The organism is Desulfuromonas sp., from assembly GCA_002869615.1.
In the GTDB taxonomy this organism is placed as follows: Bacteria; Desulfobacterota; Desulfuromonadia; order Desulfuromonadales; family UBA2294; genus BM707.
The window spans coordinates 1-57,671 of the sequence record PKUH01000087.1; the positions used below are offsets into that span (position 1 = coordinate 1).

The 57,671-nt window shown below is 53.7% G+C and carries 49 protein-coding genes and 1 pseudogene (1 of these 50 running past the window's edge); 37 read left to right on the forward strand and 13 right to left on the reverse strand.

What is annotated here, in order from left to right; translation table 11 throughout:
* The first annotated feature begins 392 nt into the window (after nt 1–392).
* The 6 genes from C0623_08305 (at nt 393) to C0623_08330 (ending at nt 8,559) form a co-directional block, all read left to right on the forward strand.
* Entirely contained in the window at nt 393–1,976 is a 1,584-nt protein-coding gene (locus C0623_08305) for a peptide chain release factor 3 (GenBank protein PLX99802.1), read from the forward strand.
* 155 nt (nt 1,977–2,131) lie between these two features.
* On the forward strand, nt 2,132–3,223 hold the full coding sequence (locus tag C0623_08310; GenBank protein PLX99803.1) for a pyridine nucleotide-disulfide oxidoreductase: 1,092 nt from the start codon (nt 2,132–2,134) through the stop codon (nt 3,221–3,223).
* A gap of 632 nt (nt 3,224–3,855) precedes the next feature.
* The gene (locus tag C0623_08315; protein PLX99804.1) at nt 3,856–4,110 is read left to right on the forward strand and encodes a DUF4212 domain-containing protein; all 255 of its coding nucleotides are present in this window, start codon (nt 3,856–3,858) and stop codon (nt 4,108–4,110) included.
* Nucleotides 4,111–4,125: 15 nt separating this feature from the next.
* On the forward strand, nt 4,126–5,958 hold the full coding sequence (locus C0623_08320) for a cation acetate symporter (protein PLX99805.1): 1,833 nt from the start codon (nt 4,126–4,128) through the stop codon (nt 5,956–5,958).
* Nucleotides 5,959–6,114: 156 nt separating this feature from the next.
* Entirely contained in the window at nt 6,115–6,507 is a 393-nt protein-coding gene (locus tag C0623_08325) for a hypothetical protein (protein PLX99806.1), read from the forward strand.
* A gap of 138 nt (nt 6,508–6,645) precedes the next feature.
* On the forward strand, nt 6,646–8,559 hold the full coding sequence (locus tag C0623_08330) for a cyclic nucleotide-binding protein (protein PLX99807.1): 1,914 nt from the start codon (nt 6,646–6,648) through the stop codon (nt 8,557–8,559).
* A gap of 58 nt (nt 8,560–8,617) precedes the next feature.
* Here C0623_08330 and C0623_08335 read toward each other — a convergent pair whose 3' ends face one another.
* Nucleotides 8,618–9,091, reverse strand: a complete 474-nt coding sequence (locus C0623_08335; protein ID PLX99808.1) for a PaaI family thioesterase — start codon at nt 9,089–9,091, stop codon at nt 8,618–8,620.
* Nucleotides 9,092–9,099: 8 nt separating this feature from the next.
* Nucleotides 9,100–10,953 carry a hypothetical protein gene (locus tag C0623_08340; protein PLX99809.1) on the reverse strand — a complete coding sequence of 618 codons (1,854 nt, stop codon included), beginning with the start codon at nt 10,951–10,953 and terminating at the stop codon, nt 9,100–9,102.
* Nucleotides 10,954–11,280: 327 nt separating this feature from the next.
* On the opposite strand from C0623_08340, the gene C0623_08345 reads away from it, so the two are divergent.
* The 3 genes from C0623_08345 (at nt 11,281) to C0623_08355 (ending at nt 13,293) form a co-directional block, all read left to right on the forward strand.
* Nucleotides 11,281–12,063 (forward strand): nucleotide-binding protein, encoded by a 783-nt coding sequence (locus C0623_08345; protein ID PLX99810.1) that lies wholly within the window; start codon nt 11,281–11,283, stop codon nt 12,061–12,063.
* 169 nt (nt 12,064–12,232) lie between these two features.
* Nucleotides 12,233–12,607: a hypothetical protein gene (locus C0623_08350; GenBank protein PLX99811.1), complete on the forward strand. Its 375-nt coding sequence runs from the start codon at nt 12,233–12,235 to the stop codon at nt 12,605–12,607.
* A 2-nt stretch (nt 12,608–12,609) separates the two neighbouring features.
* Entirely contained in the window at nt 12,610–13,293 is a 684-nt protein-coding gene (locus C0623_08355; GenBank protein PLX99812.1) for a hypothetical protein, read from the forward strand.
* Between the two features lie 71 nt (nt 13,294–13,364).
* Here the strand turns inward: C0623_08355 and C0623_08360 are convergent, their stop codons facing one another.
* From C0623_08360 to aroF, 5 genes are all read right to left on the reverse strand, one after another.
* Complete coding sequence (locus C0623_08360) at nt 13,365–14,600, reverse strand: transglycosylase (protein ID PLX99813.1); 1,236 nt, start codon at nt 14,598–14,600, stop codon at nt 13,365–13,367.
* Between the two features lie 42 nt (nt 14,601–14,642).
* A complete protein-coding gene (gene priA, locus C0623_08365; GenBank protein PLX99814.1) occupies nt 14,643–16,835 on the reverse strand; it encodes a primosomal protein N' in 2,193 nt (730 codons plus the stop codon).
* A 5-nt stretch (nt 16,836–16,840) separates the two neighbouring features.
* On the reverse strand, nt 16,841–17,200 hold the full coding sequence (locus tag C0623_08370; protein PLX99815.1) for a molecular chaperone DnaK: 360 nt from the start codon (nt 17,198–17,200) through the stop codon (nt 16,841–16,843).
* Between the two features lie 114 nt (nt 17,201–17,314).
* Nucleotides 17,315–18,502 (reverse strand): FprA family A-type flavoprotein, encoded by a 1,188-nt coding sequence (locus tag C0623_08375; protein PLX99816.1) that lies wholly within the window; start codon nt 18,500–18,502, stop codon nt 17,315–17,317.
* A 207-nt stretch (nt 18,503–18,709) separates the two neighbouring features.
* The gene (aroF, locus tag C0623_08380; GenBank protein ID PLX99817.1) at nt 18,710–19,741 is read right to left on the reverse strand and encodes a 3-deoxy-7-phosphoheptulonate synthase; all 1,032 of its coding nucleotides are present in this window, start codon (nt 19,739–19,741) and stop codon (nt 18,710–18,712) included.
* A 196-nt stretch (nt 19,742–19,937) separates the two neighbouring features.
* Here aroF and C0623_08385 point away from each other — a divergent pair, with 196 nt between their 5' ends.
* The 4 genes from C0623_08385 (at nt 19,938) to C0623_08400 (ending at nt 23,343) form a co-directional block, all read left to right on the forward strand.
* Complete coding sequence (locus C0623_08385; protein ID PLX99818.1) at nt 19,938–20,252, forward strand: hypothetical protein; 315 nt, start codon at nt 19,938–19,940, stop codon at nt 20,250–20,252.
* Between the two features lie 17 nt (nt 20,253–20,269).
* Nucleotides 20,270–20,971 carry a tRNA (guanosine(46)-N7)-methyltransferase TrmB gene (gene trmB / locus C0623_08390; protein ID PLX99819.1) on the forward strand — a complete coding sequence of 234 codons (702 nt, stop codon included), beginning with the start codon at nt 20,270–20,272 and terminating at the stop codon, nt 20,969–20,971.
* A complete protein-coding gene (locus tag C0623_08395; GenBank protein ID PLX99820.1) occupies nt 20,964–22,175 on the forward strand; it encodes a tRNA pseudouridine(13) synthase TruD in 1,212 nt (403 codons plus the stop codon). Before trmB ends, C0623_08395 begins: the two co-directional genes overlap by 8 nt.
* A gap of 337 nt (nt 22,176–22,512) precedes the next feature.
* Nucleotides 22,513–23,343: a sugar phosphate isomerase/epimerase gene (locus C0623_08400; GenBank protein PLX99821.1), complete on the forward strand. Its 831-nt coding sequence runs from the start codon at nt 22,513–22,515 to the stop codon at nt 23,341–23,343.
* Between the two features lie 14 nt (nt 23,344–23,357).
* Here C0623_08400 and C0623_08405 read toward each other — a convergent pair whose 3' ends face one another.
* Nucleotides 23,358–23,807 carry a universal stress protein gene (locus C0623_08405; protein ID PLX99822.1) on the reverse strand — a complete coding sequence of 150 codons (450 nt, stop codon included), beginning with the start codon at nt 23,805–23,807 and terminating at the stop codon, nt 23,358–23,360.
* 314 nt (nt 23,808–24,121) lie between these two features.
* Here C0623_08405 and C0623_08410 point away from each other — a divergent pair, with 314 nt between their 5' ends.
* Together C0623_08410 and C0623_08415 are read left to right on the forward strand one after the other, a co-directional pair.
* Nucleotides 24,122–24,904 carry an IclR family transcriptional regulator gene (locus C0623_08410; GenBank protein ID PLX99823.1) on the forward strand — a complete coding sequence of 261 codons (783 nt, stop codon included), beginning with the start codon at nt 24,122–24,124 and terminating at the stop codon, nt 24,902–24,904.
* Nucleotides 24,905–25,254: 350 nt separating this feature from the next.
* Nucleotides 25,255–26,082, forward strand: a complete 828-nt coding sequence (locus C0623_08415) for a carboxylesterase (GenBank protein ID PLX99824.1) — start codon at nt 25,255–25,257, stop codon at nt 26,080–26,082.
* Here the strand turns inward: C0623_08415 and C0623_08420 are convergent.
* The gene (locus C0623_08420) at nt 26,039–26,644 is read right to left on the reverse strand and encodes a dephospho-CoA kinase (GenBank protein ID PLX99825.1); all 606 of its coding nucleotides are present in this window, start codon (nt 26,642–26,644) and stop codon (nt 26,039–26,041) included. The two genes, C0623_08415 and C0623_08420, sit on opposite strands and share 44 nt — an antisense overlap.
* Here C0623_08420 and C0623_08425 point away from each other — a divergent pair.
* The 3 genes from C0623_08425 to C0623_08435 all read left to right on the forward strand — a co-directional run bounded on the left by C0623_08425 (nt 26,643) and on the right by C0623_08435 (nt 31,596).
* Nucleotides 26,643–28,589, forward strand: a complete 1,947-nt coding sequence (locus C0623_08425; protein PLX99826.1) for a long-chain fatty acid--CoA ligase — start codon at nt 26,643–26,645, stop codon at nt 28,587–28,589. The genes C0623_08420 and C0623_08425 overlap by 2 nt on opposite strands.
* Before the next feature lie 97 nt (nt 28,590–28,686).
* Nucleotides 28,687–30,252 (forward strand): hypothetical protein, encoded by a 1,566-nt coding sequence (locus tag C0623_08430; GenBank protein ID PLX99827.1) that lies wholly within the window; start codon nt 28,687–28,689, stop codon nt 30,250–30,252.
* 3 nt (nt 30,253–30,255) lie between these two features.
* Nucleotides 30,256–31,596, forward strand: a complete 1,341-nt coding sequence (locus C0623_08435) for a phosphohydrolase (protein PLX99828.1) — start codon at nt 30,256–30,258, stop codon at nt 31,594–31,596.
* 755 nt (nt 31,597–32,351) lie between these two features.
* On the opposite strand, the gene C0623_08440 is transcribed toward C0623_08435, so the two are convergent.
* The gene (locus tag C0623_08440; protein ID PLX99829.1) at nt 32,352–32,918 is read right to left on the reverse strand and encodes a hypothetical protein; all 567 of its coding nucleotides are present in this window, start codon (nt 32,916–32,918) and stop codon (nt 32,352–32,354) included.
* Nucleotides 32,919–32,938: 20 nt separating this feature from the next.
* A complete protein-coding gene (locus C0623_08445; protein ID PLX99830.1) occupies nt 32,939–33,373 on the reverse strand; it encodes a single-stranded DNA-binding protein in 435 nt (144 codons plus the stop codon).
* A 142-nt stretch (nt 33,374–33,515) separates the two neighbouring features.
* Between C0623_08445 and C0623_08450 the strand changes: the two genes are divergently transcribed.
* From C0623_08450 to C0623_08465, 4 genes and pseudogenes are all read left to right on the forward strand, one after another.
* Complete coding sequence (locus C0623_08450; protein ID PLX99831.1) at nt 33,516–34,235, forward strand: 1-acyl-sn-glycerol-3-phosphate acyltransferase; 720 nt, start codon at nt 33,516–33,518, stop codon at nt 34,233–34,235.
* A pseudogene (locus C0623_08455) lies at nt 34,228–35,910 on the forward strand (ribonuclease J). Before C0623_08450 ends, C0623_08455 begins: the two are co-directional and overlap by 8 nt.
* Nucleotides 35,911–35,913: 3 nt before the next feature.
* Nucleotides 35,914–36,705, forward strand: a complete 792-nt coding sequence (locus C0623_08460; GenBank protein ID PLX99832.1) for a UDP-diphosphatase — start codon at nt 35,914–35,916, stop codon at nt 36,703–36,705.
* A 10-nt stretch (nt 36,706–36,715) separates the two neighbouring features.
* Entirely contained in the window at nt 36,716–39,004 is a 2,289-nt protein-coding gene (locus C0623_08465; GenBank protein PLX99833.1) for a cell division protein FtsK, read from the forward strand.
* 179 nt (nt 39,005–39,183) lie between these two features.
* On the opposite strand, the gene C0623_08470 is transcribed toward C0623_08465, so the two are convergent.
* On the reverse strand, nt 39,184–41,073 hold the full coding sequence (locus C0623_08470) for a hypothetical protein (GenBank protein PLX99834.1): 1,890 nt from the start codon (nt 41,071–41,073) through the stop codon (nt 39,184–39,186).
* 389 nt (nt 41,074–41,462) lie between these two features.
* Nucleotides 41,463–42,410 (reverse strand): hypothetical protein, encoded by a 948-nt coding sequence (locus C0623_08475; protein PLX99835.1) that lies wholly within the window; start codon nt 42,408–42,410, stop codon nt 41,463–41,465.
* A gap of 205 nt (nt 42,411–42,615) precedes the next feature.
* Here C0623_08475 and C0623_08480 point away from each other — a divergent pair, with 205 nt between their 5' ends.
* The 15 genes from C0623_08480 to C0623_08550 all read left to right on the forward strand — a co-directional run.
* Entirely contained in the window at nt 42,616–43,365 is a 750-nt protein-coding gene (locus tag C0623_08480) for a 1-(5-phosphoribosyl)-5-amino-4-imidazole-carboxylate carboxylase (GenBank protein PLX99836.1), read from the forward strand.
* A 298-nt stretch (nt 43,366–43,663) separates the two neighbouring features.
* On the forward strand, nt 43,664–44,851 hold the full coding sequence (locus C0623_08485) for a TIGR00299 family protein (protein PLX99837.1): 1,188 nt from the start codon (nt 43,664–43,666) through the stop codon (nt 44,849–44,851).
* Nucleotides 44,848–45,321, forward strand: coding sequence for a phosphatidylglycerophosphatase A (locus C0623_08490; protein ID PLX99838.1), 474 nt, complete (start codon nt 44,848–44,850; stop codon nt 45,319–45,321). Before C0623_08485 ends, C0623_08490 begins: the two co-directional genes overlap by 4 nt.
* Complete coding sequence (locus C0623_08495; protein ID PLX99839.1) at nt 45,321–46,556, forward strand: damage-inducible protein CinA; 1,236 nt, start codon at nt 45,321–45,323, stop codon at nt 46,554–46,556. Before C0623_08490 ends, C0623_08495 begins: the two co-directional genes overlap by 1 nt.
* Entirely contained in the window at nt 46,553–47,122 is a 570-nt protein-coding gene (locus tag C0623_08500) for an RNA 2',3'-cyclic phosphodiesterase (protein ID PLX99840.1), read from the forward strand. Before C0623_08495 ends, C0623_08500 begins: the two co-directional genes overlap by 4 nt.
* Before the next feature lie 64 nt (nt 47,123–47,186).
* Nucleotides 47,187–48,215: a recombinase RecA gene (recA, locus tag C0623_08505; GenBank protein ID PLX99841.1), complete on the forward strand. Its 1,029-nt coding sequence runs from the start codon at nt 47,187–47,189 to the stop codon at nt 48,213–48,215.
* 3 nt (nt 48,216–48,218) lie between these two features.
* Nucleotides 48,219–49,370 (forward strand): type IV pili twitching motility protein PilT, encoded by a 1,152-nt coding sequence (locus C0623_08510; GenBank protein ID PLX99842.1) that lies wholly within the window; start codon nt 48,219–48,221, stop codon nt 49,368–49,370.
* Nucleotides 49,255–49,812: a recombinase RecX gene (locus C0623_08515; protein PLX99843.1), complete on the forward strand. Its 558-nt coding sequence runs from the start codon at nt 49,255–49,257 to the stop codon at nt 49,810–49,812. The genes C0623_08510 and C0623_08515 overlap by 116 nt, the downstream gene beginning before the upstream one ends.
* A gap of 260 nt (nt 49,813–50,072) precedes the next feature.
* Entirely contained in the window at nt 50,073–52,709 is a 2,637-nt protein-coding gene (locus tag C0623_08520) for an alanine--tRNA ligase (protein ID PLX99844.1), read from the forward strand.
* 18 nt (nt 52,710–52,727) lie between these two features.
* Entirely contained in the window at nt 52,728–53,075 is a 348-nt protein-coding gene (locus C0623_08525) for a cupin domain-containing protein (protein PLX99845.1), read from the forward strand.
* Between the two features lie 48 nt (nt 53,076–53,123).
* Nucleotides 53,124–54,209, forward strand: coding sequence for a hybrid sensor histidine kinase/response regulator (locus tag C0623_08530; protein ID PLX99850.1), 1,086 nt, complete (start codon nt 53,124–53,126; stop codon nt 54,207–54,209).
* 103 nt (nt 54,210–54,312) lie between these two features.
* On the forward strand, nt 54,313–54,840 hold the full coding sequence (locus C0623_08535) for an HslU--HslV peptidase proteolytic subunit (protein PLX99846.1): 528 nt from the start codon (nt 54,313–54,315) through the stop codon (nt 54,838–54,840).
* Entirely contained in the window at nt 54,840–56,162 is a 1,323-nt protein-coding gene (locus tag C0623_08540; protein PLX99847.1) for an HslU--HslV peptidase ATPase subunit, read from the forward strand. The genes C0623_08535 and C0623_08540 overlap by 1 nt, the downstream gene beginning before the upstream one ends.
* A gap of 109 nt (nt 56,163–56,271) precedes the next feature.
* Nucleotides 56,272–57,159, forward strand: a complete 888-nt coding sequence (gene argB / locus C0623_08545) for an acetylglutamate kinase (GenBank protein PLX99848.1) — start codon at nt 56,272–56,274, stop codon at nt 57,157–57,159.
* Nucleotides 57,159–57,671 carry part of the coding region annotated (locus tag C0623_08550; GenBank protein ID PLX99849.1) for an aspartate aminotransferase family protein on the forward strand (this coding region is incomplete at its 3' end). The annotated region continues 572 nt past the right edge of the window, so 513 of the 1,085 annotated nt are shown. The genes argB and C0623_08550, both read left to right, overlap by 1 nt.

A 57,671-nucleotide genomic window follows, 5' to 3' on the forward strand; every position in this document is an offset into this window, starting at 1 on the left:
AGCCCCCTGCAAGGGAGCCGTTTTCTGCATACTCTTTTATGGCTCAATAAAAGAGTATGGCGGAGTGCGCGGCCGCGACCGCGCGGTTCTTCCTGTCTTTGTTCTTCAGGTCAGGGGGACACTTCCCTGTACTTCGTGTAGTGTCCCCACCTGACTGTGTCTCCATCCAACCAGTCAAGGTCGCTGGTATCGAACGGCGGGCTCCTGATTCTTCTTGCTTGTCCTGAGCCAGCTTAAGGGTGAGTCTAATGCTGTATTCACTCTAATCGGGGAAGAACCTTTTTCTTTAGCCGCCCAAACCCTATCTTAACAATTGACCTGAGCGAAGAAGGTACTGTATCATCCGGCGTTTGTTAAACCGCAATCAAATGAACGACCATTGAGGAACAGTTTTGAGCAACCTGAAAAAGGAAATCGCCCGGCGCAGGACGTTCGGCATCATCAGTCATCCGGATGCCGGGAAGACCACTCTGACCGAAAAGCTACTGCTCTTTGGCGGAGCGATCCAGATGGCCGGCGCAGTCAAGGCTCGGAAAGCGGCCCGACATGCCACCAGTGACTGGATGGCGATGGAACAGGAACGCGGCATTTCAGTCACTACATCGGTGATGAAATTCCACTACCGCGACTTTGAAGTCAACCTGCTCGACACCCCGGGCCACCAGGATTTTTCCGAAGACACCTACCGGGTTCTGACAGCGGTCGATTCGGCCTTGATGGTAATCGATTCGGCCAAGGGGGTTGAGCCACAGACCGAAAAATTGATGGAGGTCTGCCGGATGCGCAACACACCGGTCATCACCTTCATTAACAAGCTCGACCGTGAGGGACAGGACCCGCTCGACCTGCTCTCCGATATCGAGGAGAAACTGCAGATTGAATGTGCCCCCCTCGCCTGGCCGATCGGTATGGGCAAACGTTTCAAGGGAGTCTACAACCTGTACAAAAAACAACTTAATCTTTTCACCCCTGGCGCCGAAACCCGCGAGCAGGAGATCATCACCATCGAAAACATCGACGATCCGAAGCTCGATGAGCTTCTCGGTTCACAGGCCGAGGAGCTGCGTGACGACATCGAACTGCTTGAAGGTGCTGCCAACCCGTTCAACCTCGATGACTATCTCAAGGCTCACCAGACACCGGTATTTTTCGGCAGTGCAATCAACAACTTTGGCGTTCAGGAGATGCTCGATGCTTTCGTCGAGCTGGCGCCGGCGCCGATCCCGCGTGCAGCCGCTAGCCGGGAAGTCAAGCCGGACGAGGAATCCTTCTCCGGGTTTGTCTTCAAGATTCAGGCGAATATGGACCCGGCGCATCGCGACCGGATTGCCTTTTTGCGGATTTGCTCGGGTAAATACACGCGCGGCATGAAAGTCAGGCATCACCGGATCGGTCGCGACGTCACCTTCCCGAACGCGACGATCTTTATGGCCCAGGATCGGCATAATGTTGAAGAGGCCTTTCCGGGCGACATCATCGGTATCCATAATCATGGCACCGTCAAGATCGGCGACACCTTCACCAGCAAGGAAGAATTGAAGTTTACCGGCATCCCGAACTTTGCTCCGGAACACTTCCGCCGGGTCCGCCTGAAGAACCCGCTCAAGGTCAAGCAGCTCGACAAGGGTCTGACCCAACTCGCCGAGGAAGGAGCGGTCCAGGTTTTCCGGCCTTTAATCGGCGCCGACTGGATCCTCGGTGCGGTCGGTGTGCTCCAGTTTGATGTCACGATGGCCCGCCTGAAAGATGAATACGGGGTCGACGCCGTCTATGAGCCGGTCGAATATGCAACCGCCCGCTGGATTGATGCTGAAGACCCCAAAAAGCTCGACGAGTTCCGTCGGAAGAACGAAATGGCCCTGGCCTATGATGCCGAAGGAAATCTTGCCTACCTCGCTTCCAGCGACTGGCGGCTCGGTCATGTCGCCGAGCAATGGCCCGACATCATCTTTAACAAAACCCGGGAGCATGCTTAAGATCAGTAGTCAGTAGTCAGTAGTCAGAATACAGTCTTAATTATTTCTTGTTTACAATTTATAGCTTACAGCTATAGCCCACACCTTCCCTATTGACAGAACCATCACGATCGCTATCCTCGAATAAACTGATTTTATTCGGGAGTTTTTGATTTATGGGGAAGCACCTCGTTCTGGTTGGTGGTGGTCACGCCCATCTGACAACCCTGCAAAACCTGAAAAAGTTGACCGGCCGTGGTCATCGCGTCACCCTGGTCAGCTCATCGCCTTTCCATGATTATTCCGGAATGGGCCCCGGCCTGCTCTCCGGCCAATACAGCCTGCATGAACTCCGATTTAATATTTTCCGAATGGCCGTAAATGGCGGTGCCGAATTTATCGAAGCGTCCGCCACCAGGCTCGATCCGGACAAAAAGGAACTGCACCTCAGTAATGGCTCCGCGCTCGCCTACGATGTCATTTCCTTCAACACCGGCAGTCACGTCACCCTGGAGATTCCGAAATCAGCTCTCGGACAGACGGTTTTTCCGGTGAAACCGATTGCCAACCTTTTCCATGCCCGCGAGAAAATTCTGAGTCACAAGAAGACCCCGGGCGAGCGTCTCACCCTCCTGGTTGTCGGTGGAGGACCGGCCGGCTGTGAAATCGTCGGCAACCTTCAGGAACTGATCAAAAAAGAGAACATTCAGGCAGATATTGTCGTTGCCGCCGGCAGTCAACTCCTGGACAAGCAATCACAAGCTTTCAGGAACCGGACCAGGTTACTTCTGGCGCAAGAGCCGCTTCAACTGCTTGAGGGCGTCCGGGTCACCACACTCGGTAAGAATGAAGCCAAACTTGATGACGGCCGCCACATCGAGTTTGATTACGCTTTTATCGCCAGCGGCATCACCGCATCCGCGCCGGTTCCGGCGGATGGACTCATCGTCAACAGCTTTCTCCAGTCACCAAAATTCCCCGAGCTGTTCGGTGGCGGTGATTGTATCAGCTTCGAGAAGCAACCGCTCGACAAGGTCGGAGTTTACGCGGTCCGGCAAAACCCGATCCTGTACCACAATCTGCTCGCCTCTCTGGAAAACCGGAAGTTCAAAGCATTCATCCCGCAAAAAAATTACCTGCTGATTCTCAACCTCGGACTGAATCGCGCCATTGCCTTACGGAACAAAATGATCTGGTCCGGCGGCTTCGTAAAACTTCTGAAATCATTCATTGACCGGAAATTCGTAAAAAAATTTCAACTCGGCTGAACCATCAACCGCCAGAAACCCAGTTGAACATCGCTGTAAAACCGCTACGTTTCGGTAGACGAAACAACGTCTCATTTTAACCTTGCAATTTTAAAACATTATTTTATAATGACACCACTATCGTTATTTTGAGCTTTTTCCTGAAGCGGAATATTGGTGTTTGCAAATGTATATAAAACTTTATTTTAAATGCAAAGAGACAAAAAATAAAAACATAACTTATTGATATAACGTATTTTTTATTTTTTAGACGACTCAGGAATCAATATTATGGTTGACAAGAATAAAACACTGCATTATCTTCATCGTCCAAAAGCAGTTCGCTGTTTTATTCTTGACATTATCCGGGAAAGCCTAGAAATCGGCGACCGCAGAAAACAACCCGGAGTGGAGAAACCAGGGAGGATTTCCGGCGACACCTGATCGAAACCGGCACTATTTAAGTCAGGGTGGTCAGGGTTTGCAGAAATCTTTCCGGTTGCAGGTTGTAAAAACAAAACGACCTGATATAACAGATAAGGTAATTGCGGGACACATCTCGCAGAAGGTACGGCTAGTTCGGCAATAGCGCAGGACTCACTTTTCGCGTTCGGAAGTAAGGACGTCTTATTAATTGAGAGGAGGATTTTTTTATGGCACACGATGAAAAAGGTTATTGGAAGGCCACTCTGGGTCTGATCAGGAACATCCTGATCGTCTGGTTTATCGTATCCTATGGCTGCGGTATCCTGTTTGCACCGGCACTCAACAGCATCAGCGTTGGTGGGTATCCGTTGGGCTTCTGGTTCGCCCAGCAAGGTGCGATGTACGTTTTCGTTGCTCTGATCTTCATTTACGCCAAGTTAATGGGGAAGATCGACGAAAAATTTGATGTTCAAGAGCAATAAAGGAGGAATAAAGTAATGGATCTTCAAACAACCACTTATATCATTGTCGGTCTTTCCTTCGCGCTCTACATCGGAATTGCGATCTGGGCTCGCGCAGGAAGCACCAAAGAATTTTATGTAGCCGGCGGCGGTGTCCACCCGGTTATCAACGGTATGGCAACCGGCGCTGACTGGATGTCGGCAGCGTCCTTTATCTCGATGGCTGGCCTCATCGCCAACATGGGCTACGGCGGCGCGCTCTTCCTCATGGGCTGGACCGGCGGCTACGTCCTTCTGGCAATGCTGCTTGCCCCGTACCTGCGGAAATTCGGCAAATTTACCGTTCCCCAGTTCTTCGGCACCCGCTATTACTCCAAGGGCGCCAGTACGGTTGCGGTTATGTGTCTGCTCGCCGCTTCGACGACCTACATCATCGGCCAGATGACCGGCGTCGGGGTTGCCTTCTCGCGCTTCCTCGGTGTTTCGAACACATCCGGTATCTTTATCGGCATGGGTATCGTTTTCGCCTACGCCGTCTTCGGCGGCATGAAAGGCATCACCTACACCCAGGTTGCCCAGTACTGTGTTCTGATTCTCGCCTACACGGTTCCGGCAGTCTTTATCTCGCTGCAACTCACCGGCAACCCGCTGCCGCAGCTCGGCCTCGGTTCCGACATGGCCGGCAGCAACATGTACCTGCTCGAAAAGCTTGACCTGATCGTTACCGACCTCGGTTTCGGCAAGTACACGACCCAGATGCCGGGCAGCATGCTCAACATGTTTGTTTACACGGTTTCCCTGATGATCGGTACGGCTGGTCTGCCGCACGTCATCATCCGCTTCTTCACCGTTCCGAAGGTTAAGGACGCACGTTCCTCGGCTGGCTGGGCACTGGTCTTCATCGCGATCCTCTACACCACGGCTCCTGCCGTTGCTGCAATGGCCCGCATGAACCTGCACACCACCGTTAACAAGGCCTTTGTCGGCGCCGAAATCGGCGATGTTTTCGCCCCTGAAAACAGCATCATGTACGATGAGCGTCCCGACTGGATGAAGCGTTGGGAAGTCACCGGTCTGCTCAAATGGAAAGACGCCAACGGTGATGGCCGTATCCAGTACTTCAACCAAAAGTCCAAAAATGCCGAGTTTGTTGCCAAGGCCAAGAATGCTGGCTGGGTAGATTCAGAAGGCAACCTGGCCAGCGAACTGACGGTTAACCGCGACATCATGGTTCTCGCCAACCCGGAAATCGCGCTGCTGCCGAACTGGGTTATCGCCCTGGTTGCTGCCGGTGGTCTCGCTGCTGCACTCTCGACCGCAGCCGGCCTGCTCCTGGCAATTTCCTCAGCGATCTCGCATGACCTTCTGAAAGAGAAGTGGATGCCTGACATGAGCGAAAAAGCTGAACTGATGGCTGGTAAGATTGCCATGGCATGTGCCATTATCGTCGCCGGTTATCTTGGTCTTAACCCGCCGGGTTTCGCCGCCGGTACCGTTGCGATCGCCTTCGGTCTGGCCGCATCCTCGATCTTCCCGGCACTGATGATGGGCATCTTCAGCAAGACGATGAACAAGCAGGGCGCCATGGCCGGCATGCTCGCCGGTATCGGCATCACCATGCTCTACGTCTTCGCTCACAAGGGCCTGTTCTTCATCAAGGGCACCGAGTTCCTCGGCCTCTTCGGCGGCAAAGCGAACTTCTTCTTCGGCATCTCGCAGAACGCCTTTGGTGCAATCGGCGCGCTGATTAACTTCATAGTTGCCTTCGCAGTCAAGAACATGACTGAGCCGGTTCCGGCCGACATCGCAGCCATGGTCGAAGACGTTCGTATCCCGCGTGGATCAAAAGAAGTTGATGGTGCCCACTAAACAAACTTTACTGATTTTATTAGAATGACTGGTTTCATTGCCCCGCCAGCGCTGCTGGCGGGGTTTCTTTTCAGATTTCCCTTGATTTGTCGTCTTTTGTTCGGGTACAACTGATGCGCTTTCACCCCGAATTAATCTTCCTGTCTGGAGTTGATCATGGTACTTGATGTTGGCGTTGCGGTAAAATTGATGTTGTTTATTGCCCTGTTCCCGATGGCTTTTTTCTGGCTGCGGCGAGCTTACCGGATTTTCATCAAAAAAGATTACTCCGACGTCGCCCTGAAACGGGGAGAGTCACCGGCCGACCCAAAAAAATGGGCAAAAGTAGTCGGCATCCTTAACCTTCTCACCGGAGGGTGTGCCGCATGGATCATCCTGGCGATTTTTTCCTGGGGTGCTTTCGGCATCAGACTCGGCCTTTCAATGGAGTATGACACCTGGAGCGCCATCGCCGGCTCGACCATCTGGATCAAGATTTTTGCCGACTACATCATCAAAACCCAGGCCCACCCTTTCAAATTCGGGCGGAACAAAAAAGCCGAGAAGTAATCGTTCGGTCCGGACTGTTGCGCTTGCCATTTTGTTCGATATCCCTTTTTTCCAAAGCTTTGTTATGCTATCGTTCTTGATGATGTCCGGCCTGCGGACATTTAGCTTCTGCCATTTCAAAACGTCCGGGAGCACAATATGGGTCTGACCAGACAGCTGAGGGATACCGAACCGTTCAAACACCTGCCGGAAGAGGTTTATGAAGACCTGAACCAGGCCTCTGAAGTCCGGAAATTCCCACCCCACACTCACATATTCAACCAGGACGACACACCGACCGGATATCTCTATGTCATCAAACAGGGGGTTGTCGAAATTGTTGCCCTGACTCCCGGCGGCGGTGAAATGATCGTCGATTACCGGAATGAAGGTTCCTTTTTTGGCGGCACCCCGGTGTTCACAAGCGAAGGCTATACGGCCGGAGCCCGAACCGCTTCGGAAACAGAATGCTACCTGATTCCGGAAGACATCCTGATCAAGATAGACAATCGATACCCGCAGATTACCGAATATTTCAACAAGGCCCTTTACTCCCGGGTTCGCAGCCTCTACTCCGAGATGGTCAACGATCACTCACAGAAGGCGCTCACCCAGATGGAGGCCTATCCGTTCCAGAAGCGACTTTCCGAAATCATGTCATCGCCGGTTGAGACCTGCGACTTGAGCACCCCGGTCCGCTCAATCGCCCAGCGGATGACCCTGCGCGGCATCGGTGCGATCATGGTCACCGACGACAGCAACAAACCGATTGGCATCATCACCGAACGCGATCTCGTCTCCAAGGTGTTGGCGCGCGAAGATGCCGAAATCAAAAAAACAGTTGCCAGCGATGTCATGACGGCCAACCCGCACTCGATGTCGCCTGATACCTACATGTACGAAGCAACAACCTTCATGATGGCTCATAAAATAAAGCACATGCCGATCATGGAGGGTAATGTAATTGTCGGAATCGTAACCATGCAGGATCTGATGCGGTTCCGGAGCCAGAAGTCGATGCTTCTGGTCGGCAATGTTAAGAACGCGAAAACGATCGAAGAGCTGGTGTCGGCCCGCAAGGAAATCGTCAAAGTCGCGCGCGCCCTGATGAGCGAGACCCGTTCCGCATTTGAAACAATGGAAATTCTTTCCTATGTTCACCACCGTTTGTTGCAGCGATGTTATGAGATCGTGCTCGAAGAGGCCGAGGACGAGGGGTTAAGCCCTCCGGATATCCGCTTTTGCCTGATGATAATGGGGAGCGGCGGCCGCAAGGAGATGTTGCTCAATCCGGACCAGGATAATGGTTTTATTTACGAGAATTTCCCCGACGAGAAACAGGCCGAGGTCGATGCCTTTTTCGTTCCATTTTCAGAACGACTGGTCACCGCTTTTGAGAAAATTGGCTATCCGCTCTGCAATGGCGAGGTGATGGTCAACAATCCGCTCTGGCGCGGCCGTCTCTGCGACTGGCAAAAGAGGCTTGCCGGCTGGTTTGGCCAACCGGCTCCGAAGAGCGTCATGTACTCGACGATTTTCCTCGACTTCCATCCCCTTGTCGGCGAAGCATCCCTCTGCAGCGACTTACATGACATCGTACATAGCGAGCTTCGAAACAACCCGGGATTTTTCTATTATATGGTTGAGAATGATCTCAAGCACAAACCACCGGTCGGCATTATCAAGAAGTTTGTTCTCGAGAAAGACAAGGAACACAAGGGTGAACTCTCCCTTAAACAGTCCGGGTCGGTCTTTATCGTCGACTGTGTGCGCATGTTCCTGCTCGAGCAGGGAATCGATGCGATCACCACAATTGAACGCCTTGACAAGCTGGTTGAGTTGGAAATCTTCAATCAGGAAACCGCTGAACATCTCAAGGCAGCGCTTGAATCATTTACCTTCTTGCGCTTACGCCATGAAGTAGCGTTGATTGAACAGGGCGAAAAACCGACCCACTATATCGACCCTTACTCCCTTCCAAAGAACGAGCAGGATCTGCTTCAGGAAGCCTTTCGGGCCGCAGCGAAATTGCAGGATTCGACCCGGCGGCATTTCGGTCAGGGTATCCTCTGAAAATCAGCCTCCTGACCCGGCCCCCGGAAGCATCTCCTCCTGCCTGAGGACGCGGCATTCAGCTTTTCAGAATATTGATACAGAGGCAGTCTGCCTCGGCAAAGACCGTTCCGACGGCATCGACTATGCGGCCGTGGACGGTTATCTTGCGTCCCTCGACCTTGATTATTTCACTTTCAACCTGCATAACGGTCAGCAATGGCAGTAACTGACGGAACTGGATACTGAGCGTACCAACAACGACCTGATGGCCGGCGGCCCAGGCAGCCAGACCGAGAACCTCGTCCAGAACGGCCGCCATCGCACCACCATGAGCATGCCCGGGCGGACCTTCCGTCTCCGGACCGAACCAGGCGCGGGCAACAAGGCTGCCACCTTCATCCTTGTAGTAACGGACGCGAAAACGATCCCCCTCCGGATCTCCGGAGACAAATCGGAGAGAATTCCCGACCAGACTCGGCGCATCAAAAGGTGTCCATTCCGATTCTCCCTGCAGGTCAAAATCTACAGAACCATTTGCTGACACGATCATTCCCCACTTTAATTGATTGATTGCGCACCTTTATTCGGCAGGTGTACCGCTACTGTCGTCCCCTCACCAAAACGGCTGCTCACCTCAATATCGCCACCATGTAAATCGATAATATGCTTGGTGATACTCATGCCAAGGCCGAGACCCTGACGCGCAGTATCGGTCTGATCGACCCGGTAGAATTTATCGAAAATGTGTTCAATCTGTTCAGCCGTCATGCCAAGGCCCTGATCAGCAATAGCGAAACGGCAAGACCCCGCTTCTTTTTTGCATTCAACCCGGATATCGCCTCCAGCAGGAGAATACTTGACGGCATTACTGAGAAGGTTTTCCAGCACTTGTTCAATCCGAACCGGGTCGGCATACAGGGTGCAATTCCGACATTCGCTTTCAAGAATAAATTCATGCTTAATGCTTGACTGGCGATAAACATCAACCAGGCGTTCGAGAACCATACTGAGATCAAACTCGACCCGGGAAATTGATATCTCATAGCCGGCCTCAATTCTGCTGACATCGAGAAGGTCATCGACAATTCGCGACAGTGATTCTGCCTTCCGGTATATGTAGTCGAGAAATTCCGTGCGCTGTTCCTCTTTCAATTGAGCCGCTGTTTCACTGACCAACAGTTCCGAATACCCCATAATCGATGCAAGAGGAGTCATCAATTCGTGGGCCGCCATAGCCAGAAAATCCCGTTTCATGTAATCAATCTGGCGCTCAACAGTCACATCCTGAAGCAAAACAACAGAACCAAGAACCTGCCCGCCCCGATCACTAAATACCGAGGATCGGGCCTGTAAAATCCGGGGCCGCTCCGGAGCCGGGCGAGCGATTTCAAAATCGATGTTTTTACTCCCGGAAGAAGACAGGGCCTCGGATAAAACGTCACGAAGAGATTCTGACATCCCGATTTCATGGATCGACTTTCCTACTGCTTGCGAATGAGAAACACCGACCAGAAGTTCGGCCTGATGATTCATCAAAACAACGCTTTCGGTCTGATCAACAACCAGAATGCCATCTTTCACCGACCGGACAATGCCATCAACCTTATCCTTGGCGGCCTCCATGTCGATTAATGCTTCCGACAATGCCGACTGCGCTAGAGTTTTCTCTGCTACCTCATCATTCAGGTTCTCATTGAGACGCATTAACTCCCCGGTTCTTTCAGCAATTCTCTCTTCCAGTTCTTCATTGTTTTGTCGTAGTTCCTGCTCGGCCCTCACCCGGGCAACAATGGACTGATCGGCATGCCGGAGAGCGTAATAAAGCAATGACAGGAGCAGAAAAGAGACCAAACCAAGCATTACAATTGAATGATTAGTCAGGTCTTCGATGGCTTGACTACTGTGTGAAACATCATAATAGGTCTCGACTGCGCCATGAAATTCGCTGCCGAGCATTATCGGCACATAGGTTTCTACAAGATCGAATTTAACAATCTCCATTTCGGCGGTAAAACTATCCTTCTGAACCGTTTTGGAGTAAACCTTTCCAGCCGCAACCTGATTGTGGAAATAGTCATTTTTATTAATGTTACCAATTTCCTTAGGCAGGGTTGAGTACACAATTTTTCCGCCGGGATCAAAGACTCGCAACTTGATCAGAGCCTCATCCTGTTTGAAACGACCGACATCCTGACCAATCGAAGCAGGAATAGTCCCAACCTCAATCGGCTGATTTTTAAGATCATGTGAACGAACCAGAAAAGAGACGTATCTGATCGCTTCGTCTTCAGCATTTTCAATCAGGAGTTCACGATAGTCAGGATGAATAACGAAATAGACATAAAGCAACAACGATACGGAAAGCAGCAGAGCCGCATAAAAGATATTATTTAAAGTGCGTGTTTTCAGCATGACCTAAGCTTACCCCTCCAACAAAAAAAATCCGGTAAAAACAGACCCTTAGAATGTAGCAATTATCATTCCAGATCGAAATCAGTCGACAACCGGCGCAAAGAGTTACATGTTACACTTTCTGGCCCACAAAACTGTGGGAAATAACGGTTAGCAATAGCGGGTTTTGCCGCTATCAACATGTCGGATATACGGATTATTGAGCCTGGAACAAGAAAACTGCAAGAAACATCTTGTCGGTGTCGCCCGAGCTGTGATAGCTTTCGCAATCGGACACTATCTAATCGCGCCTGCCTGAAAGGCGACGACAGCAAACGGAGGTTTACCGTGAAAAACGTATGGACTCTTATTCTCGCCGGAATTCTGGCTCTGGCCATTACCGGCTGCAAGAACGAAACACCAAAACAGGAAACAACACCATCTACTCAGCCAACGGCAACACAACCTGCGGCAACCGGAAAAACCGGAACCGTTGTGGAAACCATGAATTCCGGTGGATACACATATATTCAGTTTGACACGGGAACAGAGAAAATCTGGGCGGCAGCGCCGGAGGTTGCCGTCAATGTCGGTGACCCGGTCATCGTCCCCGATGGCATGCCAATGAAAGACTACACCAGCAAAACGCTGGAACGGACTTTTGACGTCCTCTATTTTGTCGACAACATCGTCGTCGGTGGCGCCACAGCCGGAGCCGCTGGTGAAGGCCTGCCGGAAGGCCACCCGGATCCCGCCGCCATGCAGGGCGCTGAGGATCACAGCCGACCGGAGGTTGCAAAGAGCGACCTTGACATGTCTGGTCTGAGCAAACCTGAAGGCGGCAAAACCGTCGGTGAAATTTTTGCGGAAAAAGACAAATTAGCGGGCCAGGCGGTAACTATCCGCGCCAAGGTTGCCAAGTTCAGCCCGGAGATTATGGGCACTAACTGGCTCCACCTTCAGGATGGCACCGGCGAAGCCGGAACCGATGACCTGACAATAACCAGCCCGGTAACCGCCAATGTCGGTGATACGGTACTCGTCAAGGGGGTTGTCACCACAAACAAGGACTTCGGCTTCGGCTACAAATATGACGTTATCATTGAAAAAGCCGAGGTCACAATCGAATAGCTCCGGCGATCTTTCATCAAAAGCCCCGGCAAAAAAATGCCGGGGCTTTTTTGTTTCATCCTACTTTCAATTTTCAACTCACAATAACCACATAAACGAATCATCGGCTTGTGATTACATGGCCGCTTCAGCTACAATGTAGATGTCATAAAAAAAGGGGGAATGAAATATGCCTGTCAATGAACTGATTGAGCAACTGCAGCAGGGTAGCGGACTGGCCCGGGCCCGGGCAGCATCCGATCTCGGAAAACTCGGCAACACCGAGGCAGCCTCGCCTTTGCGGGCAGCGCTTGACGATAAAAACTCAACTGTGCGCAGTAATGCTGCCTTTGCCCTCGGTGAAATCGGCGATACGGTTGCGACGGGACAGTTGATCAAGCTACTGCAGGACGAAGACCAGTGGGTCAGAAAAAGCGCTGCCAAGGCGCTTGGTATCCTTCGGGCCAAGGAAGCGGAAGGGGCCCTGGAAAAAGCGCTCAACGATTCGTCCGAACAGGTTCAACGCAATGCCAGACGCAGCCTCGAAAAGATCAGGGAGGGCTGATCTTGACGCGCTTTCTTCTCTGCATCATCACTCTAGCTCTTTTTTCCGGCTCAGCCCAACCCGCCGGCGCAATTGTCAAGTACGTCGACGAAAACGGTCGAACAATTTTTGTTGACGACGAAAGCAAAATCCCGGCACGCTACCTGGACCGGACGCAAAAGCTGGAAGGTCTGCCCCAACTCTCGGAGAAAGAGAGAGTCGAACGGGCCGAAAGGCTGCGCAAGGCCCGGCAACGGCAGCGGAATGAACTTGACCGAAAAAGACAACAAAGAGCCAGGGAAGAGCTGCAAGAGAAGCTTGAAACGCCGATTGTCGTCCGCGGCCACCAGGTTTTGGTGCCGATTGAAGTCGGCTATGGTCAACAGAGTCTTGATGTCATGATGCTGCTTGACACCGGTGCTTCATCAACCGTATTTCACAATGATGCCCTGAAACGTCTCGGCATTCCGGAAGATGAAGGGCGGATCTCATACGCTTCGGGGGCGGGCGGCTACAAGATCAAAACCAGAAACATTCAATTCCGTTTTATCAAGGTCGGACCATTCAAGGTCGACCGAACGACCGCTTTTGTTATCAACAACCGCAATGGCGACCCCGGCTTTGATGGCTTTCTCGGAATGGATTTTCTCAGGTACATACCTTACGAGATTGACTTCGACCGGCAGATAATTCGCTGGCAACGCTAGGCCGCGCCCGGATAAGACTTTACGGTTCTTCAGCTAATCCGACCGCGACGCCGAACACTTGCCGTCGGCAGTCATCCACCCTCGCCAATATCGACTGAACTGGCAACATCTGCGCTTTCCTGGTCGGTTTCCCGCGGCAGCAGGACCCACATCTTGCCATCCTGCTTCATCCGCCCGGCGAGGGCTCCAGCCTCGTCGCCCATTCCCCAGAAAAAATCGGCCCGGACCTGCCCCTTGATTGCACCACCAGTATCCTGGGCGACCATCAGCTTCCGTAAAGGGCGGGGATCATACGGCCAGGTCGTTGACAGAAAAACAGGAGCCCCGAGCGGCACTGTACGCGGATCAACCGCCAGACTGACTTCCGGGGCAAGAGGAATGCCGAGCGACCCCGGAGGGCTCTGTACATCCGGTTCAAGTTCACGGAAAAAGATAAAACTCGGATTCTCGCCAAGCAGATCCCAAACCTGATCAGAATTCTCCCGAGCCCAGCGCCTGATATTCTGCATCGACATCTGGTTACGGGTCATTTCTCCCCGTTCGATCAGCAAGCGGCCGATAGAGCGGTAGGGATGACCGTTCTGCTCGGCATAATTGACCATGACCGACTTGCCATTTTCGAGTCGGATCCGGCCGGAACCCTGGATATGGAGAAAGAAGAGTTCCACCGGATCGTCAACCCAGAACAGTTCCTTCCCGGAGAGAGTCTCAACCCCCTGGTCAAGCTCGGCCCGGGTATAATACGGCACAACCCTGCGGCCCTCGACCCGGCCACGCAACCGGTAGGAACCAAGCTCCGGATAAACCTCTCGCAAATCAATCACCATAAGGTCATCGGGAACAGCATAGAGCGGATAGGCAAAACGTTCGGTCCGGATTCGACTGCCGTCAAGATCCGGTACGTAGTAGCCGGTAATCGTACCGGTATCACTGCCATCCTGGTTGCGGATCTTGTGCGGCACGAACCATTTCTCATAATACTGCATCAGTGTCGTGCCGCTTTTGGCCGGCAGTTCATCGGCCGCTTCGCAGGCGGCGGCCCATTCCTGCTTGCGCCGCAGCACCTGGCAGCTGTCGACGAAGGCTTCAAAGGATGCCAGCAGATCGACTCCCGGCCACCCGTCGATTTCATCCCAGCCGACCGGCTGCAGTGTTTCGACCGCTTCCGGCGGCGGCTCAATCGGCGTCGGCGGAACGGTGCAGGCCGTTACAACGACCAACCCCAGTCCGACAATGATCCTTTGCAACAGGATACGGATTTTCAATTCGGTCAAAATAATAACTCCCTGCAAAAAATGGTGACGCATTGAAGGGTATTGTACCCCGAGTCGCAAAGATAAGGAAACCTCTTACAACATGTCAACCGGATCAACATCAGTCGTAAGCCTGACCCCGGCCGGCATCTCTTTTGTCAATGGCCCAAGATACTGGAGCAGCCGATGCAGTGGCATCCGCGTTGCCGACTTGAGCAGGATCTGGTTCCGGGTTTTGCCCCGCAGCCGGGCCAACGGACATGGGGCCGGGCCGAGGACTTCGACCTCCCGGCCATAGTGCTGCAATCCGCCGACGAGAACCTCGCCGGCCCGGGCAACCTTCGTTTCGTCGTTTCCGGAAACGACCAGATTGACCAGGTAGCCGAAAGGTGGATAACCGAGCGGCTCTCGGCAGGTAATCTCGTGCTCGTAAAACGCTTTATAGTCATGTGCGGCCGCACACTGCAGAGCATAATGCTCCGGCGACCAGGTTTGGACCATGACGCGACCGGCTTTGTCACCACGGCCGGCCCGGCCGGCAACCTGAACCAGCAGTGAAAAGGTTCTTTCGGCGCTACGGAAATCGGGAAAGTTCAGGCTATTGTCGGCATCAACAACACCGACCAGGGTCACGTTGGGAAAATCATGCCCCTTGGCGACCATCTGGGTTCCGACCAGAATATCGACTTCGTTTGCCATCACCCGGTCAATCAGGCGTTGATGGGCACCCTTGGCGGTCGTCGTATCCCGATCCATTCGGGCAATCCGGCAATCCGGAAAATGTTTGCCGAGTTCATCCTCCAGCCGCTCGGTACCGGTTCCTTCCGGAAGCAGGTTGTGGCCGGCACAGCGCGGGCAGACATCGGGCGGCACCTGGTCGAAATCACAGTAGTGGCAGAGCAGCTTGCGGGCCGACTGGTGGTAGGTCAGGGTAATGGCACAATTGGGGCAGCGCAATCCGAAGCCACAATCGGAACAGATCAGGTAGGGTGCAAAACCGCGGCGATTGAGCAACAATAACACCTGTTCGCCCCGCTCAATATGATGCCCCAGAGCTTCGAGCATCGGGGGTGAAAGAGCCCCGCATGCCTCCTGCTCACGCATATCGATCATCTCGACATCCGGCAGCTTCCGCCCGGCGACCCGACCGCTCAGCGGCAGATAAAGCATCTCGTCAGTTCCGCAAGCCCGCCGATAAACCGGCAGTGACGGGGTTGCACTACCGAGCAGAACCAGTGAACCGGCAGCCTGACCGCGCAACAGGGCAAGATCACGGGCGTTGTAGCGAAATCCTTCCGATTGTTTGTAGCTCGATTCATGCTCTTCATCAACAACGATGACTCCGAGATTGTCACAGGGAGCAAAAACCGCCGAACGGGCGCCGATAACGATCTGCACCTCGTCTCTGGCAATACTGCGCCAGGCATCGTAACGTTCACCATCCGACAATCCCGAGTGGAGGACCGCCAGGACGATGTTGCGATGGGCAAACCGTGAGCGGAAGCGGCTGACCAGTTGCGGCGTCAGGGCAATTTCCGGGACCAGGACCAACGCCTGCCGTCCGGCCGCCACGGTCTCGGCTATGAGCCGAAGGTAAACTTCCGTCTTGCCACTACCGGTGACACCATGCAGCAAGGCCGCAGCAAAACTGTTTTCCCGTAATTTACTTAACAGCGCGTCAATTGCGACCTGTTGGCTGGTATCGGGAACCGGCTCAGTTTCATCGATGATCGGCACGTCGCGGAACGGGTCGCGGCTCCGTTCTATGTCACGAACACTGATCAGCCCTAATTCCTGAAGGCGCTCGAGGGCAGCATAGGGCGCATTGAAAACACTGCGCAGTTCACTCAGCTCGACCTCACCCTTTTCCCGAATCAGTGCCAGTAACTGCTGCTGTTTCCGACCACTCGGAGAATCCTCACCGGGGAGCGCCGTATAGACTTTTTCGTGGAGAATCCGGACATCGCTCCCCTTACCGGCAAGACCGGCCGGCAGGGCCGTACGGCATGCTTCGCCAAGAGGGTAACGGTAATAGGCAGCAGCTTTCCGGATAAATTCAGTCCAGCCGGAAGCAAAGAGGCGTTCTGTATCAAGTATTTCCTTGATCGGCTTCAGGCCCTCAATCGAACCTTCGGCAATAGCAAGAAGGTAGCCGGTTGCGGTGCGTCGACCAAGTGGAACCCGGACCCGGACCCCCGGAATCGCCGTCGCGATCAGTTCTTCCGGAACCTTGTAGGAGAGAGTCTTGTCAAGCGGTGCGGCCACCGCAACTTCGGCAACAGTCGCCATAACAATCAGCTTTTTCGTTCCCGGGAGGTCTGGCAATCGATACAGAAGGGAGCTTCCGGACGGGCTTTGAGACGGGCGAGTTCGATCGCCTCCTCACATTCAAGACAGAAACCGTAAGCTTCCGATTCGATCCGCTGCAGCGCTGCCCTGATCTGCTTGAGCCGTTGCGCGGCAACCTGCTGGCTCGCCTGTGACATGCTCTGTTGCTGCAGTGCATCCATCCGGGAAAGCCGGCCTATCGGCTGTTCGAGCGAAACCGGCTTTGATCCGTTCTCGGAATTTTCGATCAATCTTTCGAGCTCGGCCCGGCGAGTCAGCAGCAATGCCTTAATTTCATCAATCTGTCGGAGATCAAATTCAGTCATAAGATCTCCATATTAATACAGTTCCGGGCCAACAACCAGACCTTGATCACCCGAAACACAAAAAGACCGGATTTGAAGTCCGGTCTTTTTGTGAAACAAGGGTTGCAGGGCCGGCTACTCTTCACAAAGGACCGCTCCGGCAACCTGGTCAGCAAACTTGCGACAGGACTCCATATTCTCGTCCGTCGGCGTGAAGCGGAACGAGAGTGAATCGGCTGCCAGTTTGAATTTAAGACCGGCCAACCGCTGTTCGACCATCTTGACCGCTTCGCCGCTCCAGCCGAAGGAGCCGAAAACCGCAGCGAGCCGGCTGTTTGGAGTGACCGAGGATATCAGCGACAGGGCGTGCCAGACATGCGGCGGTGCATCTCGCTGAATCGTCGGTGTCCCGATCAGGAGAACATCGGCCTGTTCAAGAGCATTGCGATAATCATCATCGCGCATATCACTCAGACCAAAACGGATCACTTCAAGCCCTTGCCCCTCAAGTTCTTTTTGCACGACGTCAGCCATATCTCCGGTATTGCCGTGGCTCGACAGCACCGCCATCACCGCCTTTGGTTTTTCGCCCCGGGGTGGCGGTGCCGCCCAACGCTTGTAGGCACTGATTGCACCTTTACCGGTTTCGCGCCGGATCGGCCCGTGTGAAGGGCAGACCATCCTGATCGGCAATCCTTCAAGCTTGGCCGTCGCATCACGGATCTTGTCCTTGAACGGCCGCATGATACAGTCAAAATAGAAAAAGAAATCGTACGAAAAATCAGCAATCTGATCATCGAAAATTTTGTCCGGACAGTAATGCGAACCGAAGGCATCACACGGAAAAAGAAGTTCGTCCTCAACCAGGTACGTGAACATGGTGTCGGGCCAATGGAGATAGGGAGCGAGAATGAACCGGAGGGTTTTCCCTCCGAGATCGACCTCTTCACCTTCACTGACAACATGACAGTTGAAATCGCGATTGAGCAGCTGCTTGAGGAAATTCTCGGCCGCCTTGGTGCAATAGACGGTAATATCCGGATTGGCCTCGAGGAGGTTAACGACCGAACCGGAATGATCCGGTTCGGTATGATTGACGACAACGATATCAACCTTGGCCGGATCAATTTTCTCGCCAACCTTTGCCAGGAAATCGTCGGCAAAAGTTGCCTTGACCGTATCAATCAGAGCCGTTTTCTCCGATCCCTGAATCAGGTATGAGTTATAAGTCGTCCCGTTGTGTGTCGGGAACAGATCATCAAAAACCTTAAGGTCCGGGTGTGGAACCCCGACCCAGTGTACGGCATCACAAACTTCAATCACGGCCTTGTCGAGAATTGCAAACTCTCCTTTACAAGAATTAATTACTAATTCGGATAACTATAATCACTCTTCGGCATTCTGACAAGTCCGGTCATCGAAATATTGCCGGATGACGGTGAAGTCGTCGACTCCGGCAAGCAGTAGCTGCGCTGATATCTCAACCGCGGCAACGGCACCAGCTTTCTGACCCACCAGAAATCAGCATGATTACGCTTCAGGCGAATCGGGCTGATTGACAAGAAAATCGATGAGTCTGCCGGTCTCTTTCATAAAGCTGCCGAACTCAACGCCCGGCAAGCTTTGGGCGCCATCGCAGAGCGCCTTGTCCGGATCGGGATGAACTTCAACCATGATGCCGTGGGCACCGGCCACCAGGGCGGCCCGGGTCATGACCGGAACCAGTGAGCGTTTGCCGGTCGCGTGGCTCGGATCGACGATAATCGGCAGATGAGACATTTCACGGATCAGCGGTACGACTGACAGGTCAAGAGTATTCCGGGTCGCTTTTTCAAAAGTCCGGATTCCCCGTTCGCAGAGCACGACCTGGCGATTTCCTTCAGCCAGCAGATACTCGGCCGCCGCAAGGAACTCTTCTATCGTCGCACTCATCCCCCGTTTGAGCAGAACCGGCTTGTCGACCCTGCCGACTTCTTTCAGCAGGTCGAAATTCTGCATGTTGCGGGCGCCGATCTGAAGCATATCGGCACATCGACAAACATCGTCAAGCTGATCGATCCGCATCACTTCTGTGACCACCGGCAACCCCGTCGCCGCTCCGGCGCGACGCAACAGCTCGAGCCCCTCAACACCGAGACCCTGAAAGGAATGCGGTCCGGTCCGGGGCTTGAATGCGCCGCCACGCAGAATACCGGCCCCTGCCTTTTTAACCTGCTCGGCAGCAGCAAAAATCTGTTCTTCGCTCTCGATCGAACAGGGACCGGCCATTATCACCGGCCGCTGCCCATCACCAATCCGGACGCCGGCAACATCGACCACCGATGGTTCCGGATGAAAATCCCTCGATACCAGCTTGTATGGCTTGCTGACATGAATAACTTCACGAACTCCCGGCAACTCACGGATTGTCGTATCATCAACATAACCCTGGTTACCGAGAACCCCGATCGCCGTTCGCAGGCTCCCGGGAATCGGCTCGGCCCGCAGACCCATCGCCTGAACAGCAGCTTCAACAGCATCGATCTCGGCATCGGTGGCGTCGTGCGCCATGACAATCAACATCAGATTTCTCCCTTGCAGTCATTCAACAAACGATCCGGCCCAGGTTCAAACCGGCAGAGTCTAAGATTATCCGGCAACACTGAAGAATGCAACTGTTTCCACTTTTATCTGTTTGGCAAAATGGCCGTTTTCAAGTATCCTTGATGACCCCGGACGCCAACGAAGGCCGAGGCCTGTCCGGTAAACGGAGCCCCCGATGAAACTCTTCGCAGGTATTACGATAACGGCGCTGGTTCTGCTGGCGCAGCCGGTTGAAAGCCGGACCGATGACAGTGCAGCCCTGCGCCTGATCGCCACCCAGGGCTGCCGTGGATGCCATGTTATTGCCGGTCTGGGCGGCAACTTCGGGCCGAACCTGGATCAGGTCGGATCCCGGCTGAAACGCTACCAGATTCAACAGAAGCTGATCGATCCCAAAACCGACAACCCGGAATCGGTCATGCCCGACATCAGGCACCTCTCGCTGGAGGAGCAAATCGTATTGTCCGATTATCTTGCCAGTCTGAAATAACCGTACACGGAACCACGATGACCCAACGAATGATTGAAATAAACTCGCCGTATTTCATTCCGGAAGAGCAGCTGAAATCAGCGGAACCGCTGGCCCGGTTGTTCCCTGGGGATCAGCCGATTGCTCTCGAAATCGGCTGTGGAACCGGCCATTTTGTTGCCGAATTGGCCACAGCCAACCCGGGGACCAATTATATTGCTATCGATATTTACAACAAGGGCTGTTACAAGACCTGCAAAAAAATCGAGGCGCAGGGTCTCGAAAACGTACTGGTGATGCGGATCGAAGCACGCTACCTGCTGACCCACTACATCGAAAAACAGAGTCTGGCCGCTGTCTACATTAACTGCCCAGATCCCTGGCCGAAAAAGAGGCATCGCTCGAGACGACTGGTCAATGAGTCATTCATGGAACTGCTTCTCCACTATCTGGAACCGGAAGGAGATTTCTACTTCAGCACCGATTTTACCGACTATGCCGAACAGGTTGGGGGCATGCTGCCGAATGCCAGAGGGTATCAAAATTGTCTCGGGACGCCATGGGTCAACCATCTGCCGAATTATCCGATTTCAAAGTACATGCAGCGTTTCCTTGATCGCGGACAACCGATCTATTTCATGCATTACCGAAAACTGGGCAACGTGTCCCTATCCGAACTCTCACAACCCGAGATCCTCTGCGGCTTCCGCTCCCGCTGGGGGCGGGCCGGCAATGAGTGAGCATTATCTCACAGCGGAGATTCCGGGAACTGGCGGTACCATCAAGGAGACCGCTGATGATTTCCATGTCGAGGAGATTCCGCTTTACCAACCTTCCGGCGAAGGAGAACATCTCTACCTGACCGTTGAAAAGAAAGACCTGACGACCCAGCAATTGCTGCGTCATGCCGCCCAAACTTTCAAGGTCCAGGAACGGGAGATCGGATATGCCGGGCTCAAGGACGCGAAGGCGACAACCATCCAGACAATCTCTCTGCCGCTGGTTGAACCGGACCAGGCGGAGCGGATAGAAACCGGGCAGATCAGTATGGTTTCGGCGCGGCGGCATCGCAACAAGCTGCGGCCCGGGCATCTGCTCGGCAACCGCTTTCAAATCCGGATTGCCGATCCGGAGCCGGATGCCCTGGAGCGGGCCCGAACAATTCTCGAGATCCTCGAAAAGAGAGGGATGCCGAACTACTTTGGCCGCCAACGTTACGGGATTCTCGGCAATTCCCATCTGGTCGGTCGATCGATCATGAAGCAGGATTACGAAACAGGTTGCCGCCTGGTGATCGGCGACCCGGAATTGATCGAACATCCGGCCTGGAAAGAAGCCGCTGAGCTGTTTTTATCAGGCGACCTGCAAAAGGCAGTTGAGCGCCTTCCCCGACACTGCCGTTACGAACGGCAGGTTATCACCGACCTCATCCGTGGACGCAGCGCCAAAAAGACACTCCTTGGTCTGCCGCGCAACATGCTCAGGCTTTACCTTTCAGCCTGCCAGTCTTCCCTGTTCGACCGAATCATCGACATGCGTCTGGCAACAATCGATAAAATCTGGCCTGGCGACATCGCCTACAAGCACCAGAATGGAGCCTGTTTCAGAGTTGAAAACGAATCGGCCGAACAGCAGCGGGCCGACAGCTTTGAAATCAGTGCAACAGCTCCCCTTTTTGGCCATAAAACCATGCTGGCCAGAAGCCAGAGCGGGATCATTGAAGAATCCCTGCTCGAAAAAGAAAAATTGCAGTTGGGTGATTTCAAACTTGGCCGCGGTCTCGACATGCCGGGAGAACGCCGGCCGATTCGTATCCCGGTTTCCGACATTGAGATCGAGATGGAGCAGAAAGATCTGTTACTTCGATTTGCTCTTCCAAAAGGGAGCTTTGCGACCAGCCTGCTGCGGGAAGTAACGAAATCCATTTCTCCGCACATTCAATGACGCCCGGTTACGGGTAAACATAATTGAACACTGGTTCTGCATGTTTGTGCAGTTGCATTTCGGTTGCGGACACGAAAACAGTCCCGGGTTCTGATTTTCACAGCAACAGCCGCTTTCTCGCATTCTCTCCAGGGAATCCCTCGTTTATGTAATTTTCAACAATATCAACAGCACGACCATGCTCACGCTGATCCTTGATCAGGTATTTTTAGCGACGGGAAGAACGCATTCAATAATAAAAATCTCACTTAAAGAGCTCCATTAAATTGACACCTGCTTCACTTTTTGCTAAAAGAAATGCGAAAATAAAACGGTTTTTTACTCGGGATAAATACTGATGAAGCTCATTCTTTCCGCCGGATCGCTTTACACCTTGCCGATGCACCATGTTTTCGAACTGGCCCGGCGAACCGGCTTTGACGGAATGGAAGTCATTATCAACCAGGATTTTCAGTACGGCCGCAACCTCGACCTGCTCAATGAACTGAAGCAGATAATGCCGATCACCTCCCTGCACGCCCCGTTCATCATCCTCGACAACTGGGGAAACAAGGTTGACCAGCTGCGCAAAACAGCCGATCTTGCCATCGAGGCCGACATCCCGTTAGTTACATTCCACCCCCCTTCCTGGGCGGCCATGGAATGGAGATTTCTCCGTTTTATGCGTTCGGTTGATGATTTCCAGGAAGAGATCGGCCAGAACCTCGTGACGATTACAATCGAGAACATGCCACACACCGGACCGCTCAAAACAAGTACCTACATGATGAACAATACGCGAAACCTGATTGACTTCATGCAGCAGCACAACCTGTTCCTGACATTCGACACGGCTCACATGGGGACAGCCAACACAAATTTCCTGATCGACTTTCACCAATTTTACGATTCCGGAATGATGCGGCACATTCACTTTTCCGATTACACAAACGGCCGGGAACATCTTTTGCCGGGACACGGTTCATTACCGCTGACCCGGTTTCTGAATCACCTGCGGGAAACCGATTATGACCGGACCATTACTCTCGAATTATCCCCACAGGAATTCCCGGAGGAAGAAGAACTGATTCTTGATGTTCTGGGCGAGGTCCACGATTATTTATGCCGTGAAACGAGAAAAGCGGAAGGGCGCGAAGAGTGCAAGGTCATCCAGATGTATCAGGTGTAGGTTTGATCTCTCTATCAGCGTACAACGTATACCGAAACATGAGCGTGCAATGCAACATCAATCGAAACTGAGCCCTGCAAAGCTCTTTTGACCCGCCCTTTTCCGGATGAGCCGATCACAATCACATCACATTCTCTTTCTTCGGCAACCCTGATAATCTCTTCAGCCGGATCGCCATAGGCAATAACACTCTCAAATCCGATTTCCGCCTCTCGAGCCGCCTTTTCAATGACATAGAACATCTGCTTGCGAATAGACTCATGATCGGAGACCATGCGGTCATCCGGAACAGCAAGAGAATCGACCGCCGGAGCATCCGATTTCGGCAACACCAGGACGGCATAGATGCGGCTCTTGACCCTCCCGCGCGAAATGGTGGCCATCCGCACCGCTTCTTCAGCCGCCTTGTCGGATTGGGGAGAACCATCGATTGCAACAACAATTTTTTTACTCAGATTCAGCATAAGCGCGTTCCGTTAAATGAATTTGGGTTCAATCTAGCGAACGGGCACCAACCTGTCAACAACTCACGGGAGAAAACAAAAAGAGGAAAAAAGTAGCGGTCTGTTGACATTTTTAAAACAACATTTTATTATTCACAAACCAGACATCAGAAGGGAGCTTTATCCGGTTTCAGTCAGCTAGTTGCAAGGGTTCGGTGGCCTGGAACAGATTTCTCATTTTTTGCTTTATATTTGACAACCTCCCACTGATTCCATTATAACTCATCAGGTGTAATGACCTGAATTCAGGAAGGCAAGAGGGGCTCGCAAAACACATGGCCAGAAAAGAAAAATCGGAATATATCATTCAGGCAGTTTCCCATGCTCTCGATCTTCTCGAACAGTTCCACGACGATGTTGACGAACTCGGCGTCACCGAACTGAGTAAAAGGTTGAAACTGCACAAGAACAACGTCTTTCGCCTTCTGGCAACGCTTGAATCGCGCGGTTATATCGAACAGAACCGGGCAACCGAGAACTACCGTCTCGGCCTCAAGTCCCTTGAACTCGGCCAGACCTTTATCAAGCAGATGGGCTTGCTCCGGCAAGCCAAGCCGATTCTCGAGAAACTGGTCGAGGATTGCAACGAGACCTCCTATGTCTCGATTTTCAAGGAAACGCATAGCGTTTACCTGGACGTTATCGAAACAGATCTGACGGTTCGGGTCGTCTCCCGGGTCGGCTCTCGGTTGCCAGCCTACTGCACCGCCTCTGGGAAAATGCACCTTTCACATTTATCGGAAGAGGAATTGCTGGAAATATTCCCTGACGAGGAGATGAAGTCATTTACACCGAACACCCTCGCCAAACGTTCCGATCTCTTTGCCGAGCTGGAAAAAATTGCCGCGCAGGGTTACGCCATCGACAACGAAGAACTCGATCCGGGTGTCCGTTGTATCGCTGCTCCGATTCGCGACTACACGCGCCGGATTGTCGGCGCGATCAGTATCTCCGGCCCTTCGATGCGCCTGACCGACGAACGGATTGAAAATGAGCTCATCCCTCTCGCTGTCAAATCGAGCGAGGAGCTTTCAACCCGCCTCGGCTTCCACAAGTAGTACGAACCTGGGTATATTTCAAAAGGCCTTTCCATACAGCGGAAAGGCCTTTTTTATAAAAAGACAACACATCACCCGTTCGCACCTTCCCACTCAAGAATCCGGCACATCCTGGCTATAGCTACTGACCGAAACTCTCGCGATTCTTTAGACCTGCCCCCCCAGGCTCAATATCCCGACCAGGCCTCCTGCAATGATTAGCAAGGCCCATGACACCCTATCCTAATTGACAAAACCGCCGACACTGATAAACTTGAACTGTATAAAATTACTGCAAAAATCAGCTTTTTCCATGCAGAAACGTATCATTTTACGGGACCTGAAGAGAGCATAAATGCGACCATTCAGATATGAGTGAACCGAACATTGAACCGTTAACAATATGTGCCGACGATAAGCGGGTCAACCTGCCGGAGAACATGCCTTTCCGCATATCCGGCTCGGCCGGAAACCGGGTCGGCATCCTGCTGGTTCACGGTTTTACAGGCTCGCCCTGGGAAATGCGGGCAATCGGCCGTGACCTTGCCGGCTCAGTCGAGCAGGTACTGGCAATCCGCCTGCCTGGGCACGGAACAACAGCCGAAGATCTGTCTGCCCGAACATACAATGAGTGGCTGTCAGCGGTCGAGGAAGGTTACCGGAAACTTGCCTTATCCTGCGATCACGTTATTGGTATCGGGCTCAGCACCGGCGCCCTGCTGCTTTTGTTGTCTGCAGAATCATGCCCTTACAGCGGACTGGTTCTGTTGTCACCCTACATCCGGCTGCGCCAGTTTCTGGCGCGTAATGTCGGGCTGCTGAAGTACGTATTCAAATACAACCGCCGGCCGATAGAAGCTGAATACTCACCCTATTACTATCGGGACCGCCCTCTTGCCGGAGTGCACCAGATCAACCGCCTGATTAAACGGGTCAAAAAAGTTCTCAAGCGGATTAAGATGCCGGTTTTAATCGCCTCGGCCGCCGGCGACATCACGGTTGACGCCGGCAGTGCCATAACGATTTACAACCGGACCGGGAGCCACAGAAAGGAATACTACAGGTTTGGCAAAGAAGTGCCACATGTCCTGACGACGCCGCAGAATCCGCGGCTGGATGTTATACTGGAGATAACGAGACGGTACGTAACGGCCCTTACTCCGGAGCGCGCCGGGTCAACTCCCGATAAAGCCGCCTGACCTGCGCTTCTGTTTCGACCAACGAGCCGGAATTGTTTATGAGGTAATCGGCCCGGCGTATCTTTTCGGTTAACGGCATCTGGGCAGCAACACGGGCTGTCGCCTCGGCATGATCGATTCCGTCACGCGCGATCAGGCGCTGCAGCTGAATTTCCGGTTCAACGGTTACGACCAGGACCTGATCGACCCGTGATTCAGCGCCGGCTTCAAAAAGGAGCGGCGCTTCATAAACGATCAATGGATAATCGGCCGCCGCCTGCAGATGTGAAAGCTTTTGTTCAGCCAACCGCCCGATAGCCGGGTGGGTAATTCGGTTCAACATCGCACGGGCCGCCGGATCGAAAAAAACGATACCAGCGAGGGCATCCCGATTGAGCGTCCCGTCGGCATTAAGGATCGATTCACCGAAATAAGCGCACAGTTGCTGCAGAACCGCGGTGCCGGGGGCAACCGCTTCACGCGCAATATCATCTGCACTGACAGATACGGCACCGAGCTTGACCAGCATTTCAGTTACGGAACTTTTACCGGTGGCGATACCACCGGTGACACCAAGAACCATGACGCGTCTTCCTCCGGATACGGATTCATTGACAGCGTTTCATTTTAAGTATTCGCTGTCAAGTCTGGTGAGCCATCCATCGGAAGATACGGAAAGTGAGGTTAACATGAGCGATACTCTTATCCGCATGATCCTGCGCCAGGCCGAACGTTACGGTTCACGGCCGGCGCTCCAGGAGAAAGTTGACGGCCATTACAAGGATATAAGCTGGCAACAGATGGCCGACCAGTCCAGGATATCGGCCCGGGCCCTGCTTTCCATGGGGCTTGAGCGCGGCGACCGCGTCGCCATCATGGCCCCCAATTCTCCCGATTGGGTCTACGCCGACCTGGCTGCTCTGAGCTGCGGTGCCATCAGCGTCCCGGTCTATCACACCGAGGGTTTGTCGACCCTTAAACATATCATCAATGACTCCGGCAGCCGTTTTCTGTTTCTCGCTTCACCGTTTCTGACCACGGAACTCGCCGAACAGTGGGAAGATTTTGCGCCGCTGGAAAAAGTCATTCTTTTTGAAGGAGAGACCGAACACGACAACTTCATGTCGCTTGAATCGTTCCGCCAGCAGGCCGATTCTGTTACCGACAGCCGGGTCGATCAACTGGTCGACGCCGGCAAAGGTGAAGATCTCGCCACCCTGGTCTACACCTCCGGGACAACCGGCACACCAAAAGGAGCGATGTTGACGCATAACAACATCCTCTCCAATATCGAAGCCTGCAGTCAACTTTACGATATTTACGATTCCGACACCTGCCTCTCCTTTCTGCCGTTGTCACACATCTTCGAAAGAATGGCGGGATACTACTTCATGCTGAGCAAAGGGGTGACCATTGCTTACGCCGAAAACATCGATTCGGTGCCGCTCAACCTGACCGAGGTCCGGCCGCAGATTGTCATCAGCGTTCCGCGTCTCTATGAAAAAATGTTTGCCCGGGTCATGGAACGGGTTCTGGCCGGCCCCTGGGTGCGCAAGCAACTCTTTTTTGCGGCCCTGAAGATAGGTCGCGCTCACGTTAACCGGCTACTGTCCGGGCAGACCGATCCCCTACCGCTGCGGATCGGCATTGCCGCTGCCGGCAAGCTGGTGTTTTCCAAGCTGCATGAACGGCTCGGCGGAAATCTCCGTTTCTTTATCTCCGGTGGCGCTCCACTGGTCAGGAATGTCGCCGAATTCTTCCTTGCCGCCGGCATCCCGATCTACGAGGGATACGGTCTTACCGAAACATCGCCGGTGCTCGCCGCCAACAAACCGGACGGCATCCGCCTCGGTACGGTCGGCAAACCTCTCCCCAACACTGAGATAAAAATCGCCGATGATGGCGAGATTCTTGTTTCCGGCCCCGGTATCTTCCAGGGTTATTGGCAGAACGATGAAAAGACAGGCGAGGTTTTGACGGATGGCTGGTTCCATACCGGGGATATCGGCGAAATAGACGACGATGGATTCCTCAAGATCACCGATCGCAAGAAAGACCTGATCGTCACCGCCGGCGGCAAGAACATTGCCCCACAGTATCTCGAAAACCTGTTCAAGACTGACAAGTACCTGGCCAACGCGATGATCTACGGCGATGACAAGCCGTACCTGACAGCCCTGCTCGTACCGAACTTCGACAACATTGAAAAATACGCCGATTACAAGAAGATTGACTACCTTAACCATTGCGATCTCGTCAATCACCCCCGGGTGCTGGACCTGATCCGCCGCCGTGTCGATAAAATCCAGGATGAACTCCCCTCGTACAACCGGATCAAGCGTTTCACCCTGATCAACCGGGATTTCAGTTCAGATGAGGGCGAGGTAACGCCAACGCTCAAGGTCCGAAGACGTGAAGTTTCGAATAACTTCAAAAAAGTACTTGAAGGTATGTACGTGGCCGAAGGGCACGGTAAACACGATGCCGGATTCTGCGTTATTGAAAATAGCGAAAGCGAAGACAAGTAGCCGGCCATATTATAATAAATGATTGTGATGCCTGTTTACTTTTGTCGTATGAAAAGCTATTTTAGGTGTATGGTTTAACCATCCTGACGGAGGGGTTTTGAGCGACAACCAGCAAAATCATACCGGGCTTGAAAATGCCCTTAAAAACCTGGTCAAGCTGATCAAGGCGGTGCAGTACTATCCGCCGACCCACCCGACCCTCAAACAGGCCTTACATGAAACAGCAAAAAGTATCCTGTCACTGATAACCGATGATGATGAGTTTGTCTGTGCCGTCAAAAAAGATGGGTTTTATCTCGAAGACAAGCCGGTGGCGCACAAGAATCCGATTCTTGCCAAATTGGCGCCATTCCTGTTTTCCCGACGCATTAACCACCTGATGTTCCTCCCGGATCTTGATGTCAACGATCTCCAGGCCTTTGCCCGTTGTCTTACCCTGGAAGCAACCGAGATCCAGAAAATGGGCGGAATTCACGAACTGCTGATGAAAGCCCGTGTTTCGACGATCTGGGTCAACATGGTCGAACCGGCCCAGTTCATGGAGCTCAAAAAAGAGCTCGAAGCCGAGAAAGAAAAATTCGTCGGTGAGCAGGACGAGGAAGAAAGGGAACAGAAACAGGAGCAGGAACTGACCGAAGAGGAACGGAGTCTCGAAAAAATTCTGCGCGAGCTGCAGCAGGAAGCAGTCGACCAACGCTTTCGCTACCTCATACAGGAACTGACGCCGCACATTCATCTCAACCTGACCGAGACCGGCCGGCCACTCGTCCTCGAAGCGATCAACTACCTGGCTGACATCTCGAAAGACGAGGAAGTGAGTAACAACCGCCGAGACTACTGTCTCAACGCCCTTGATCAGCTTGCGTCCGAGGATGTCCTTGATTTCCTGGTGATGATTCTCTGCAGCAAGGATTCGTGGGACGCCCTGCGCGAGGGGGTCATGCGGGCCCTGGTCTCGCTTAAAGGAAAAATCGTCGTCTGGCGTCTGATGGACCACCTTTCCGAAGAGAGCGATGGACAGGTCCGGAAATCACTTGCCGAAGTTCTGATCCGCCAGGATCTTGCGGCAATGCCGATCCTCTTTGAATATCTCGACGATGACCGCTGGTTTGTCGTTCGCAATGCAGTTGCCATTCTTGGTGAAATCCGTCGCGAAGAATCAACGGAACATTTGCAGAAAACGCTTGGCCATCGCGATGTCCGGGTCCGCCGTGAAACAATCCGTGCTCTGACCAAGATTGGCGGTGCCAATGCAATCGGTGTTTTGCTTCGCACGGTTGTCGCCGGCGATCCTGATTTGAGTCGCCAGGCACTCCTGTCTCTCGGTGCCATGAAAAATGCCGCGGCGGTTCCAACTCTGGTCAAGATGGTTAAGGAAATGCCGAACTCCCCGGCAATGGCCGATATCAAGAAAGATGCGATCAAGGCGCTCGGAGAAATCGGATCGCCTGAAGCTTTGCCGGTACTGACCGATATCTACAATTCCAAAGCCTTCTGGCGCCGCACCCTGCTCGACGAAATCCGTGCCTCTGCAATCGCCGCAATCGGCGTTATCCCGAGTGAGCAACGTCTGCAACTTCTACAAAGTGCAGCCAACGACAATTCCGATGTCGTCGCCCGGGCCGCGACCAAGGCGCTCAAACAGCTTAAACGTAACGAATAATTTATGAGCTACGAACACCACCAGACACTGATCCAGGGGCTGGCCGGTGCCCTCAAGGGGTTGCGCCTCTACCCGATACAGCATCCTGCAATCGAACAGCGGACGCGTGACCTGCAAAACGCTTTCACCCAGTTGTTCAGCCACCAGGAAGTCATCCGTATGGGCCTGCTTGAAGGGACCCTTTTCGTCGAAGACTCTCTTTTCCCTGACGATAACCCGGCAGCAATCGAAATGACCGGCATTCTCGATAACCTCGAAATCGAGGGGCTCGAGTTCTTCTCCGGGCTCGGCAAAGACGAGATCGAGCATTTCCTTGAAATCATCAGCAAACCACCCGGCAAAGGTGATGACTTCATAAGCTTCATGCTTGAGAACGGCCCTGAGCATATCAAGGTCGCATCGGTTGAAACCGTCGATGATGCCAAAGAATCAGATTCACCGCGCAAGGTTTACGGCAAGGCACTCAAGGTCATCAATACTATCTTTGATGATGTCAGGATGGGGCGCATCCCCTCCTCAGACGAAGCTGTCGGCGTCGTCAAGAATATGGCCCGACTGACCCTCGAAGATCCGCACGCCCTGTTTGCGCTTTCCCTGCTTAAAGATTACGACAACTATACCTTTACCCATTCGGTCAATGTTTCGGTGCTCGCACTCTCGGTCGGTCGTGCCTGCGCCTGTTCAGAGGAAGAACTTCGCCTGCTCGGCCTCGGCGGACTGCTACACGACATCGGCAAACTGAAGATTGACGTCAAGATTATCAACAAGCCCGGCAAGCTGAATGATGAAGAGTTTAAAACGATCAAGACCCATCCGACCCTCGGCATGGCTATCGTCAAGGAGATGGAAGGGACAACGCAGGAGGTTATCGACATCGTTCATTGCCATCATCTCCGCTACGATCGTAATGGCTACCCCGAAGATGCCCGTGGAAAAAAGATTTCGCGCCTCGTTGACATGTCGGCGATCGCCGACACCTACGACGCCATGACCACAATGCGCTCCTACCAGAACCCGATGACGCCGCGTAAAGCAATCGAAGTCATCGAAGGGCTGGCCGGCAGCACTCTCAACCCGCAATTTGTTGAACGGTTCTCCTACTCACTCGGAACCTACCCGGTCGGCACCCTGGTCCGGCTTGACACCAATGAAATCGGTTTGGTTATGGAAGTCGGCAAAAAGAATCCGGACGACGTCTTCCTTAAGATCCTGTTCGGCAAGGTTGGTGAAAAGCTGCCCGATCCGTACATGCTTGAGCTCAGTGGTTCCGATGTCATCCGAATCACCGGCGAGGTCGATCCGTTTATCAAAGGGATTGAGGTGACGGATTACTTCACCAAGTAATTACCTTTGTGAAAACCCGATTACATACAAAAAAAGGTTCAAAGCATTTTCCCGGGAGTTAAGTGGTGCGTACTCAAATTCCGTCATATTTTCCCAATCGCATCCGAAAAGCATAAAACCAGTTCGCCGATATCGCCCGGCCCACCCGCCTGATGATCAGGTTCCCTCACTGCGCAGATTTCAATCCGTCAGTCACTGGCGTTACCTGAACGCCGGATTAAAATACGCTCGCTCGGCGGTTTTACATATAAGACAGCTGTAAGTTTTAAGCTGTCAGAGGAAGTCAGGAAAAGTCTCAATACTTTAAAATCAAAGCCTTTGACTAACCCCCGGTGCTCTTGAGGTCGCACCTGTCAGCGCAATCACTGAACCGCAGCCCGACCGCAACCGCCACAGCGACGAGCTGTGTTTGCCTCAAGGCAAACTCCCTGGCAGCAAAGTTGAACATAATCAATTCAGACCGCACAAAAAGGCCCCCTGCAAGGGAGCCGTTTTCTGCATACTCTTTTATGGCTCAATAAAAGAGTATGGCGGAGTGCGCGGCCGCGACCGCGCGGTTCTCCTGTCTTCTGCCTTCAGGGGGGACACTTCCCTGGACTTCGGGTAGTGTCCCCAACTAGCAGTGTCCCCATCCATCTTGCCTGTCCTGAGCCCACTGAAGGGGGGGGAATGTAATGCTGTATTCACACTCATCTGCGAAAAACCAAAAAAGCCGCAAAAGCGGCCTTTTTGATGCATATAAATGTAAAAAAATTTTAAACTTCCAGCTCCGCCAACGCCAGCGCCGCTGCCTTGCGTACCGATGGCCGCGCATCGCGCAAAGCACCGAGGATCGGCTCCTCCGCTTCCGGCACCCCGATCCTGCCGAGTGACTGCAGAGCCGAGCAAACCAGAGCATCATCATCACCATCGAGCAATCCGGACAGGTGCGGCACAAGCCGCTTGTCGGGGAAATTACCGAGGGCATCAGCGGCATGCACCCGTACCGAAGGATCGGGATCTTTGAGATGTTTGCCGATATTCATGATGGTCTTGGCGTTTTTCTTTTCGCCGAGTATTTGCAAGGCGAGCCCGCGCATATTGGCGTCATCTTCACCGAGAATCTTGATCAGCGGCGGGAAGGCTTTTTCGCTGTGAATTCTGCCGAGCGAAAGAATCGCCTTCGCCTTGAAGGCCCGATTATCGCCATCAAGATGCGCAAGGATCGTATCGAGCTGCATGCCGGCCTCGACTTTCTCCATTGCCGAGGCGACAGCGGCCCGTACCTCCTCGTCGGAGTCATTAATCAGGCTGCGCAGGGCTTCCAGGCGATCTGACAGCATTTACAAATCCCCTATGTTCATCAGAACGGAATATCGTCATCCGGATTGAATGACGGTTCCTCAACTTGCGGTTCAGGGCGCTGGTCGAAATCATCGCCGCCACGGCTCCGACCGCCGCCATCATCGCCCCGGCTACCGAGCATCTGCATCTGATCGGCAACGATTTCAGTGATATAGCGCTTATTGCCATCGCGATCATCATAGGATCGGGTCTGAATCCGCCCCTCGATATAGATCTGTTTTCCCTTGTGCAGGTATTTTCCACAGATTTCTGCCAGGTTGCGCCAAGTGACGATGTTGTGCCACTCGGTTTTTTCCTGCTGCTCGCCACTACGGTCCTTGTAGCGTTCTGACGTCGCCAGTGAAAACGTGGCAACGGCGGTGCCGGATGAAGTGTAGCGCAGCTCCGGATCCTTGCCGAGATTTCCAACCAGAATGACCTTGTTTACCGACATGTGAACTCCCTCCATCAACACAAATTAGAATACTGAGTTTAACTGAAAGGCCCAGGACTGTAAAGCCTTTCCAAAAAGATTTGACTCCCTTCATGATTATCCATAGACTGTCCTTTTTACATACATTTTCAGGCCTGCTTAAATGCTCAGAACAATTATCTTTTTCGGGACTTACATCCCCTTCACCGGGCTCTGTATCCTGCTGGCGATCATGGTGTCGCTCTGCAGTACGGCAAACCGCGTCCATCAGGTTGCCAGATGGTGGGGCAAGGTGGCCCTCTGGCTCGGCGGTGTCCGGATTGAAACGACCGGCAGCGAGCACATCGAAGCGCATCGGCCAACTATTTATATGGCCAACCATCAGAGTAATTTCGATATCCCGATTCTCTACTCCGGCCTGCCAATCCAGTTCCGCTGGCTCGCCAAAAAGGAGTTGTTTGATGTCCCTTTCTTCGGCAACGCCATGCAGCGAGCCGGCTACATACCGGTCGACCGCGGCAACCGCAAACGGGCTATTGCCAGCATGGACTATGCGGCAGACAGGATACGTCAGGGAGCCTCGGTTATCATTTTCCCGGAAGGGACCCGTTCTCCTGACGGCAACCTGCTATCATTCAAAAAGGGTGGCTTCATGCTCGCCCTGCAGTCGGGAGCACCGATCGTTCCGATAGCAATCAGCGGCAGTCGCGATCTGATGCCGAAAAACCAGCTACGCATCCGCGGCGGCACGGTTAATCTGACAATTTTCCCGGCCATTGACACCACCGGCCTGACCGAGAACGATCGCGACCATTTGATAGCTACTGTTGTGTCTTCAATCTCTTCCGCAGTCACCGTTTCTCAGGAACCGGTCGATGCCTGAACTTTCGTCTCTCGCCGAAGACCAGGTCCGGCTTTTGCCGCTCGGCGGGCTCGGCGAGATCGGCCTCAACATGATGGCGCTCGAGCATCAGAGCAAGATCGTCATTATCGACTGTGGCCTGATGTTCCCTGAAGCCTACATGCTCGGCATCGACATCGTCATCCCGGATACGTCCATTCTTGAGGAGCGGGTTGCCGATATCTGCGGACTGCTTTTGACTCATGGCCACGAAGATCACATCGGCGCCATTCCATTTCTGATTGACAAGCTCGGCTTCCCCCCGGTGTATGGAACCCGGCTGACCCTCGGCCTGCTCAAGGGAAAACTGGTTGAACACGATCTCGATTCCCGGGTCGACTGCCATGAGGTCAGCTTGCGACAGCCGCTTGAACTCGGCCCTTTTACAGTCGAATTTTTCCGCGCCGCCCACTCGATCGTCGACGGGACCGGTCTGGCAATCCGTACCGGTGCCGGCCTGATCGTCCACACCGGTGATTTCAAGCTTGATCCGACGCCGGTCGATGGCGAGCAGACGGACCTCGCTTTTCTGAAAAAATGCGGCGACGAAGGGGTCAGATTGCTGCTCGCCGATTCGACCAATATTGAAAAAGAGGGTCATACCCGCTCGGAAAAAGAGGTTGGTGAGGCCTTTGTCGAAATCATGCCGCAGTGCCGGGGGCAGGTTGTGATGGCGACTTTTTCCTCCAACATTCACCGCATTCAACAGATTGTCGATGCCGCCGTTGCAAGTCATCGAAAGATTCTGATCAACGGCCGCAGCATGGTCAATAATATCGCCATTGCCCGCCAACTCGGCTACCTTCATATTCCGGACGAAGCCCTGATCGACCTGCGCGACTACCGAACCCTGCCCCCTCATCAGATCATGGTACTGACCACCGGCAGCCAGGGTGAGCCGCTCAGCTCACTGACCCGCATCGCCATGGATTAGCACAAGCAGATCAGACTTGCCTCCGGCGACACGGTGATTCTTTCATCAAAATTCATCCCCGGCAACGAGAAGGCTATCGCCAGCATGATCAACCATATCTACCGTCGTGGCGCCGAGGTTCACTACGAAACGACCAGTGAAATCCATGTCTCCGGTCATGCCGCCCGCGAGGAGCTGCGCCAGGTTATTGAACTGACCCGGCCAGAGTGCTTTGTCCCGGTGCACGGTGAGTACCGTCACCTGGTCAAACACGCCGATCTGGCCAGGGATACCGGTCTGAACCCGGCAGCGGTACCGGTACTGGAAAACGGGACATCCTTGCGCCTTTCTCCGACTGCAATAGAAATCGGAGAGAAATTCAATTCGGGACGGATTTTTGTAGACGGCAAAGGGGTCGGCGACGTAGGATTCATGGAATTGCGCGACCGTAGCCACCTCGCCCATCACGGCATGGTTGTCGTGATGCTCGGGTTGGACCGTATGACCGGGAAAATCGTGTACGGTCCGGAGTTGATGACGCGTGGATTTCTGATTGAAGATGACCATCATGATTTTCTTGAACAGGCGCGGCAGGTGATCGTTGAAATGCTGGCCGAACATTCACTCGAGGCTCTTTCGGATTGCGAAGAACTGCGGGTCGAAGTCAGAAGGTCCTTGCGCCGTTTTTTCAACAAAAGTATTGAACGTCGCCCGATGATTCTGCCAATTATCCTGGAGTTTTAATAAATGACCCTCGAACAGGCGATAGCACTCGGCGCCCTGCAGGGTGCCACCGAATTTCTGCCGGTCTCCTCAAGCGGCCACCGGGCGATCGCCCAGAGCCTGATCAGCGGCTTTTCACAACCGGGTGTCCTCTTTGACGTACTGTTGCATGTCGGCACCATGATCGCCGTCGCCATTTATTTCTGGAAGGATCTCCGAAAGCTCTTGACTGCTCCTTTCCGCCAGGACGATTCGGCCGGGAATGATCGTCGCATGCTGCTGCTACTGATCGTCGGTTCGATTCCAACCGCGATCATCGGTCTGGCCGGCAAGGATTATGCGACCGCCCTGTTTCACAATATTCCGGTCGTTGCCGCCATGCTGATCGTCACCGGATCGATTCTCTTCATCAGTGAACGGCTGCGCAAAGGTGAGGGTAGCAGCAACATCGGTTACGGCGATGCGATCATTGCCGGTATTGCCCAGGGACTGGCAATCATTCCCGGCATCTCGCGTTCCGGCTCGACCATAGCCAGCCTGTTGCTACGCGGCATCGACGGCGAGAGCGCCGCCCGTTTCTCCTTTCTGCTGGCAATGCCGGCAATCTTCGGTGCAACCCTGCTCTCACTTGACGACATTCAAAAGGTTTCCCCGGCGGAGATGACCAGCTACATTGCCGGAACCGGTGCGGCCCTGATGATCGGCCTCTTGTCAATCCATTTTCTTTTAGCGATAATACGACGCAAACGACTCTACTATTTTGCAATATACTGCTGGGTGGCCGGGGCACTTTTCATGACCCTCTCCCTGACCTGATAGGGAATTCATGAGCAAACAAGAAAAAAAACCGCTATTTCGGGAACATCTCAAGAAAGAGATTATCGGTCTTATCTGGCTGGCGATCGGCGCCTACCTGTTGCTCTGCCTGCTGACCTTCAACAGCGCCGACCCGTCGTTCAATAACAACCTCCATCCGGACAGAATTTCCAACTTCGGAGGCGTTATCGGATCACACATGACAGATCTGCTCTACCAGGGCTTCGGCATTCCGATTCTGCTTGTCCCCTGTGCCTTTCTTCTGTTCGCCTGGAAACTGCTCAAGTTTCGCGACCTGCATGTCAAACCGTACAAGGTCGGCGCCTTTCTGTTGCTGATCCTTTCTCTCGACGGGCTGTTCGCCCTGCATATCAGCGCTTTCAATTTCCTCGGCGAAACAATCCACCGTCCGGGTGGCGCCGTCGGCGCAATCCTTGGCGGAGCCCTCGAAAAATACCTCAACACCTCCGGCGCCACCATCTTTCTGCTCGTATTCCTGATCGTCGCCCTGATGCTGGTTGCCCGCTTTTCGGTGGTTCTTTTCCTCGAAGGGGTTCTGGCCAGGCTCGCCGAATTTCTTGAGAAACGGCGTGAGGCTCATGAAGCACGCAAACTGCAGAAGGCGAAAGAGAAGGGACTCAGGATCGAAACGGCGCCCAAGGTAACGCCGCCGGAGAAAACGAAAAAAGTCCCACCCAAAAAACAGGAAAAAAAGAAATCGAAAAAAGATATTGAAGGCCAGGAGGCTTTTGACTTTCTTGAACCGACCGGCACCTATCACATGCCGCAACTGTCGCTACTCGATCATGAGGGTGGCGAACCGGCACCGATCGACAAGGATGCCCTGACGATGAATGCCCGTATCCTCGAGAAAAAGTTGAAGGACTTCGGGGTCGAGGGCGAAGTGGTCGAAGTCAAACCGGGACCGGTCGTCACGATGTACGAGTTTCTGCCGGCCCCGGGGGTCAAGGTCAGCAAGATCGCCGGCCTTTCCGACGATCTGACGATGGCGCTCTCGGCACTTTCGATCCGCATTGTCGCGCCGATCCCGGGTCGCGGCGTCGTCGGCATCGAAATTCCGAACAAGGACCGTGAGACCGTCTATCTCAAGGACATTTTCCAGTCATCCGAGTTCCAGAACTCACGCAGCCGGCTGCCGATGGCGCTCGGCAAGGACATCTTCGGTCACACCATCGTCTCCGACCTGGTCAAAATGCCGCACCTGCTGGTCGCCGGCGCCACCGGCAGCGGTAAATCGGTTTCGGTCAACACCATGATTCTCTCCCTGCTCTACCGGTCTTCACCGGAAGACGTGCGGCTGATCATGATTGATCCGAAGATGCTGGAACTTTCGATCTACGAGGGGATTCCGCACCTGCTGCTGCCGGTTGTGACCAACCCGAAAAAGGCGGCCCTGGCCCTCGCCTGGGCGGTGCGGGAGATGGAGCGGCGTTACAAACTGATGGCCGACAAGGGCGTGCGCAACATCGACGGCTACAACAAGAAACTGGTCAAGGAAGAGAAGGAAGCTGCTGCCGGACGCAAGAGCAAGGAGGACCCGCAGGTAAAGCAGGACGATTTTCTCGAGGAGGAGCTGCCGGAAATCGAGATCGCCGAAGACGAAGAGCTTGAACATGGCCACCTGCCGCAACTCGTCATTATCGTCGATGAACTGGCCGACCTGATGATGGTCGCCGGACGTGATATCGAGGAATCGGTTGCCCGCCTCGCCCAGATGGCCCGCGCTGCCGGAATCCACCTGATACTGGCAACCCAGCGGCCGAGCGTCGATGTTATCACCGGCCTGATCAAGGCAAATTTCCCGACCCGGATATCCTTCAAGGTCTTCTCGCGCACCGACTCGCGCACCATCCTCGATTCGATGGGAGCCGAATCGCTGCTCGGCATGGGCGACATGCTCTACCTGCCACCCGGCACCGGCGCATTGCAGCGCGTTCACGGCGCGTTTGTTTCCGAAGTCGAGGTCCAGCGGGTCGTTGACTTCCTCGGCAAACAGGGGCAGCCGGAATACGACAAGACGATCCTTGAAACACCGGCTTCCGGCGAAGGTGGGCCGGGCGGTTTCGAGGAGGAAGAGGACGAAAAATGGGACGAGGCGCTCGCCCTGGTTGCCAACAAGCAACAGGCCTCGATCTCGATGATCCAGCGCCATCTGCGCATCGGCTACAACCGGGCCGCCCGGATGATTGAGAAGATGGAGCAGGAAGGGATTATCGGTCCGTCCGATGGCACCAGCCGGCCGAGAGAAGTTTTCCTTAACAAGATTGAGAATCCGTAAATAACGAAAAAACAGAAGACAAGAGACAGAATAAAGAAGGGCGATGTATTACATCGCCCTTCTTTATTTCAATATAAATTGATTTCGTTTAGCAGGGATGGACGTTGCCGCTCCCTACTACTTTCGGTTTCATGTATTTCTTCATAACTTTCTCCTTCTTTCAAAATTTGTTATTTATTTTATTGTTGTGGCGCCAAAACATTCCAGCCATTGGCGGTCGTATCTTTCCGGTGACAGTTGTTCATGGCCTGCTTAGCCCAGGTATCAGTCGCCAAAGGTCCCAATGTTGTTGCACCACCACCATCAGGGCCGCTGGCCGAAACACTCCAGTTGGAAATCGTGTAATCGAGGCAGTTCGTCACCAACAATGCCGGCAGACCTGACGCATGCGGCGTATGACATTTGGAGCAGGAAAAATCATGCGCTCGACCACTACCGCTACCGTTGCTGCCAATCCCCGTCGCCGAATACCAAGTCGAGTAACCAGCCCCACGGACGAGAGTACCAGCCGTTCCACCATAGTAGCCGGTGTTACGTGGTGGAGCAGTGCCGCTATTCCCCTTGTCGGGAGTATCCTGTTTGCCGTTTGAACCAAAAGGGAGAGTCTTGAAACGCTCATTGTTTCCATCCCACTTTTGATCTCCCCAACGGGAATCATCCACAACATTATCGGCACCCTGGCCAGCCATGAAAAACCCCATGCTCAAATTAACAACACTGTTGATACCATCTCGATCACGTGCATCAAACAAATTAACCCCCGCACTGCCCGAACCACCGAGTACAGCATTTGAATGACCATTGGTGCCAATCCAGAGGTTTTCAGCAGAGTAATAATCCATGGTATCTACATCGCTGCCATGGCAAAGGACACAGAGCCCTGCGGATGAAGCAAGGGACTCTCCGGATGTCGGGAAATTATTATTCTGGTCGATCTGGTAACCACCAAGCTGGTTGCCCCCGGAGGTATCGGTTCGGATACGCGGAACCGTGTCGGTACCATCAAAATGTGACCACTGGTTACCAGTCCAGCCGTCTCCACTTTGAGGCGGGCGTTCAAAGGTATCTGCCATGTAGGGGTTATGCATCCATGTGCCGCGGAGATAAGGAGCGGTATCTGGATCGTCTCCGGCAGCGATCACGCCACTGTGATCGGCCGTTCCGTGCACATCATGACAATAACTGCAGCGAATTCGGCTCACCGGTTCAAGTACCGGGCTACCAATTCCTGCCGGGTCGTTGTCACGCAAGGTTCCGGCCGGCCAGTTAATATTATGTTCTACCGAAGAGCTGACTCCATCTCCGATTAGATTACTGTCGATATCATTTGCCGTGTGAATCGACAAAGTTGGCCGGGGAGGAATGACGGTACTATCCAAGGTAAACGTTACAGCCGTCCAATCCTGACCTCCAGAAACGGTAAATCCGTGATCTATCAAAGCATCCCATTCAGACGGCCCTGCCCCATGGCAATCCCAGCATATTTCGGCTTCGCTTGTTGCACTAATCAGTGTCGCATTACCCCCAAGACCAATCCCGCCGGTTTTCTGATAATCGATACCGACCTTTGCATTGTTCGGAATGATAATATCACCACTATGTCCCGTGTGACATTCTATACACTGAGCCGTCCATTGGAAATCAGTCAGGCCAACGATCGGGTCAGTACCGTCAACACGCAGATGTGTACCAATGGCAGGAATGGTTGCACCTGCCTTGTCCAACACTTTAGGTGCATCTGCACTTAGGCTCGAATTGACATCGTGACACTCGACGCAGTGTCGCTTTTTGAAGCCGTCGCTGTGCATATGACAGGTGGCACAGTTGTCTCCCCAGGCATGGCTCTGAAAATCACCGACACCAGAATCACCTCCGGTCGTCGGACCGGCATTATGACAGATCTGGCAGGGACCATTGTTGGATGCACCCCGGCTGAAATCATTGTTGTTCTCGAAGACAACATCAACCAAGGCACCGAGCCCCCCCTGACCGGCCGGTCGTTCAACTCTGATCTGCGGAACTGGCAAATCAGGGCGAGGGGGTACGGTATCATTATAATCAAGCTCCATCCCTACCAGCTTGGTGTTATAGTTTCCTGCGCCATTAGCGTTTGGCCAAGGCAAGGGGGATGTCGGTTCTTCCGGATCACCATTGGTGTGAGGATTGTGACATTCGAGACAAGTGATATAACCCGGATTTCCTGCGCCAACATTACCCGGATCATGTATCGACGCTTCAGTGGCGATACTCAAAGGACCATGACAACTGATGCAAGTCGCCTCCGAAGAAACATCAGTCAAAAGCCCACCTCCGAAAATACTTGGACCAGCATGCAATTGATGACAGGTGTCACAAGCATTATAATTATAATGGGCTGCGATTAAAGCTTCAGAGTTCTGTGGCACAAACAAACTGCCCAGAATCCCCACCAACAAGAAGAGGCTTTGAATATTCTTCATTACGGCACCTCCCCTTCACCCGGATATACAACAACACGACCATTTCGATTATCTGCCACATAAACGTCACGTGTCACCGGCTCAACATAGACATCTAGTGGATAAAAAAGTTCGCCGTCGGCCGCTCCGCGCACTCCGATTGTCTTGACGGAACTTTTCGTCAAAAGATCGTAAACCTGGATTTCCGATGCCCCTGCATCTGCAATAAAAAGAAATTTATTGCCCGAAGAGTTGAATCCGATGCAAAGTCCTTGTGGTGTTGAAAAGGACTGGCTAGAACTCAGGCTGCCGCCCGAGACAACTGCAACAATTTCATCGATCAGAATACCGGACGAATCGAAGATTCTAACCCTTGGAAGAATGCCGCCTCCAGGATCACCAAAATCGCTGACGTAAAGATTCCCTGTCTGTTGATCCACGGTCAGAGCTGTTGGTCGGGCAAGGTTAGCGCTTACAACAGTATTGATTTCATTGCCATCTACAGAATTGAAAGCTCTGATTGCAAGAGCCTTGGCATCAAGGACATAGACTGTACCGGATGTCTTATCAATGGAAAGATCATTAACATCAGAAAAAATTCCGGTTTGATCTTCGAGATAAAAAAGAAAACTTCCAGAACTATTATAAACCTCTACTGAGCGGGTTGAACGATTTCCGATAAAGACTTTTCCGGAATAAGACAACACACAAGTTGGTTGCCCGGCTATACTGAAACATTGAGTCGGCTCTAAACTTAGCTGATCGACAAAACAGACTCTACCGGTAGAATAATCGGAAACAATAATGGCAGAGTTACCAGCAGCAGACAAACGGGCCGGTGATGAGAGTGCCGATGGCGGAGAGGATTTGGTCGGCACCGGATTGCTGTTATCACAACCAACAACAAGCGCCAGCGAAATCAACACTCCGAACATGTTTTTTAGACAAAAAAACTCTTTCAGACGCATGGGGTTACTCCCGGAAAGAAAAATTATCTATATTAGACATCTGTAACTATTTGAATTTTAGTTACAAACATTGCAAAATTCATTCCCTCAAAAACACGAATTCCCAACAAAACATCGAACTGCTTTTCTTCCCAAAAAAGCCTTTTCCTGTTAAGCTATAACCAACCTGAATCACAGGGTTTTTATTTTTTGTATAAGAGGATAAATGGACCCGAAACAGCTCGAAATAATCCTGCTGGAGTTGCAGCAGGGCAAGGCAGACATTGAAGATATCATGCAAAAACTGCGTGATTTGCCTTTTGAGGAGACCGGCGAAGCAACCATCGACCATCACCGTGAACTCCGTCAGGGCGTGCCGGAAGTGATCTTCGGCGAGGGGAAAACGGTCGAACAACTGCAGAAAATTATCGGCCGGATGAGCGAGAACGGCAGCAACGTCCTCACCACCCGGATCGATGCCGAAAAGGCAGAAAAGTTGCTCGGACAATTTCCGGAAGCCGAATATGACCCACTGGCCAGGACTCTCAGCCTGATCAGTAAAAAGATCGAATTCACTGGCCGCGGAAAAATCCTCGTGGTTTGCGCCGGTACCTCCGACCTACCGGTGGCTCGTGAAGCGATTGTCACCGCGCGCATGCTCGGCAACGAAGTTGAAGAACTGGTCGATGTCGGCGTGGCCGGCATCCATCGCCTGCTTGCCAAGACCGGAAAACTCCATGACGCCGCCGTCATTATCGTCGTCGCCGGCATGGAGGGGGCCCTTCCTTCGGTGGTCGGCGGCTTGGTCGGCGTACCGGTGATTGCTGTCCCGACTTCAGTCGGCTACGGCGCCGCCTTCGGCGGTATCGCCGCTCTGCTCGGCATGCTCAACTCCTGCGCCAGCGGTGTGACCGTTGTTAATATCGACAACGGCTTCGGCGCGGCCTTTGCCGCGAACAGGATAAACAAGGGATAAGGTGTAAAGGGGAAAGGTTAAAAAACCCTCTTCCCCGTGCGACGCCGCCGCAGAGCAGTGGAGTTTTACAGGAATTTGAGGGAAAACTGTCTGAGGACAGAAGTGCCCGAAGGGGACTGACGGACGAGTTTTTTTCCGAGCTGTAAAACGGAACGGAACGAAGGGAACCCGCCAACGGCGGGCAAGGAACCCGGGGCGCCTTTCTTTGCTTCGTTTCTTTGGGCGAGCAAAGAAATGAAGGCGTCATGCAGGGACGCAACCCCGCGACTTCGATTTTAAGGAATTACCTAAAGAAGCCATGCGCACCCTCTATCTCGACACTTTTTCCGGCATCGCCGGCGACATGTTTCTTGGCCTGATGCTTGACCTCGGTGTCGACAAAGAAACTATTCTAACCGAACTTAATAAGCTTGGTCTGGCTGGCTACACCATCGCTGCCCGCATCGAAAAACGCTGCGGTATTGCCGGGACCTACGTCGATATCAGTTATGATGAAGATCAGCCGGCCCGCACCTGGCAATCGATCGATCACATGATTGCCGACTCTGACATGGAACAGTTGGACAAGGATCTGGCGCGCCGGATTTTCAAACGGCTCGGCGAGGCGGAGGCAAAAATTCACGGCATCTCTCTTGAAAAGGTTCATTTTCATGAAGTCGGCGCCATTGACTCGATCATCGATATCGTCGGAGCCGCTATTGCCATCAACCGGCTTGGCGTCGAACAGGTTTTCTGCTCTCCACTTCCGCTCGGTCTCGGTTCGATCAACTCGGCCCACGGCACCTACCCGTTACCGGCCCCGGCAACCCTCGAAGTTTTGAGCGGCTTTCCGGTCGGCACCGATGACTCCAGCCTTGAGCTGGTGACACCGACCGGTGCGGTGATCGCTGTCGAGCTCGCCACCTTCGTGCCGATGCCGGAAATGGTCATTGAGAAGATCGGCTATGGCCTTGGCACACGCGATTTGCAGCAGAGACCGAACGTGCTGCGCGGCATTATCGGCGACGCCGATGAAATCGGAGAAAACTTTGATTCGGTCAGCGTTATCGAAACCCATCTCGACGACTGCAACCCGGAATGGCTCGGCTACCTGATGAACCATCTCTTCGAAAACGGCGCCCTTGATGTCGCCTACACGCCGCTGCAGATGAAGAAGAACCGCCCCGGCATCAGGGTCACAGTGATCTCTCCACCCGAAAAGGAGCTCGTTCTCGAATCAAATCTTTTGGAAAACAGCTCCGCCATCGGCGTCCGCCGCTATCGGACCCGGCGCCGTAAACTTGGCCGCAAAACCGAGATGGTCACCACCAGCCTCGGTGACGTTGCGCTCAAATGCCTGTATGACGATAATAAGCTGGTCCGTGTCACTCCGGAATACGAAAGTTGCCGACAGCTCGCCGAACAGAACAAGGTGCCGCTGCCTGAAGTCTATCGACTGGCCGAGCGAGCGGCCGACCACCTCTTCAATGACCGGGGGGACTTATGACCCGCTTCATCCTGTTTCTTTCCAGTAATGCCGGACTCGGTTATGCCCCGTATGCCTCCGGTACCGTCGGCACCCTTGCCGGTATCCCTGTTTTCTGGTTAATGGCACCGATGCCAGCATGGCTCTACGGAGTCACCTGGCTCGGTCTTCTGGCGATCTCGTTCTGGGCCTCCGACTTTGCCGGCAAGCATTACGGCGTCGTCGATGACGGCCGGATTGTCATTGACGAACTGGTCGGCTACCTGGTCACGGTCGCCTTTTTGCCATTTACCTGGACAACCGCAATTCTCGGTTTCCTCTTCTTCCGCCTGTTCGATATCACCAAGCCATACCCCGCTTCCTGGTTTGACAAAAAGATGAAAAACGGCATCGGCGTCGTCCTCGACGATGTCGTCGCCGGCATCTATGGTGCTATCGCTCTGCAGATCTGCCTGCGCTGGCTGATCCCCTGGATAAAGGAAATATTCTGATGCCAAAGATTGCGATCCTTGCCATCGGCGACGAACTGCTCAACGGCAGCCTCAGCGATACCAACAGCGCAGCTATCGCCCGCCTGCTGGCCCAGGATGGTTTTATCATCAGCGAGGTTCGGATCGTCGGCGACGAGACCGGGTCGATGACCTCCGCCGTTGCAGAACTGGCCGGCCGCTTCGATGTCCTGATCACGACCGGCGGACTCGGTCCGACGACGGACGACCTCACCGCCGAAGCCCTGGCCGTAGCCTGCGGGACCGAGCTCGCCCTGAATGAAGATGCGCTCCGGCTGGTCGATGCTTATTTCGAACGACTCGGCCGACCGAAACACCAACGCAATATCAAGTCGGCAACAATGCCGATCGGCGCCACCCCCCTGCAGAACCCGCGCGGCACCGCTCCCGGCATACAGCTGCAGCGGGGAACCTGCCAGATTTTTTCACTGCCGGGCGTCCCCGATGAAATGACGGCGATGATCGATTCGGCGATCCGGCCGGAACTGGTCAGAATATTCGGTCGTCAGCCCTATGAACCGGAACGGATCCTGACCCTGTTCGGCATTCCGGAGCCATTGGTCGAAGAGAAACTTCTGGCGGTCGGACTGCCTGTGGGGGTCGCATTGGCGTTCGGCGTTGAATTCCCGCTGGTCCTGGTCAAACTCCGGGCAACTGGCGCGAATGCCGCCGGCCGGCTTGACCAGGCGGTAGCAATCGTCGAATCGGTTTATATCGAACAGATCGTTGCCCGCGGTAGCGCCACGCTGGCTGACACAACCGCAGCCATGTTGATTGAGTCAGGGAAAACTCTCGCCCTGGCCGAATCATGCACCGGGGGGCTGATCGGCAAGATGTTGACTGACATCCCCGGATCATCCGCCTTCCTCGACCGCGGCGCCATCACCTATTCCAACCAGGCCAAGCATGACTGGCTGAATGTCAGCAAGAAAATTCTTGAAGAAGAAGGCGCGGTCAGCGAATCCTGCGCCCGGGCCATGGCCGAGGGCATTCGGCAATCAGCCGCGACCGATTACGCCCTGGCGGTGACCGGCATCGCCGGACCGGACGGCGGCACCACAGAAAAACCGGTCGGAACCGTATTTGTCGGATTGGCTGGTCCGGCCGGAACCATTGTCGAGCGCTATCAATTCACTGGTGACCGCGGTCGCATCAGGATGCGCACAGCCTGTGCCGGCCTGGCGATGCTGCAGCAGCGGCTGCGCAAAGAATCATGATGCCGGAGAAACCGGTTCGCTGTTTCATTGCCATCCCGCTTTCCGAGCCGGTCAAGGCTGCCATTACCTCTATCCAGAGGCGCCTGCAACAGGACTTGCCGGGCACCCGTTGGACCAAACCGGAGACGATGCATCTGACCCTTCATTTTTTCGGCGAACTCGGCTACGAGAACCTTGATAAAGCAGGCTCGGTTATGGTATCGATAGGGAGTTTATTCCGGCCTTTTACAATTGCACTTCACGGCCTCGGGGCGTTCCCGTCCCCGGACCGTGCCAGGGTGTTCTGGCTGGGGATAAAGAGCGCCAGCCTGACCATGCTTCACACGCATCTGCTCGAAAAGCTTGCGTCGGCTGGTTTTACCTGCGAAGAACGGCCCTTCGAGCCGCACATCACGCTCGGCCGGAGCCGCAGGGGCATGCAAAAGGCGGGACATATTCTGTCCCATGAGGGGGATATGTTTGCAGGTGAGATGACGGTCGACCGGCTGGTTCTTTACGAAAGCGAACTGCTTTCGTCAGGAGCTGTCCACCACCCTCGACAGACGATTCATTTCACTGCAGACTGAATTCAGGAGCATAAAGCGCCAGTCATCTCCGGTCTGCCGCTTTATCAGAGGAGGAAAAACCGACATGTCCGACAACAACCGCGAAAGAGCCATCGATCTGGCAATGAGTCAGATTGAAAAACAGTTCGGCAAAGGGAGCATAATGCGCCTCGGCGAGGATACGGTCCTGCCCGGCATACAAGGAATTTCAACAGGCGCCCTGAGCCTCGATATCGCCCTCGGCGTCGGCGGTGTGCCGCGCGGCCGAATCGTTGAAATCTATGGTCCGGAATCATCCGGCAAGACGACCCTGGCTCTGCATATTGCGGCCGAAGCCCAGAAGACTGGCGGCATCGCTGCTTTTGTTGATGCCGAGCATGCCCTCGATATCTCTTATGCCAAAAAACTTGGCGTCAACGCCGACGATCTGCTGGTTTCACAGCCCGACACCGGCGAGCAGGCCCTCGAAATTGTCGAGGTTCTGGTCCGCAGCGGCGCCATTGATGTCCTCGTCGTCGATTCGGTCGCAGCCCTGGTGCCGCGCGCTGAAATCGAAGGTGAAATGGGTGATTCGCACATGGGCCTGCAGGCCCGTCTGATGTCGCAGGCCTTGCGCAAACTGACGGCGACCATCAGCAAATCAAACTGCTGCGTTATCTTTATCAACCAGATCCGGATGAAAATCGGGGTCATGTTCGGCAACCCCGAAACAACCACCGGCGGCAACGCACTGAAATTCTATTCATCGGTCCGGATGGATATCCGCCGGATCGGCGCCCTGAAACAGGGCCAGGACGTGATCGGCAACCGGACCCGGGTCAAAATCGTCAAGAACAAGGTCGCACCGCCATTCAAGGAAGTCGAGTTTGATATCATGTATGGGCAAGGCATCTCCCGGGTCGGCGACCTGCTCGATCTCGCGACCGAGGCTGAGATCGTCGAAAAAAGCGGGGCCTGGTTCTCTTACGGTGAGGACCGGATCGGCCAGGGACGTGAAAACGTCAAGGTGTTCCTCAAGGAGAACCCGGACATCGCAGCCGATATCGAAAAGAAGTTACGTGAGAAACTTGAGCTTGCGGTTTCCGAATCGCAGGCTGAGGCTGAGGAGGCCTGATCGATGAATCTGACCGATATCCTGGGTATGGGAATGAAGGCACGGGCTTCAGACATTCATCTTAAGCCGGGCCTGCCGCCGGTATACCGGATTGACGGCACCTTGCGCCCGCATCCGAAACTGCCACGCCTGACCCCTGAACTGACCCATGATTTCGCCATGGAAATCATGAACGACATCCAGAAGGTCCGTTTCGAAGAAATCCACGAAGTCGATCTGAGCTACGGTGTCCCCGGACTCGGTCGTTTCCGTGTCAACGCCTTTACCCAGCGCGGGTCGGTCTCGCTGGTCTTTCGTTTCATCCCTTTTGAAATCAAGGGCATTGAGGATCTGACCCTGCCGCCGGTCATCAAAAAGATCGCTTCCGAGAACCGCGGTCTCGTCCTGGTTACCGGAGCCACCGGCTCCGGCAAATCGACGACACTGGCATCGATGATCGACTACATCAATGCCGAACGAACAGCCCATATTGTCACTATTGAGGATCCGATTGAATACCTGCACCGTGACAAGAAGTGTATTATCAATCAACGTGAGGTCGGCTTCGACACTGAAGGATACGATGTCGCCTTGAAAAGTGCCTTGCGCCAGGATCCCGACGTCATTCTGGTCGGCGAGATGCGAGACTTTGAAACGATCGAAACAGCGATCACCGCTGCCGAAACGGGTCACCTTGTTCTTTCAACCCTGCATACTATTGACGCCCCGGAGACGATCAACCGGATCATTTCGGTTTATCCGCCCTACCAGCAACGTCAGGTGAGGATGCAGTTGGCCGGGATCATCAAGGGCGTTGTTTCACAGCGTCTTGTCCCTCGCGCCGACGGCAAAGGCCGGGTTCCGGCAGTCGAGGTCATGGTTTCAACGGCGCGGGTCCGCGAACTGATTGATGACAAGGAAAAAACCAGACTGCTTCGTGATACGATCCAGGCCGGCTATACGAGCTACGGAATGCAGACCTTCGACCAGTCTTTGATGTGGCTCCTGAAACAGGAAATCATAACCTTTGAAGAGGCCTTGCGCCAGTGCTCGAATCCGGATGACTTTAAACTCAAGGTTTCCGGGGTTTCATCTACATCCGATCTCTCATGGGAAGATTTTGACAAGGACAAGGAGAATGAGGGGTCCGAAGATCCGGAAATCGAACGATTCTGATCCGTTTACCGTCGCCCTGAGGTTGTTGACCTATCGTGACCGGAGCACGACCGAGCTGACCAGAAAGTTGCGGGAACGCGGTTTTGGACAAAACGATATCGATCCGGTTCTTAACCGCTGCCTCGAACTTGGATACCTGAGCGATGAGCGTTTCGCATTTTCCCGCGCCCGGGCACTGGTCAGCAGTGGCCGGGCGGTCGGTATCCGGGCCCTGAACGAACTGAAAAAAGCCGGAGTCGCTATCGATCTTGCTGAACGGGCGCTGGCCGAGGCGGAAACCGAGCAGGACTTACCAGATCTAATGGATGAAATTCGTCGGCGGAAATTTCCCGATTTTGAATTTGACACGGCGACAGAAAAAGAAAAAAACCGGGTCCTCAATTTTTTTCGGCGCCGCGGCTTCCCGGTTTCAATGATACTGACTGTTTTAAAAAGCGAATGACAGCACAATTAATCCGGGCACCAGGGCACGAAGGACACCAGGGAAGACCAAAAAATCGGATTATTTAACGGAGAGTCGGAGAGAAAATCAAATATTTCCTGAGGAGCTGACATAAAAACGGTAGGTTTTTTGACTGGTTCACCTCTATGTACCCGGCGTGAATAATCAGCTCTTGACGTTCCTGGTACACTTGGTGCCTTGGTGGCAACCAAATTCAATAATGGGTGCAAAATGCAAACACCCGCAGAAGGATACGAAACATGACTGGCAGTGAAATTCGCAAACGCTTCCTCGATTATTTTGCCAAGCACGGACATACGGTTGTGCCATCATCATCACTGGTCCCGCACAACGATCCGACCCTGCTGTTCACCAACGCCGGGATGAACCAGTTCAAAGACTGTTTTCTCGGTGATGAGAAACGCGATTATGTTCGTGCCGCTTCATCACAGAAATGTGTTCGCGCCGGGGGCAAACACAACGATCTGGAGAATGTCGGCCGGACTGCGCGGCATCATACTTTTTTCGAAATGCTCGGCAATTTCTCTTTCGGCGATTACTTCAAAAAAGAGGCGATTGCCTTCGCCTGGGAATTTCTCACCAGGGACCTTGGACTCGACATCAAACGACTCTACGTCACCGTCTACACCGATGATGACGAAGCGGCCGACATCTGGCACGAACAGGAGGGTGTCCCACGCGAGCGTATTTTCCGCTTCGAGGAGGATAACTTCTGGGCGATGGGCGACACCGGCCCGTGCGGACCCTGCTCGGAAATTTTCTGGGACAACGGCCCGGAGATGAGCTGCGGATCGCCCGACTGTAACGTCGGCTGCGACTGCGACCGCTACATGGAGATCTGGAACAACGTCTTCATGCAGTTTGACCGTCAACCCGACGGGGAACTGGTGCCACTGCCGAAGCCGGCGGTTGATACCGGTATGGGCCTCGAACGGATTACCACCGTCATGCAGGGCGTCCAGTCGAATTATGATACCGATCTGCTGCGCGGCATCATTGGCTACATCGAAAAGCTGGCCGGCAAAAGCTACGGTGACAACGATGAGAATGATGTCTCGATGCGGGTTATGGCCGATCACAGCCGGGCCACCGCCTTTCTTATTTCGGATGGAGTTCTGCCGAGCAACGAGGGGCGCGGCTATGTTCTGCGCCGGATCATGCGCCGGGCGATGCGTCATGCCAAAATGCTCGGGTTCGAAGAGCCGGTCCTGTTCCAGACCTGCCGTTTCGTTATGGAAAGTATGTCCGAAGCCTACCCGGAAGTCATCGACCGGATGGAATACGTTGCCAAGGTGGTCATCAACGAGGAAGAGCGCTTCATCCAGACCCTCGGCAACGGCCTGCGTATCCTCAATGAGGAGATCGAAAAGCTCGAAAAAACCGGCAAAAAAGAGGTCCCCGGCGATGTTGTGTTCAAGCTTTACGACACTTACGGATTTCCGATCGACCTGACTGCCGATATTGTTGAAAAAGACGGCCTGACTCTCGACGAAAAGGGTTTCGAGACCTGTATGGAAGAGCAGCGGCAAAAGGCGCGGCAACACTGGAAGGGATCCGGTGAAGAGGCGGTGGCCGGCGTCTACAAACAGCTCCTTGAAAAAGGCATCGCAAGCGAATTCAGTGGTTACCATACGACCTCGGACAACAGCAATATCACGATTATCCTGAAAGACGGCAGCAGTGTCGACTCAGCCAGCGAAGGCGATGCCGTCGAAATCATCACGGCATTGACCCCCTTCTACGGAGAGTCGGGCGGTCAGGTCGGTGACAGCGGTACTATCAGCAACAAAACGGTTCGAATCGAAATCAACGACACCCGCAAACCGACCGGTGGATTGATAGTCCATGTCGGTAAAATCACCTCCGGCTCGGTCAAAGTCGGTGACGCAGTCGAGCTGAATGTCGATACCGAAAAGCGCCAGGCAACCGCGCTCAATCATACGGCAACACATATCCTTCAGGCTGCCCTGGTCGATATCCTCGGCGACCATGTCAAGCAGGCCGGTTCACTGGTCACGCCGGAACGGCTCCGCTTTGACTTTACCCACTTTTCCGCCTTGAGCGCCGAAGAAATCACCCGGATTGAGGATGAAGTCAACCGGCGTATCCGTCAAAACCGTGCCGTCGACTCCGAAGAGATGTCGGCCGACGAAGCCATTTCATCCGGGGCGACTGCCCTGTTCGGCGAAAAATATGGCGACACCGTCCGCGTCATTTCGGTCGGCGATTTCAGCAAGGAACTCTGTGGCGGCACCCATGCCCGGGCCGCCCGCGATATCGGCTTGTTCAAGATCGTCTCAGAAGGCGGCATTGCCGCCGGCGTTCGCCGAATTGAAGCCCTGACTGGCGGCAATGCGATCCGGACCATCCATGAGCAGGAACAGACTATCCGCTCGATCGCCGATTTACTCAAAAGCGAACCGGGCAAAGTCGAAACCCGCATACAAAAGCTGATTGAACAGCAAAAAGAGTTGGAAAAAGAGATGGCAACCCTGCAGTCGCGCCTCAATTCAGAGCGTTCCGGCGATTTGATCGATCAGGCACAGGAGATTAACGGCATCAAGGTTCTGGCGGCGCGGACCGATGGACTTGATGGTAAAAAAATGCGCGAAATGGCCGATCAGCTGCGCGACAAACTGGCGTCCGGAGTCATTATTCTCGGTGGTGAGAATGATGGCAAGGCGGCCCTGCTCGTCGCTGTCACCTCCGATTTGACAGACAGGCTGCAGGCAGGGACGATCATCAGAAGCCTCGCCGAGCAGGTTGGTGGTCGCGGAGGTGGTCGACCGGAGCTCGCACAGGCCGGCGGCAGCGAGCCGAAGAATCTTGACAAAGCCCTGAGCAGCGCCACTGAGCTGGTTGCCGCTTCTCTGTAAATTTGACAGGAGCAACTGATGAAGACTGGAAAAATAGTTACTGCGTCTGAACAGGAAGAGTACGCACACCCGAAGCATGAGCGTTTTTTTCTGCGTGATGTCGTTACCGCAGAGAGCAACCCCGCTCTCTCGGTACACCGTGGACGGATTGAACCGGGTGGCGAAATCTTCCCGCATACGCACGACGGCCAGGCAGAGACCTTCTACATCCTGAAAGGGTCGGCTATTTGCACAATGGGAGCAGAGACCTCGATGGTCACTGCCGGACAGTGTTGCGTAGCACCATCCGGTGTAACCCACGGGCTGAAAAACGAAGGTGACGAACCGGTTGAGTTGATGGCTCTGTTCACCCCGCCCCTCAAATAGACAGGAGAAACCTTGCCACTTGTCCTCGAAAACCGGAGATCACTTGAGATGCGCCAGGAGGGTCCGACTGTTCTCGTCGTTGATGACGAAGCGGTTATCCGGGACCTATGTATCAGGGCATTAAAATCGTTCAATGTCATTGAAGCGGCAAATGGCCAAGAGGCCCTTGATATTCTACAAAAGAAAGACGTTGATGTCGTTCTGACCGATATCATGATGCCGCACACCAATGGCATCGATCTGCTGCAGCAGATCAAGGAAAAGCAACCGAACCAGCCGGTTATTGTCATGACCGGGTATGCTGATAAGGACGTTATTCTCAAGGCCCTCAAGGCTGATGCCGATGATTTCATCAGCAAACCGATCAATCTGCTCCAACTTAGAACAACCATCGACAAGGTTCTCGAAAAAAAAGCACTCCGCGAAGAACTTGTTCAGCTCAAAAAAATGGACCAGCTCAAGACCGATTTTCTCGGACTTGTCTCACACAAGCTTAAGACACCGATTACCGCCCTCTCGCTTTTTATCCAGAACCTTTCCCGCGGCGTCGGCGATCCGGACGATCCGAACTTCCAGAAACACCTGCAACTGATGCAGGAAGAATCGAACTATCTGGTGTACCTGATTCAGGACCTTCTCTACTATAGTGAAATCATTCTTCAGGAAAGCCCTCTCAAACTGGCTGAATCGGATTTGCGCTCAGTTGTAATGGCTACTTTCATTGAGGCTCAGGCTACCGCCGCGAACAAGGGGATTCGGCTGGTTAATAACCTCCCGCAGGAATGTCCACCGACCCGATTTGACCGCAAAAGGATCCGTTTTGTGATCCAGGCTCTGCTTGACAATGCTATTAAATTCACTCCGCCCGGTGGTGATGTGACCGTATTCGGAGAGTATGGCGACAACGCCTGCAAACTCGGCATCCGTGACACCGGTCCCGGCATAGAAGAAAACGAACAGAAAAAGGTTTTTGAAAAATTCTACCAGGTCGACCCTTTGCGTACGGGCCAGATCCGTGGTTTCGGCCTCGGCCTCTTTTATGCCCGCCAGTTTGCCCGGGCTCATGGCGGTAATGTCCAGCTCGAAAGCGAACCGGGCAAGGGGACCACTGCCTGGCTTAACCTGCCCCGCTGAAAAGCTCCAAGCTCCCTTTTTATGCCTATTTAGCCTTTGTCTTTAAAATCCTCTGTGCTATATTTTTCTTTTGCAAAAAACCTCATCATCTCGGGAGAATACAATGTTTCGCGGAACAACCATTACCTGCGTTCGTAAAGAAGCGGATGTCGCGATGGCCGGGGACGGTCAGGTCAGCGTCGGCAGCACTGTCATGAAGCACTCGGCGAGCAAGGTCCGTCGATTATTTGATGGCAAGGTCCTTGCCGGTTTCGCCGGCAGTACAGCCGATGCCTTCACGCTTTTTGAAAAATTTGACGCCAAACTGCAGGAGTTTCAGGGGAACCTTCCGCGCGCCGCTGTCGCCCTGGCCAAGGACTGGCGAACCGACAAGGTGCTGCGTCGTCTTGAAGCATTAATGATTGTCGCTGACCGGGAGAATACTCTGGTCCTCTCCGGTGCCGGGGATGTGATCGAACCGGATGACGGTATTGCGGCAATCGGTTCCGGCGGCTCTTTTGCCCTGGCAGCCGGCCGCGCTCTCCTGCGCAACACTGAACTCGATGCCAAATCGATTGCTGAAAAAGCGCTCTACCTGGCTGCTGAAATTTGTGTTTACACCAATGATCGCCTGACCGTGGAGACTCTGTAGTGACCAACTTCACCCCACGTGAAATCGTTTCCGAACTTGATCGTTATATTGTCGGTCAGCGGGAAGCAAAACGGGCGGTAGCCGTCGCGCTGCGCAATCGCTGGCGTCGTCAGCAGGTTGGCCCGGAGCTGCGTGATGAGATCGCGCCGAAGAACATCATCATGATCGGACCAACCGGGGTCGGCAAGACTGAAATCGCCCGGCGCCTCGCCAAATTGGCCCAGGCACCATTCATCAAGGTTGAGGCGAGCAAATTTACCGAGGTCGGTTATGTCGGACGTGATGTCGAGAGCATGGTTCGTGATCTTGTCGACCTGGCAGTGCTGTTGGTCAAGGATGAAGAAGCGCAGCGGCAAAGGGTCAAGGCCGAACAGAACGCCGAGGAACGGATTCTCGACCTTCTATTGCCGGGGGAAGCGGAAACAGAAAACGAGGAACAGCAAGCCTCGACCCGGGAAAAGCTGCGCAAATTATTGCGTAAGGGCGCACTGAACGAGCGCTACGTCGAACTCGAAACCGAAGAGGCCTCGATGCCGACCATGCAGCTCTTCACACCTCAAGGGCAGGAAGATCTCGGCTTTAACATGAAGGATATGCTCGGAAACTTCTTCCCGAAACGGACCAAACAGCGCCGCATGAAAGTGGCCGAAGCACTGGAACAGCTGACCCAGGAGGAGGCTGAAAAACTGGTCGACATGGACAAGGTTTCAACCCTCGCCCGGGAACGGACAGAACAGACCGGCATCATTTTTATCGATGAAATTGACAAGATTGCCAGCAAGGACGGGGTCCATGGTCCGGAAGTTTCGCGTGAAGGCGTGCAACGCGACATCCTGCCAATCGTTGAAGGGAGTACGGTCAATACCAAGCATGGTCCGGTCAAAACCGATCATATCCTCTTCGTTGCGGCCGGAGCGTTCCACATGGCCAAACAGTCAGACCTGATTCCAGAACTGCAGGGCCGTTTTCCGATCCGGGTCGAACTGAACAGTCTCGGTGAGGAGGAGTTCGTCCGGATTCTCACTGAACCGAAAAATGCGTTGATCCGTCAGTATATAGCGTTGATGGAAACGGAAAAGGTTACCCTCGATTTCGCTGACGATGCAATCCGTGAACTGGCAAAAACAGCGACCAGGGTCAATGAACAAACCGAGAATATAGGGGCCCGCCGCCTGCACACCATCATGGAGAAACTGCTCGAGGAGATCTCTTTTGATGCACCGGAGATGGCCAGCAGGAAGGTGAAGATCGACGCCGGTTTTGTCGCTGAGAAACTAGCCGGCATTGCCGGTGATGAGGATTTGTCGCGATACATTTTGTAAGGATCAGTTGTCAGTAAACCGTTGCCAGCCGATAGAAAGCAGCCAAAGTCTTTGCTCTTTACTGACCACTGCCAGCTGATCCCTGCCAACTCTGCATAAGGCTTATTCAATGAAAGAAATCATCGACAAGGCAAAAGTTCTACTCGAGGCGTTGCCCTGGATCCGGGAGTTTTACGACAAGACAATTGTCTTCAAGTATGGCGGCAACGCAATGGTCGAGGAGCATCTCAAGGAATCGTTTGCCCAGGATATCATTCTGCTCAAATACATCGGCCTCAACCCGGTCGTTGTCCACGGTGGCGGCCCGCAGATCGGCCAGGTTATGGAAAAAATGGGGCTCGAAAGCCACTTTGTCCAGGGTATGCGGGTCACTGACTCGGAGACCATGAATGTTGTTGAAATGGTACTCGGCGGCAGAGTCAACAAAGAAATCGTCGGCAACATCAATCGGCTCGGCGGCAAGGCGGTCGGTCTCTCCGGCAAGGACGGCGGACTGATTACCGCCCGTAAACTCGAAATGAAAACGATCAATCCGGACACCCTGACTCCGGAAATCATCGATATCGGCATGGTCGGCGAGGTTGAAAGCGTCAACCCGACGATTATCGGTTCGCTTGAAGCGAGCAACTTCATTCCGGTCATCGCCCCGATCGGCGTTGGTGCAAACGGCGAGACCTACAACATTAACGCTGACCTGGTCGCCGGCCGGATTGCCGGGGCGCTTCAGGCTGAAAAGCTGATCCTGATGACTGACGTCGAAGGGGTCAAGGACAAAAAAGGGAACCTGATTTCCACTATCGACATCAATCAGGTTCCGGAACTGATCGAGAACGAGACGATAACCGGCGGCATGATTCCGAAGATCAACTGCTGCCTCGATGCCATTGCCGAAGGGGTCGGGAAGACCCACATCATCGACGGACGGATGGAACATGCCTGTCTGCTCGAAATATTCACCGACACCGGCATCGGTACTGCCGTTGCGAGGTTCAGGTAATGAACGATTCACAGAATTGGATACAAAGAGGTGAAGCCTGCATTACCGGAACCTATGGACGTTTTCCGCTGGTAGCGGTCAGGGGTGAGGGCTGCCGATTGTTCGATGCCGAGGGCAAAAGCTACCTCGATTTTCTTGCCGGGGTCGCCGTCAACAACATTGGACATTGTCATCCGAAGGTCGTTAAGGCGCTCAGGGAGCAGGCTGAAAAGCTGATCCATTGCTCGAACTATTTCCACATTCCACACCAGATCGAACTCGGCGAAATCCTGTGCCAACACTCTTTTGCCGACAAGGCCTTCTTTTGCAACTCCGGGGCCGAGGCAAACGAAGCGGCAATGAAACTGGTCCGGAAATACAGTGCCGAAAAGCATGGGCCAAACCGCTTTGAGGTGATTACCGCCCTCGCCTCTTTCCATGGCCGGACCATCGGCACCATCAGTGCCACCGGCCAGGAAAAAGTCAGGGCCGGATTTTTGCCGATGGTCCCGGGCTTCAAATATGTTCCGTTT

Excerpts from the sequence above, each read along its gene's own strand:
- C0623_08470 (PLX99834.1), bottom strand. The coding sequence starts at position 41,073 with ATGGAGCTTGATTATAATGATACCGTACCCCCTCGCCCTGATTTGCCA.
- C0623_08360 (PLX99813.1), bottom strand. The coding sequence starts at position 14,600 with ATGCGTCACCATTTTTTGCAGGGAGTTATTATTTTGACCGAATTGAAA.
- C0623_08350 (PLX99811.1), top strand. The coding sequence starts at position 12,233 with ATGCCTGTCAATGAACTGATTGAGCAACTGCAGCAGGGTAGCGGACTG.
- C0623_08465 (PLX99833.1), top strand. The coding sequence starts at position 36,716 with ATGAGCAAACAAGAAAAAAAACCGCTATTTCGGGAACATCTCAAGAAA.
- C0623_08415 (PLX99824.1), top strand. The coding sequence starts at position 25,255 with ATGAGTGAACCGAACATTGAACCGTTAACAATATGTGCCGACGATAAG.
- C0623_08515 (PLX99843.1), top strand. The coding sequence starts at position 49,255 with ATGACTTTAAACTCAAGGTTTCCGGGGTTTCATCTACATCCGATCTCT.
- C0623_08340 (PLX99809.1), bottom strand. The coding sequence starts at position 10,953 with ATGCTGAAAACACGCACTTTAAATAATATCTTTTATGCGGCTCTGCTG.
- C0623_08410 (PLX99823.1), top strand. The coding sequence starts at position 24,122 with ATGGCCAGAAAAGAAAAATCGGAATATATCATTCAGGCAGTTTCCCAT.
- C0623_08335 (PLX99808.1), bottom strand. The coding sequence starts at position 9,091 with ATGATCGTGTCAGCAAATGGTTCTGTAGATTTTGACCTGCAGGGAGAA.
- C0623_08320 (PLX99805.1), top strand. The coding sequence starts at position 4,126 with ATGGATCTTCAAACAACCACTTATATCATTGTCGGTCTTTCCTTCGCG.
- C0623_08475 (PLX99835.1), bottom strand. The coding sequence starts at position 42,410 with ATGCGTCTGAAAGAGTTTTTTTGTCTAAAAAACATGTTCGGAGTGTTG.
- C0623_08425 (PLX99826.1), top strand. The coding sequence starts at position 26,643 with ATGACGCGTCTTCCTCCGGATACGGATTCATTGACAGCGTTTCATTTT.
- C0623_08530 (PLX99850.1), top strand. The coding sequence starts at position 53,124 with ATGCGCCAGGAGGGTCCGACTGTTCTCGTCGTTGATGACGAAGCGGTT.
- C0623_08400 (PLX99821.1), top strand. The coding sequence starts at position 22,513 with ATGAAGCTCATTCTTTCCGCCGGATCGCTTTACACCTTGCCGATGCAC.
- trmB (PLX99819.1), top strand. The coding sequence starts at position 20,270 with ATGACCCAACGAATGATTGAAATAAACTCGCCGTATTTCATTCCGGAA.
- C0623_08395 (PLX99820.1), top strand. The coding sequence starts at position 20,964 with ATGAGTGAGCATTATCTCACAGCGGAGATTCCGGGAACTGGCGGTACC.
- C0623_08440 (PLX99829.1), bottom strand. The coding sequence starts at position 32,918 with ATGCTGTCAGATCGCCTGGAAGCCCTGCGCAGCCTGATTAATGACTCC.
- C0623_08510 (PLX99842.1), top strand. The coding sequence starts at position 48,219 with ATGAATCTGACCGATATCCTGGGTATGGGAATGAAGGCACGGGCTTCA.
- argB (PLX99848.1), top strand. The coding sequence starts at position 56,272 with ATGAAAGAAATCATCGACAAGGCAAAAGTTCTACTCGAGGCGTTGCCC.
- C0623_08450 (PLX99831.1), top strand. The coding sequence starts at position 33,516 with ATGCTCAGAACAATTATCTTTTTCGGGACTTACATCCCCTTCACCGGG.
- C0623_08535 (PLX99846.1), top strand. The coding sequence starts at position 54,313 with ATGTTTCGCGGAACAACCATTACCTGCGTTCGTAAAGAAGCGGATGTC.
- C0623_08385 (PLX99818.1), top strand. The coding sequence starts at position 19,938 with ATGAAACTCTTCGCAGGTATTACGATAACGGCGCTGGTTCTGCTGGCG.
- C0623_08330 (PLX99807.1), top strand. The coding sequence starts at position 6,646 with ATGGGTCTGACCAGACAGCTGAGGGATACCGAACCGTTCAAACACCTG.
- C0623_08485 (PLX99837.1), top strand. The coding sequence starts at position 43,664 with ATGCGCACCCTCTATCTCGACACTTTTTCCGGCATCGCCGGCGACATG.
- C0623_08520 (PLX99844.1), top strand. The coding sequence starts at position 50,073 with ATGACTGGCAGTGAAATTCGCAAACGCTTCCTCGATTATTTTGCCAAG.
- C0623_08405 (PLX99822.1), bottom strand. The coding sequence starts at position 23,807 with ATGCTGAATCTGAGTAAAAAAATTGTTGTTGCAATCGATGGTTCTCCC.
- C0623_08420 (PLX99825.1), bottom strand. The coding sequence starts at position 26,644 with ATGGTTCTTGGTGTCACCGGTGGTATCGCCACCGGTAAAAGTTCCGTA.
- C0623_08435 (PLX99828.1), top strand. The coding sequence starts at position 30,256 with ATGAGCTACGAACACCACCAGACACTGATCCAGGGGCTGGCCGGTGCC.
- recA (PLX99841.1), top strand. The coding sequence starts at position 47,187 with ATGTCCGACAACAACCGCGAAAGAGCCATCGATCTGGCAATGAGTCAG.
- C0623_08525 (PLX99845.1), top strand. The coding sequence starts at position 52,728 with ATGAAGACTGGAAAAATAGTTACTGCGTCTGAACAGGAAGAGTACGCA.
- C0623_08370 (PLX99815.1), bottom strand. The coding sequence starts at position 17,200 with ATGACTGAATTTGATCTCCGACAGATTGATGAAATTAAGGCATTGCTG.
- C0623_08325 (PLX99806.1), top strand. The coding sequence starts at position 6,115 with ATGGTACTTGATGTTGGCGTTGCGGTAAAATTGATGTTGTTTATTGCC.
- C0623_08495 (PLX99839.1), top strand. The coding sequence starts at position 45,321 with ATGCCAAAGATTGCGATCCTTGCCATCGGCGACGAACTGCTCAACGGC.
- C0623_08310 (PLX99803.1), top strand. The coding sequence starts at position 2,132 with ATGGGGAAGCACCTCGTTCTGGTTGGTGGTGGTCACGCCCATCTGACA.
- priA (PLX99814.1), bottom strand. The coding sequence starts at position 16,835 with ATGGCGACTGTTGCCGAAGTTGCGGTGGCCGCACCGCTTGACAAGACT.
- C0623_08315 (PLX99804.1), top strand. The coding sequence starts at position 3,856 with ATGGCACACGATGAAAAAGGTTATTGGAAGGCCACTCTGGGTCTGATC.
- C0623_08500 (PLX99840.1), top strand. The coding sequence starts at position 46,553 with ATGATGCCGGAGAAACCGGTTCGCTGTTTCATTGCCATCCCGCTTTCC.
- C0623_08460 (PLX99832.1), top strand. The coding sequence starts at position 35,914 with ATGACCCTCGAACAGGCGATAGCACTCGGCGCCCTGCAGGGTGCCACC.
- C0623_08445 (PLX99830.1), bottom strand. The coding sequence starts at position 33,373 with ATGTCGGTAAACAAGGTCATTCTGGTTGGAAATCTCGGCAAGGATCCG.
- C0623_08490 (PLX99838.1), top strand. The coding sequence starts at position 44,848 with ATGACCCGCTTCATCCTGTTTCTTTCCAGTAATGCCGGACTCGGTTAT.
- aroF (PLX99817.1), bottom strand. The coding sequence starts at position 19,741 with ATGTTGATTGTCATGGCGCACGACGCCACCGATGCCGAGATCGATGCT.
- C0623_08480 (PLX99836.1), top strand. The coding sequence starts at position 42,616 with ATGGACCCGAAACAGCTCGAAATAATCCTGCTGGAGTTGCAGCAGGGC.